This is a genomic window from Caballeronia sp. SBC1, from assembly GCF_011493005.1.
Lineage (GTDB): Bacteria > Pseudomonadota > Gammaproteobacteria > Burkholderiales > Burkholderiaceae > Caballeronia.
On the sequence record NZ_CP049159.1, the window covers coordinates 57,672 to 115,342 of the forward strand.

Here is a 57,671-nt window from a genome sequence, read left to right on the forward strand (position 1 = left end):
CTGTCGGCTGGGCCGGACGAGCGCTCCACCGCCTGCACGCCACCGTCATTTGGCGAGTGTCGATTTCGCACGCAGCATTTGTACGATGCGTTGCCATTCCCGCCGTTGGTCTTAAACGCGGTCAAGATTCCATTCGAGGCGCTAGCGCGCCCTCGCGACATGCGCCGCTCAGGCCGGCTTCCGCCCGGAATCTTTTATGGCTTTCTTGACGTCGCCGACCTTCTTGCGCGCTTCGCCGACTGCTTGCTGGATATCGCCTTTGACTTCCTGTTTCGTGTCGCCGGTGGCCCGACCAACGGTTTCATTAATCTTGCCTTTTACCTTCTCCGCAGTGCCCTTGACCTGATCCTTGTTCATGATGAATCCTCCAGTGCGTGATTGATCTCGTGGGTGATGTTGCTGTGCACCCCGAGCGCCCGATGATTACGGAGCCGCGTATTTGAATTCGGGCAACGTTTTCAGAGAGTCTTTCGTACCGCCCCGAAGCAGTATCTGCTTGTCGGCGATCTGGAGGCTGCTAAATGGCACCGCCACCAGGTGCGTACCCATTCCGAGGAACCCTCCGACCGATAGAACGACGTAGGTCGCGCTATCCTTTGGATTGACGATCAGATCGTCAATCGTCCCAATTTTGTCGTTGTTTTCGTTGTACACCGTGGCGCCAACGACCTTTGACGCCCGATATCCCGATGCCAACTGGACCACGTCGACCCGACTCGTCGTAATCGACTGTGCTGTCCCCTGCGCACGTCCTGTCCCAGTGGTCAGCGTGGTGACAATAATTACCGCGGAAACGACCATCGCGAATTTCATATAAACCTCGGCAAGCGCATTTGCTTGCGCAGACCACCGTTCCCAAATATGTGGAAGAGGAACCCCGCTTTACGACGTGCGCGGGACCGGATCGACGGATGGCTTCGACACGGGATGGGGACTTGTGGTGGCCTGACACACTACGATGCAGGAAGTATCGCCGAACCTTCGCTGTTACTGTTGATCCAGGTCAATGACGCTGAATGGGTGCCAGAAAGGGATGTCTGGTGCTCCTGGCACTCGCGAAGGTGGCACCGCCCTGACTCGCGGACCTCGTGGTGAAACAGCCGCTGATCGAGTGAGCCGGGGCCTGTATAAGGACGGGGCACGAACTCGCGATCGCTGCAGGTGTGAGCGCCATACTTACAATGACCGGGATAGCGACGCCATTCACCCTGCGACGCCCGCCACCTTGACCGCCCGAGCTACGTCTCGAATTGAATCGACTCGGTACCGGCTAACGGCAACGAGCGGCCATCGCACGCTGGCGCCAGTTCTAGCATGATTGGCGACGCGCTCGACTGAGGAATAAACCGGCACCGTTTATGTCGTAGCGCAACGTCCACGGGAACCGATCTGTTAGCAACAACCACTTGCGCGATCACACGCTTCGTGCGGTGCGCTCGCCCGGGCTTGCTATCTGCGATTGAGTTAGATCAAGTCCGCAGCCGCCAGACGCACTACAAATGAATTATGTGACTCGTCCCCCGTTTCTGCCGTTCAGGCAGCAGAAACCCAGGACCGCATGACCACACCACATGTGTAACAGACACGACCTACGCCAGTCGAGTCGACGTTCTTAGGAACTTATGGGCGGTCAAGATTAAGATTTCTTAACGCAAGTTGTTCAACCGACAAATCGGAGACGCCTCATGAGCATTGTCTTGTTTTGTAAGCCTTCATTCCGCACTGCGCTGATCGTTGCCGGTCTGGCTGCTGGCCTTGGCATCGGCACGGCTCATGCCGCCACCGGCGATGAATCCAATCCGCAGCCTCATAGCGATAGCGCCGGCGCAGTGGTCACCGACACCGTCATCACCGCCAAGGTGAAGGCCAAACTGATGGGTGAGGAGAGCCTCAAGAAATCCGACATCAGCGTGACCACCACCAATGGCGTAGTCACGCTCGATGGGTCGGCGAGCAGTGCGAACGCAAAGTCCGTGGCGGAGGCAGCGGCAGGGTCGGTCGAGGGGGTCACGAGTGTTGACAACAACCTGAAAACGCCTGCGAGCAGCAAGGCATCGGCCGGGGCGCACAAGGCCGTTGCGAAGACGGAGCGGGTTGTATCCGATAGCTGGATCACCACCAAGGTGAAATCCGAGATTCTCGCTGACAGCGTCAGCAAGGGCTTCGATGTGAGCGTGAAGACAATTCACGGCGTGGTGGTGCTAAAGGGTACCCTGGAAAACCACGACGCCATCGCTCACGTCAAGGACATCGCCGAAAAGGTAAAAGGCGTGAAGAGCGTGGACACGTCCGAACTCACCGTCTCCGATCAGTGAACCGGGCTCATTGAAACACGGAGTCGAAACCGGAGAAATGCCATGTTGGGAACAATACTGATCGTCGTGCTGGTCCTTGTATTGATCGGGGCGATACCGACCTGGCCGCACAGCCGTTCGTGAGGCTATATGCCCAGTGGGTTGCTGGGCGTGGTGTTGATCATTGTGATTGTGTTGCTGCTTCTGGGCAGGATATAGGCGCGAAATTTCCGCTTCGCAGGCCATTCCCGGGCCGTCGTTGTTGGGTGCTTTATCGGAAAAATCGCGACCGGCCCGCGATGCGCATGTGGCGGGTCAAACGAGGCAGCACATGGTAGGCGGGCTTCGCGGCTGTGTACGCTGTCGTACCGCATCTGCATCCGCCCTGGCGTAATTTTTTAACATGAATGGGAGCAGATCATGCTAAGAAGAAGATTCATATTGAATGCGTCCGGATCAATCCTTGCCATTGGCCTCGCGGTCGCGGGCTGCACGATGACCGGGGAGTCCAACACGAGTAGGCAGCAGGCCGACAAGCGTCACACCATTGATGCGGGCGTCGACTCAACCCTTGCACGCCTTTACACCACCGCCAACGGCTCGCGTGAACTCGTCGGCAAGGCCCGTGGTGTGCTGGTGTTCCCGTCGGTCGTCGACGCCGGCTTCGTCGTCGGCGGCCAGTATGGTGAAGGCTCGCTGCGCGTTGGCGGGCGCACGGTCGGGTACTACAGCACCACAACCGGTTCGATCGGGTGGCAGATCGGCGCGCAATCGAGGGCGATCATATTCCTGTTCATGACCGAGGACGCGCTCGACCGGTTCCGCAATAGCGAAGGCTGGTCGGTGGGCGCCGATGCGTCCGTGGCGGTACTGAAGGTCGGCGCGAACGGCGCTGTGGATACGAGCACCGCGACGGCGCCGGTCGACGCGTTCGTGCTCACGAACAGCGGGTTGATGGCCGGCGTGGCGCTCGACGGCACGAAGGTCACGAAGCTGAAGTCACTGTAACGAGCCACGCCGGCGCGGCTGGTTTGCGTCCATTTATCGTTTTCGATCTTACGGAGGCGGCATGCACATTCTCACGAGCGCAGGCCCTTTGGTTTCGCTGATCGCCGGCATTCTGATCCTCGTCGTGCCTCGCCTGTTGAATTACATTGTTGCGATCTACCTGATCGTCATTGGCCTGCTCGGGCTGTTCGGGGGCCACCTCCACTGACCCGGTACCGCCCATGCAAAAAGGACGACACCGCGAACCGTGGAGCACGGTTAAAGCTGTCAACACGGATTTCTGGTGGTGCTGGGGACCGGTTGGTTGTCGTGCGACAGTCTTATTTCGGTCCACGCCAGCAGAAAGAGATGAAGGAACAGTCATGAACAAGCGAGCACTGGTATGGATGCTGATCGCCCTGTCACTGATGGCCGCCCTGAGCGCGTGCATCCTCGTTCCTGTCGGGGGCGACCACCACCACGGCGGCGACGATTACCACCGCAGCGGCGATTACCACGAGCACGACTAGTAGATCGTTTCATCAAAAACATTACGTATTAAGCCACGCCGAGGTCGACCTTTTTCCAGCGGAAGACAGCCGGTGAAGCATTGAATTCCTCGATGCCCCTCAGAATGCGCTCCTTCAGTTCATCGATCGATTTGACTCGGATGTGGCGCAGGAAAGTGCGGGCCATCTTGGAGAGTGAACCATTCCGGGGGCTGGAGTCTCCATGCCGCCTCCTTTAGCGCCGCTGGTTCCTCCCCTCTCATTCCCGGAAACCAGCGAGCGAAGGTTTTCCGCAGATCGTCGTTCAGGACCTGCACGCGGGTTTGCAGCAGCAGATGCGCGCCGCGTTGGGTCCAACGCATCTGCTGTTTTTTCACAAAGCGCTTGCTGACCACGTAGTTCACGGTCGACTCGGCAAACGCTGTGGAGATCGTCTCGTCGTGCCGGTAGCGGTCGCCGTAGTTCGGAATGAACGCCTGGTTGGCTTCGATAGAGCTGTGGAATTCCCGTACCGCCTTCTCCAGCTTCTTCCTGTTCGCCGGGTTTTCTTCCAGCATCCCCGGGTCGTCATCCAGGTCACTGATCCGTTGCAGGGCGTGCAGGACATTGCCGTGCCAGAGATTCCATTTGAGGCTTTCCAGGTGTCTCTCCAGATCGGCCAGCCCGGTTGCAGTTTCCGGGTATTTGTCGTCGGGCTTCGGTTCCGCCGTCATCCCCTTGATCATCTGCCTCATGACGGTCAAGCGCATGGTGATGTGGAACCAGTCGAGCAGATGTTCGGATTCCGGGCTGAGATAGTGCTGCAGATCACGTACGGTGTCGCCGCCATCCGACAGAAACACGACTTGCTGATTCATTTGCAGACCCTGCGATTTCAGCACCTCGTAAAGCCGGCGCTTGGGCTTGGTGTCGTACTTGTTGACGAATGCAAACACCTTGGCGCCGCCCTCGGTCTGGACACTCTTGCCGGCAATGACCTCGAACCAACCTTCGGATTTCGACTTCTGGTCCGAAGCATGCACATAGCCGCCGTCCAGGCCGACCGTCAAGGGTGGTCCCGGTGCCGGTTGTTTCGCCCAATCGCCGGGACAACCTTCAATGAACTGGAACTGTTCCTCGCCCAGCTCACCCTCGATCCGTTCGGCAACGCGTCGCAAGTGGCGCCGCATGGACGTGGAGCTGATCTCTTCGGCGATCGGCAGGATTTCCGTTAGCAACTCAACGCTAAGCCCATAGGACATCAGCGAAGCGAACCTGGTCTCCAGATACAGCAGTTCCGGCGCGCAATGCGAGCTCAGCAGCTCTGCCAGGGGGCTTGAACTATGGCGGCCGTGGTTTTGGCAGGGGCAGTCGTAAAGACGGGGGCTGACGAGGTTGAATTTCCCGAACAGGGTCCGATAAACGAGGGGATGTCGCCCTTTCCGGGTCCGGTGCGCTCCGCAGTCTGGGCAAGTCTTGAATTTCTCGAGGTATTCCACGATCTGCTCGGTGACCACGGCCTGCTGCATGCCGTGTAGCAACACTTTCGCCTCCGCGAGTGTCAGGCCGAGTTCCTCCGGCCGCAGCGCACCGCGCTCCAGCCGGGCGATTTCCTCGACCTTCTCCGGTTCACCGTTTTCGGCTTCAATGACTACCTGGATTCGCACTTTCATCGCCAGCTCCTGTCGATTGCCGCACCCGGCCTCATCGTGGATCGCGTACTGCTTGAGCCGGCGGTTGATCCCGCGCCGGTCAAAATCATCCAACGTCAGCCAGTCGCGCAACTCTTCGATATCCACGCCCCGATCCCGAATGGCCTCGATGTCGTTGGCTTCCAGGTCGTCCTCGATGTCCCCGAGTAATTCCTCAACGCGCGACGGGACCGCATCCCGTCGTGCCATGAAGGCCAGGGGGCCACCACAGTCTTCCGGCGGCGTCCGCCGCTTGCCGCCAATGCAGCACGGATAGGTACGCCCGTCGTCCAATGCCAGGCGCGCGTCAACGCACACTTCGTGTTGCCAGCCGTCGCCGAAGTTGTACTCGTAGCGGAAGCGTTCGTTGATACGGAATTGGAAATCGCCCAGTCGAACCTGGTCGGGATGTGTCGAGAAGCAGGTGCCGCCGTCTTGGTACACACCAAAATCCTGGCCATGGATGTGAAACAGATTCAAATGCGCGTCGCTCCAGCCGAAGGCGATCTGCAGCGTGTAATGCAGGTCGGCGATCGTGCTGTCGCTGCGCACCAGTAACCGGCGCCAGATCATCGGACTGATCTGGCGAATCCATAAGTGGAGCCGGTAAGCCACGGCGCTGGTTGCGTTTGGCATAGTCACCTAAGCTTAGTAGAGGACCGTCAGAGTCACTTAATTCTGACGGTCGAAACGATGCCTTGAAAGGCCCGCCAGGATTGGAGATCCAGGTACCGGTGCGGATTTCGGCGATGGTGATCAGCCGTTTCGGTGAACGTGATCAGTATGGAAGTTGGTGTTGCGCGGTCAGAGAATTATAACGAAGGTGATCACGATGGGGATGAGTCGGATTGCTTTGCGTTGGTCTTTCGCATCGAATCGCCTTTTATTGGAAGCCTATGCGCTTGATGCACGAGCCGGTCGAGGATTGCGTCGGCGAGCGTGGGGTCTTGCAACCACGCATGCCAATGTTCAAGGGGCAACTGCGAGGTGATGATCGTCGAGCGCGAGCCCACGCGGTCGTCGATCACTTCGAGTAGGTCGTTTCGCGCTCCCTGATCGAGTTCCTGCAGTCCCCAGTCGTCCAGCAATAGCACGTCAATCTTGGCGAGTTGAGCGAGACGGCGTGTGAAGCTGCCGTCGCCATGGGCGATGCGCAACTCTTCGAACAGGCGCGCAGCGCGCACGTATAACGCGGAGAACCCTTGGCGGCATGCCTGCTGCGCAAAGGCGCACGCGATCCAGGTTTTACCGGCGCCGGTCGGTCCACTCAGGATGATGTTCTGGGCGTTGCGGATCCAGTTGTGAATGGCGGTCAGAAAGCGCGTTTAAACGGCGGCGGCCCGCTTTAACACTGACTGAGACGTATTTCGAACTTTTGTGAGGATGTCGGGTATTTCGGTTGAGCGAGATGATATCGGCGCGTCGAAGGGAGCCCGGAGGGCGAGTAAAGACGCGCCCGGCGATGTTGCGTACGGCTGATGTTTGGGTGACGCGAGAATACGAAGGGGGTAAAACAAGAGCTTACCGCCGGAGAAACGGCCTGACACCGGTTCAAACCGCCAAGTTCCCACCGATGTCAGACCCCACGCGTGCACGGAGCAAGGGTGTGCAATGAGTATTGCACGCTCGGCCGGCTCTGTCGATATCGCCTCGGCATTGACGGAATTTTGCGATGCCGGCGACGGGCCGCTTTTACGTTTGTGCGCGCTGCCGTGCGCAGGTGGTCATCTGCCGCTACTGCGATCGCGGCCAGATTTACTGCGATGGCGACTGCTCGGGCGCGGCCCGTCAGAACGGGGTCCGGGAAGCCGGAAGTCGCTACCAGCGCAGCCGCAATGGACGCCTCGCGCATGCCGAGCGAATGCGCCGCTATCGCGCGCGTCTAAATAAAGTGACACATCAGGGTTCCCCATCGGCTGCCGCCGGTGCTCTACTGCAAGCGAACCCGGCAACGGCGGCCAAAGCAACCGCGCCCGACATTCGGAGGCGTTTGCCTGCGCAGTGCCACTTCTGTCAACGCGCTTGCTCGACATTGGTACGCCTTGGAGCATTGCATGGTCGGGTTCCTCGATATGTTCGTACTACTACAGACATAACTGGAGAAGACCCATGAGCATCACCGCGGAGCTCGAAGCACAAATCCTGCGCTATTACCACGTTGAGAAATGGCGTGCTGGCACCATCGGGCGCCAATTGCATGTACACCACGGTACGGTTCACCGGGTGCTCGCGCAGGCCGGACTGCCCAGAACGGGTGGCCTGCTGCGGCCTTCGCAGATCGACGCATACTTGCCGTTCATTCACGAAACGCTCAAGAAGTTTCCGTCGCTCACGGCGAGCCGCCTTTATGCGATGGTGTGTGAGCGCGGCTACCGCGGTAATCATCATCACTTCCGGCATTTGATCTCGGTGCACCGTCCCCGACCGATCACTGAGGCTTATTTGCGTCTTCGGACTCTGCCGGGTGAGCAAGGACAGGTCGATTGGGCACATTTCGATCACCTGCAAATTGGTCGCGCGCGTCGACCACTGATGGCCTTCGTAATGGTCCTGTCGTGGTCGCGCCAAATTTACTTGCACTTCTTTCTCGATGCCCGCATGGACAGCTTCCTTGCGGGCCATGCGGGCGCTTTCGAAGCATGGTCCGGTCTGCCACGAGTGCTGCTCTACGATAATTTAAAGAGCGCTGTTCTTGAGCGTCAAGGCGACGCGATCCGTTTCAATCCCCAGCTTCTTGCGTTCGCCGCCCATCATCGCTATGAACCCCGCCCGGTCGCGGTCGCACGGGGCAATGAGAAGGGACGGGTTGAACGCGCTATACGCTATGTTCGCGAGAACTTCTTTGCGGCCCGCAAGTTCACCGATATTGACGATCTGAATGCTCAGGCCACGCTCTGGTGCGCCGGTCCTGCTGCAAATCGTCCTTGCCGCGAGGACCCGACGATGACCGTGCGTGAAGCCTTCGAGCGTGAGCAGCCAAGTCTGCTCGGCCTGCCCGACAATCCTTATCCGTGTGAGCTGCAGCTGGAGGTGAGCGTTGGCAAGACCCCTTACGTGCGCTTCGATCTGAACGACTACACCATCCCGCATACGCACGTACGCCGCACACTGACGGTGCGCGCCGATCCTCGTCAGGTACGCATCCTTGATGGCATCACGCTACTCGCTACCCACGAGCGCAGTTACGATCGCGGCGCACAGGTTGAGATTGCCGCGCATATTGAACAGCTGGTTCAGATCAAACGCCAGGCCCGTCATCACCGCGGCCTCGATCATCTAAGTCAAGCAGCGCCTGCCAGCCACGTGCTCATGCAACGCGCCGCTGAACTCGGTGGAAATCTGGGCAACATTACATCGCATTTGCTGCAGCTGCTTGACCGCTATGGCGCCGCCGAACTTCAGGCGGCAATTGAAGAAACACTCGCCAGCGATGCGGCACCTCATCCAAACCCGGTGCGTCTCGCGTTGGAGCGCCGGCGAGAGACGCGCCAGGCACCGCCGCCTGTCGTCATTGATTTGCCCGAACACGTGCGCAAGAAAGACACGCTGGTGACACCTCACCGGCTCGACACCTACGATCAAATCTCCGGAGACGCTGATGAACACGCCTGATGAATTGCAAACTCGCGCGAACGCACTGCGCCTTTATGGCCTTCTGACGCATTGGTCCGACGTTGCCGCCCAGCCGTGGGTCGCGCCGCTCGTGCAGTGGGAGGAGGACGAGCGCTCCCGCCGTTCTCTGGAGCGGCGCATCCGCGATGCGCACCTGGGCAGCTTCAAACCGCTTTGCGACTTCAATTGGACGTGGCCTAAGCGGTGCGATCGCGCCGTCGTCGAAGAATTAATGACGATGGAGTTCGTCAAGGACCAAACAAACGTCGTATTGATCGGGCCGAACGGCGTTGGCAAATCAACACTTGCGCTCAATCTAGCCCATCAGGCAATCGTTCACGGTCACACGGCTTTATTCACTACAGCGGGCCAAATGCTCGGCGAACTAGCCGCACTTGACAGTGACTCGACTTTGCGTCGCAGGCTTAACCGTTACGCTTCGCCCGATATATTGGTCATCGACGAAGTCGGCTACCTCTCCTACTCAAACCGCCACGCCGATTTGCTATTTGAGCTCATTAGTCGCAGATATGGGACCGCCAGCACAGTGGTCACGACAAACAGGCCATTCAAGGAATGGGCGGAAGTATTCCCTAACGCTGCTTGCGTCGTCTCCCTGGTCGATCGACTCGTACATCGAGCCGAAGTCGTCGTCATCGAAGGCGAATCCTATCGTGTGAAGGAGGCACGCGAACGCGCGGAAGAACTCGCCAAAAAACGCACTGCAGCGAAAGCCGCGAAGAAAAAACCATGACGCGAGTTCATTTACCGTCCGGGATCATAAAAGGGCTCAACTTCTTGATCCCCGAGAACTGGTCCGCTGATCAGGCGCTCGCCGTCGTAGAACTGCTGGATGACCTGCGCGAGCGTATCTGTATGCACTACCAGCTTGAGCTTTTTGAACTGCAACATCAACAACGCGCTGACCTCAGAAACGCTCATCCCGCCGACGCAGACGACCCATTTTAAGGTGGCGGCGAAACGGTCGGCGGCGAACGTTTCTCATCGCCCGCCGCCATCTATATGCGCTTTTACACCGCCGCTAACACCAGTCGCAGCTAGCGAGCGTGGCAACCACGCGCTGGTCCAAGCCGCGGCTTTGCCGGACGTCGATGTCCTCGATGCAGGCTTGTGGGTTCTTCAGCCTGGCGGCCTTCATCAGGCGTTCAAGACGGCGCGTGTCGCGCCAAGCCAGTTCGCGTTCGACGACCATGCCGAACCGGTCCTCGAACGACAGGCTGGTGCTAGCGGTCAGTGCGGCTTGTTCCTCGAAGGCGCGGGCCATGCCGTCGAGTTTCAGGTTCCGGAGTTGCGAGAGGGTTTGCTGCATCAACATGGTGACCTCCTTCGGGTCAGTGATAATAGTCAGGCCCGCGCACGTTCTCGTGTTCGGGAGATTGCCACTCAGTGAGTTCGATCGGCAGCGATGCCTGGCGGTCCAATCCGGACTTGAGGATCGAGAGGACAGAGCGACGTGTAGGGGGCCGACCACGAGGGCGCGCTGACAGGCCGCTTCAAGGCGCTCGCGACCGTATTTGCGGGCCAGCGCCAGCAGTCCCAGACAAGCCCGGTAGCCCATTTCGGGATGCGGGCGGTTGGTCAGCAGGTGCCGGACGATCGCCTCGGCGCCGGGGCCAATGGATGCACCCCAGTTCAGCAGGCGCCCGGGCGTCCACTCCAGGTGAGCGCGGTGAGCTACGGGCATGTGCTCGGGTAACGTCGTGTGTTTGTTGCGCAGGTGGCTGCGGGCGTGAGCTGCGACGCGCTTGCCGCCGTGGAGGATCTCGACGCCGAAACGGGTCAGGCGGGCATAGACTGGCTGGCGCACGAGGCTGTGCGGGGCGCTGTAGTAGTGGTGATCGACCTCAACATGGTAGTCAATGTTGACGACGCATCGCACGAAGGTCGCGATCTCGTAGCGCTGGGCAGGTAACGGCCGCAACGCGGGCTGGTCGAGCCGCTCAAACCATTCGCGGCGATTACCCTGAAGCTTCTTGAAGGGGCGTTGGTTGAGATCAGCAATGAGACCAGCGATCGCGCGGTTCAACTCGGCCAAGCTGAAGAAGCGGTGGTTGCGCAGACGAGCAAGAACCCATCTCTGGACCACTTGAACTGCTACCTCGGCCTTCGCTTTCTCGTAAGTCAGCAACTGTCTGTCATGAGGAACAACGCGTAGTCAAAGGCGCGTTCTTCGAGATCACCCATCCATTTCACCCGCTTCACGGAAATAGCTTCGTTTTGGTCAGCCGGCGGCTGAACTGGGGCGAGGATCGGGTGATGTATTTCGACGCGAACAAGCGCCTGCGTTCGGTTTTGGCATCCTGGACAGACGTGCCGGAACCGGATTTGTTCGCGCAAGCTTCGGGAGTTCGATCCTCGTTTAGAACGGACGACTTGCTTCGATTGCGTGCGCTAATCGACGATTTGCTAGGTGCTCGCGATGTCAAATAAATTTCGCCGCTCGTGTAAGGATAAATACGCCGTCATCATGATGCTGAAGCATCTGATTGACCAGGACGTCTTAAGTCTATCCAGCTCCAATTTGCCGTTATTTCAGAGTAAATCGATCATCGAAATCCTTGACAGATTGATTTTACTGTCATATTTTAGTTGTCATTTTAACAACAACGGATCCTCTAATGACCAAGCCGCCGTCAAAGCGAGATCGACTACGCGAACTCGGCGGCCTCAATCCTCATCCCGATCGAATACAAGCGCCCTGGTTCCGATCGGGCGATTTCTTCGATCCCGACGACATGGTTCAGGTCAAGTACGAGATGTTGCGTCATGTTCAGGTCGACGGCGCCTCCAAGGCCGAGGCGGCCGCATTGTTCGGAATGTCCAGGCCAACGTTCTATCAAGCAGAGAGTGCCTTTGCCAGCGAGGGGCTTCCAGGGCTGCTCCCGAAACAGCGTGGGCCCAAAGGCGCACACAAACTCAACTCGACGGTTATGGCGTTCATCGAAGAGCGCTTACAGCACGACAACACCATCCACGCTCGCGCGCTCGCGCAGGAGATAGAAACCGCGCTGGATCTATCGGTCCACCCACGCAGTATCGAACGCGCGCTGGCGCGCAAAAAAAAACCGTAGACGATTCGGCTCAATTTATTTCGCCATCGTCGGCGCTTGGACGCTACGAAGCGCTGCGGGCCGAGCTCTTCGGCACAGGTCCTCACTCCGAAGGCCACGCCGCAATACGCTTTCATGGTGTATTGAACGGCCTCGCGATCAAACTCTCGCACGCTCTGTGCACCGAAGTTGCCGTCCCAGCCGTGTTTGATTCCAACTCAGTGCGGGATAACGGTGCGCTCGTACGCGTGCTGGCCAACCTCGTGCTGCGCGCCCACGAGGAGCTTGCCCATGTCTACTAACTCCGCTCAGAAGGTCACCTCGGAACATCTCCGGCGAGATGCCTTTCTTTATGTTCGCCAATCGTCGCTTCGACAGGTGTTCGAGAATACCGAGAGTACGAAGCGGCAATATGCACTGCGCGATCGTGCCGTTTCGCTCGGCTGGCCAATTGAGCGTATTCACGTCGTCGATAACGATCTCGGTATGTCCGGATCCAGCGCTAAGGAACGAGACGGTTTTCAGCACTTGGTTGCCGAGGTGGCCAACGGTCACGCCGGCATCGTGCTGGGATTGGAAGTGTCCCGTCTTGCGCGCAATAATGCGGACTGGCATCGCCTGATCGAGCTTGCATCGCTCACGCAAACTTTGATTTTGGACGAAGATGGAATTTACGATCCGGGTCAATTTAACGACCGTCTTCTACTGGGATTGAAGGGCGCCATGAGTGAGGCTGAACTTCATATTCTCAAGGGTCGTCTGCAAGGCGGGATCAAGAACAAGGCACGCCGGGGCGAACTGGAAGTGCCTTTGCCGATCGGCCTTGTTTATCACCCGAATGGCTCAGTGGCGCTCGATCCTGATCAACAAGTACGGGGAGCGCTGCAGTTGCTCTTCGACACGTTTCGGCAAGCTGCATCCGCTACCGCGACGGTCAGGCGATTTCGCCAGGAAGGCTGGCTGTTTCCGCGTCGCATCCGCCGCGGAATCGGGAAGGGAGACCTGCTTTGGGGGCCCCTGGAGCACTGCCGGGTCATTCAGATTCTGCATAACCCTCGTTACGCCGGTGCGTTCGTGTACGGGCGCACCCGCGGAGCATACCGTCCCGGTCGCAAATCCACATCGCTGAAGGTTGCTCGCGAGAACTGGCAAGTGCTGATTCAGAATTCTCATCCAGGTTTTATCGATTGGGACGAGTTCGAACGTAACCAGGCTACCCTTAAGCAGAATCTAACCGGATTCGGCCTCGATCGACGTGGCAGCATGCCACGTGAGGGTGTCGGCCTCCTGCAGGGGCGTGTCGTGTGCGGTGCCTGTGGAGCACGCATGCGCGTACGATATCAAGAGGTCGATAATAAACTTCAGCCCTACTATATGTGCACGGAGAATCCGGTACGTCGTGCAGGCAAACCCTGCCAATCGGTTCGCGGAAGCGCCATCGATGACGCTATCGGCTCGCTGCTTTTGGAGAGCGTTGCGCCAGCTGTGCTCGAGGTCGCGTTAGCGGTCGAAGATGAGATATCGGGGCGCGTCAAACAGGCCGCGGCGCAGCGTCAGAAGCAACTAGTTCGAGCGCGCTACGACGCCGAGCTTGCGCGCCGTCGATATATGAGTGTCGATCCAACGAACCGGCTCGTCGCCGACTCACTCGAAGCAGACTGGAATGAGCGTCTGCGCGTACTGGATGCATTGCAGCAAGAGAACGAGCGACTTCAGCATGCCGATCACAAGCTTCTGAGCAGCGACGCGCGGACCCAGATTCGCGCGCTTGCCGAAGACTTCCCTCGTGTCTGGAATGACCAACGCGTGGTGCCGGTGGAACGCAAACGAATGATCGCCTTACTCATTGAAGACGTAACCTTGGTAAAGGCAGAACGCATCGCTATCCATGTACGTTTTCGCGGCGGTCGAACGACATCGTTGGAGATCGACAAGCCCAAGCCTATCGCGCTAATTCGCAAGACGTTGCCCGAAGTCGTTGCAAAGGTCGACGAACTCCTCGAAACCTGCTCGGATAGGCAAGTCGCCGAACAACTCAATGCGCTGGGTTATACAAACTGGAAAGGCGAATCGTTCACGCATAAGAAGGTATCTATTGTTCGCACCGCCTACCGACTCAAGAGCCGGTTCGAACGCCTGCGCGCACGCGGCATGGTGACAGCTAACGAGCTCGCCAAACAACTCGGAGTCTGCCCGACTACCATTTACCTGTGGGGCCAGCGCGGGGTGGTGCACCAGCATCGATACGGAAACCTGCATCGCTGCCTCTACGAGCCCCTCGGTGACGTTGTCTTGGTCAAAGGGCAAGGAGGCCGCTACAGTTCGACAGAACCGACTTTTATCCCTGTTCCATCAACCACACAAGGTGCAGTATGAAGCGTACGCCTTATCACGGGGCTTTCTTGGCCGTGCTGGGAGCATCGCTGTCGCGTAGTGGTTCACGAATTCCTGCGCCGTGCGGCCAAGACCCGGTTCGTATCGGTCAGGTCGTGCAATCAATGCGCGCGGATTATCTGGGACCAGCAGGCTCGGGGCGCCTCCGTAGAATTCCATGGCGCCGATAAGCCCGCCGATCCAATCGTGCGTGCCCTCCGAACGCGTCGCACAGGCATACGTGTAATTCGATGCGCCGAGCGCAGCGACAAACACGTGCGCACGAAACGCAACGCCACCGCGCCCGTCCAGGATCGGCATGGTGTGCCCGGCAAAGTCGGCAAACAGCTTCTCGCCGGCGCGGTGTTGCTGACGCATCGAACGTTTGAGCGTCTGCGCCCAGTCGCGGTAGCGCTGGCAGAACTGGGTGTAGCGATAGGTACGCTCGCCGAGGTGCGCCTCAACGTACTCCTCCCACAATAGTTGCAGCGTCACGTTTGCGCGCCGCAACTCGCGATGAACGAGCGCGTAGTCCAGCTCGACACGCCGGGCCTGCGTATTCTGATCGGCCGGCAGCCTCAGCTTGGCCTCGAGTTCGTCGTCAGCCAGCGGTTCGACGCTCGCCCAGTCCAGATTGGCCGCGCTTGCACGCGCTGCATACGCCGATACCGCACCCACGCTGATACCCGCGGCCCGGCTGATCTGGCGGTGCGACAAGCCGCACACCCACTTCAGCCGCAGGACTTCTTTCAATTTGCGCATGCTCATCCGATGTGCCGGCATTACCTGTCCCCTATAAAAGAGACAAGGCTAACGCCCGTCGTTGATGTCATACGCAACACCACCGCCAGACCGAAATAGCGTTCCTGTTTCGGTCCAGTGATCACTCATTCCGGGAACGTGATCACCTGTTTCGGCAAGATGATCAGTCGTTTCGGAAACGGGTGATCAGCGATCACCATCAACCGAAATGACTGATCACCTTCCTCCGGATTCACTGATCACGTTAAACCGGAATCGGTGATCACGTTCGCCGAAATACGCAGTACCGGAGCCGAAGAGGTTTTTTACCATGCGTGTGGCAGTCTATACCCGAGTGTCCACCCCAGATCAGTCCACTGACCGGCAACGGCGGGAATTGCGCAGGTACGCGAAAGCCCGTGGCTGGGAGATCGTGCGGGAGATGCAGGAAACCGTCAGCGGCGCGTCACAAAAGCGGCCGCTGCGTGAAGCGGTCATGCAACTGGCGCGCACCCGCGCCGTCGACGTGATCTTGGTCCAGGCGCTGGATCGCTGGGGGCGCAGCGTGCAGGACCTGATCCTGACAATGGTGGAACTGGAAGCGCTCGGAGTGGCCTTCGTGGTACCTGGCCAGATCGACATAAGTACGCCAATGGGTCGGATGCAGGCGCATGTGCTGTCGGCGGTCGCGGAATTCGAAAGGGAGCTTATCCGGGAACGTGTCCGCTCCGGCCTGGCCAATGCGCGCGCCAGAGGGAAGCGGCTTGGCAGGCCCAACGCGATACCGCGCCTGGTGAACAAAGGCTTATCCCTGATCAGGCAGGGAATGACCTACTAGTCTTACTGTGTCACAAAGTTAACTTGACATTCCCACAGCAGGGACAGCGCGGAAGCCTGCCGGTGATCGCGCGGGCGATGAGTACTCGCAGCGTCGAAATCGAGTCAGGCACGTGGCGCTGGACCCGTCCGGCTGCCGCGAGGGAGGTAACCTTCGGGTAGGGAAGCCGCTTCTGGTCGAGCGCGGTTTTTTTTTGCGCCCTCCTGACCGAGCCGCTCGGTGACGAGAAAGGCGTAAGCCGCAATACACAGCGTGGCATGGTGATGGAAGCCGCGCCAGCCGCGGCCCTCGTAATGCGCGAGGCCGAACTCCTGCTTGAGCTCCTGGTAGTCTCGCTCAATACGCCAGCGCATCTTGGTGACGAAGACCAGTTGTTCCAGCGTGGCATCGGACGGCGCCGTGCTGAGGAAGTATTTCACCGGCTCGGCTTCTCCCTCGGGCCACTCGATCAGTAGCCACTCCTCGGCGCGCATCTCGGTGCCCAGGTAATCGCGGTGAGCAGGACGAACCCGCACAGCGGCGAAACGCGAGGATAGATCCGTGTTGGTACCTTCGCGCCAGGTGACCGCACTATAGGCCTCCCGCGGCAATGCCATGGCCAGTGCCTTGACCGACACCGGCTCGTGACCCGGCTCGCGGCGCAGCTTCGTCGGCCGTATGCCGCGACCGCTCCATGGCCTGGGTGGCAGGGGTGCGGCGCCCGGTGCCCATACCGTGGTTCCCGGCCTGATACCGACGGCATACAGCATGCCCAGTTCAGTAATGCCATCGCGAAAGGCGGTTTCATCGCCATACCCAGCATCGGCCAGCACCACGCCCATGGGCACGCCCGAGGCGAGCGCCTCATGCATTTGCGCCAACGCGATTTCCGGCTTGGTCGCGAAGCTCACCTCGTCGGGCACCCCGGCTTTCTTGCGGCGCACAGGGTCAGCCGCCCAGTCCTTGGGCAGATACAGTTGATAGCCAACAGGAACGCTGCCCCGAACGCTGGCCAGCGACAAACTGACCGCCACCTGGCAGTTGTCCTGTTTGCCCAGTTGACCGCAGTATTGGCGCGCGACGCCAACTGAATGCGTGCCCTTCTTCGGGAATCCCGTGTCATCAACGATCCAGTAGCAGCCACTGTCCAGACCAAGGTCTGGCACAACCCAGTCGCGGATGCGCGTCATCACCGCGTGGTCGGACCATCCGGCCTTCGCCACGAAGTGATGCAGTGACTGATGCTTTGCTGCGACGTGCAGCGGATCGGTATGCGCTGCCAGAGGCTCAACGCTCTTGCGATGGATCGGCAGCATCAGCCCGCGACAATAGTCCTGCAATCCGGCGTTCCGATCCTCATGCCCTAACGCTGCGCACAGGTGCTCGATGTAGCGATCGAACTTCTCCAGATTTTCCATTGCAGTCCGCTGGTAAATAAGGATTCCTTATTATAGAATGAAACGTAAAAGAAACTGTCGTTTTTTTATGACACAGTGAGACTAGGAGGCCGCCGAACAATCGGGGGTGAGCATTTCCACGCTACTGCGCGCCCGCAGGAAAGGCAACGCCGCCGCCTGATAGTCGAAAAACCGGTCGGTGACGCCAGCCCCCGGAATGGCGCGCTCTCCTACCTGCACGCTGACGACGACGATTGGCATCGGGCCACAGAGGCCGGACTGAGACTCAATTGGTAGCAAGATGACAAAGTGCGCTCCTAGAACCCATCATTCAACCACGGGCGATGACCAAGAGAATGTGATAACGGCTGACAGAATGCGGGAACGGTTGGGTGCCGACTCATCGTCAGGCAACCCAACTGATAAGTACAAGAAAACGCGGGATATCTACCATGAGCGAAGCCGAGTAAAGTAATAACTTCCGCTGCCGCACGGCAATTTAAGGTCCAGGACGCAAACTTTCCCTGTTGCGAGCGATTTATGCACCGAGTGGCGGTAATAGTCCTTTCGCCCATCGATTTGGTCTAGAGTTGCGCCTCCAGTGATCCGCCGACCATCGGATAGCAGAGGATTGGCAATAACTTACGACACCGCAGGTGAGTTTTGTCGGTAGGCGCTCAGTCCGCGGCAATGCACTGTCGGCTCTAAATGTTTTTGGGATGTAACGGTGACAAATCTCGAGCCAGCGGCAAATGAATCAAGTCTGCCGTCCTTTCCTATGGTGGGGATCGGCGCTTCTGCTGGGGGGCTTGAAGCGATCTCGGCACTGATTGAAGAAATTCCGGCCGCAAGCGGCATGGCGTTTCTCGTGGTTCAACACTTGGCACCGTCGCGACCTAGCCTGCTGCCTGAAATTCTGGCCAAGCGCACTGCAATGCCGGTCTTGGAAGCCGTTGAAGGCATGGCCGTAGAAGTGGGCCACCTCTATATCATCCCGCCTAACGCTAGCATGTCGATCGCGCAGGGTTGCATCAGATTGCGGCCGCGCGACGATACCCTCGGGCCGCCAATGCCCATTGACGACCTTTTAGACTCCTTGGCCAAAGATCAGGGCGTGAACGCGATCGGCGTGATTCTCTCAGGCAGTGGTTCGGACGGAGCGCTGGGCCTGCAAGCAGTTCAACATGAGGGCGGCATCACCTTTGCCCAGGACGACGCGACTGCTCGATTCAACAGCATGCCGCGTGCCGCCATTGGCCTGGGTTGCGTCGATTTCGTGCTATCGCCAAAAGACATTGCGAACGAGATCATGCGCTTGGGGAAACATCTGCGATCCGAGTGGGCACAACGAGAATCGCCGGCCCCCCTAATTGACCATGTCGAAGCAAGTCTGCGGCCCATGTTTCGCCTGCTGCGAAATGCCTGCGACATTGACTTCACCAACTATAAGCGCGGCACCATCCAACGCAGATTGTCCCGGCGAATGGCGCTACAACAGCTTACTTCGGTCGCCGACTACGTTGCTGTCCTTGAATCCGACGCGGCAGAAACGCTCGCACTGGGACGCGACCTGCTGATTCAGGTGACTGAGTTTTTTAGGGACCCCGAGACGTTTGACGTGCTGACTCAGACTGTGTTTCCTCGCCTTATTGGCGAGCGAAAGTCCAACGAGCCGATCAGAATCTGGGTGCCCGGCTGTGCCAGTGGAGAAGAGGTGTATTCAATCGCGATTTGCCTGATGGAGTATCTGGGCGAACGCGCCACGAGTACCCGAGTTCAGATTTTTGGCACCGATGTGAGCGCCGATGCACTGGAAACCGCTCGTACCAGCCGGTATATCGAGAACATCGCGCGCAACGTGTCGCCTGAGCGACTGCAGCGATTTTTTGTGCGTGACGGGCAGTACTACCGCATCGATAAATCAATCAGAGACGTTTGTACGTTCGCTCGTCACAATGTCGCGACCGATCCACCGTTTTCACGGATGGACCTGGTCAGTTGCCGCAACCTGCTTATCTATCTGAATCCGGTGTTGCAACGAAGCGTTATGCCGCTGTTTCACTATGCGCTGAAGGCAAACGGTGTGCTGATGTTGGGACCTTCGGAAACGGTTGGCGCATTCTCTGACCTGTTCGGCATCATCGAAAGTAAGCGCAGCAAACTCTACAGCAAGAAACCACACCCCGGCCGACCGAGCGCAGGTCACTTGACGCCGACGGCGGTGCCGCAAGCGCCACTTCATTCTCAGACTTCATTCGAAAGCGGCCCGGCGTCTACGAGTGCCGAGGCGATTCGGCGCGAGGTTGATCGCGCGGCCTTGGCCCGGTACGTACCCCCCTGTGTGCTTTGCGATGACGACTTGAACATCATCGAGTTTCGAGGCGACACGTCGTTGTTCCTGGTCAATCCGAACGGTCCTCCAAGCAGCAATTTGCAACGACTCGCCCGGCCTGAAGTTTTTTTAGCCGTAAGCGAAGCGATAAAACAGGTCCGCGAAGAAGGCGCTGTGGTCCGTAAGTCGAAACTACGGATAGACACAATCGGGGGCGCGAGCATGGCCAGCCTCGAGGTGCACCTGCTACAAGTCGCTGAGGTCGAAGGTCGTTGGTTCCTCATCTTTTTTGAGTCACCGGCACGTCAGTCTGATGACTTCTCTGCGGGAAAACGTGAATCGCTGAAAGCATTGGTGCTCCAGACCCTACGCAAGGGAGGGCGCAAGAAAGGAGGAATGTACAGCGATAATGAGGAGGAAATCGCACGCCTAAACACCGAATTGGACGCCACGCGTGCACAACTTCGGGCAATGCTGGAAGAACATGACAGCGCGAGGGAAGAGCTTAAATCAAGTGAAGAAGAACTACTCTCGAGCAATGAGGAGTTTCAAAGCACCAACGAGGAACTCGAGACTGCGAAGGAAGAACTCCAATCGCTAAATGAGGAGCTCTCTACTACCAACGATGAGTTGCGCTACCGCAACCAGGAACTTAGATCGGTCCACGATGAGGTGACGCGCGCCCGCGACTACGCCGATTCAATCGTCGAGACGATGTCCGAACCCATGCTTGTGCTGGAGCCAGACCTTCGCATCACGCGGGCGAATCGCGCGTTTTATCAAGTCTTCGAGACTACCCCCGAGAAAACACTCGGCACCCGGCTCTACGCGCTGGGCAACGAACAGTGGAACATTCCGGCCTTGCGGGAGTTGCTGGAGGAGCTTCTTCCACAGCACACCGTCGTTCGGGATTTCCTGATCACGCACGAATTCCCGCGCATCGGTTTGCGTACGATGCGACTAAACGCGGTGCGTGTGGTGTGGTCCGAACACGCGCTAATCTTACTCACGATCGACGACATCACCCGGCAGCATCAGGCCTTCGGTCGGCTGCAAACCGCGGACCGGCAAAAGGACGAGTTCCTCGCGATGCTCGCGCATGAACTACGCAACCCCCTCGCCACGATTCGCAACGGGCTGAAGATCTGGGAACGCGGCAGCGCCGACAAAGCTTCTGAGGAAATCGCGCGAGTTGCGGCTCAGCGGCAGCTCGATCACGAAATCCGGCTCGTCGAGGATCTACTGGACGTGTCGCGCATCACGCGTGGGATCATAACCCTCAAAATTGAGCAGATCGATCTTATTGAGACGGTAAGGCGGACGGTCGAAGCTATGCGCTCCGAGATCGACTTACATCAGCATGAATTGTCGCTCGCGCTGCCGACTGACGCATTGACGGTCAATGCGGATGCAATGCGTATCGAGCAGGTCGTGACCAATTTGCTTGGCAACGCACTTAAATACACGCCCGCCGGCGGTCAGATCCGAATTTCGTTGGAACGCGATGGAAATGAGGCCGTGCTGTCCGTCGTCGACAATGGCATCGGGATGGCGGCCGATCTTATACCGACTATCTTCGAAATCTTCGTTCAAGCCGAACGTTCCCTTGATGGAAAGTCGGCGGGCCTGGGGCTCGGTCTGGCACTTGTGAGTCGTCTTGTCGAGCTTCACAGGGGGGCGGTGCGTGCGTTTAGTGAAGGCCTTAAGCACGGCAGTAAATTTGTGGTTCGGCTTCCCGCACTGGCGCGAGGCACACTCCCCGACGTTCCGGTGAAGAAGGCAGGCGCTTCGCTGCAGAACGTCGAACAACGGATTCTGGTGGTCGACGACAACGCGGATTCAGCGGAAAGCAGTGCCTCCCTCTTACGGCTCGATGGACACGAAGTACAGGTTGCTCGCGACGGCCAAACAGCGCTACGGAGCGTGCAAGATTTCCATCCCGACGTGGTCCTCCTTGACATCGGGTTGCCCGGCATGGACGGCTACGAGGTCGCGCGTCAAATTCGTGCAATGTCGAGCTCAGGAAATATCTTGTTGATCGCCCATAGCGGGTACGGAGAAGCCGAGCATCGAGAAAATTCTCGGCAAGCTGGCTTTGATCATCACCTCGTTAAACCCGCCGATCTGAGCCAGTTGACTGAACTGATCGCGTCATTGCTGGGCAAACGCGCTAGTTGAGGGGCGACTCTATAGGTCGAACAGCACCGTCGCTCGTTTGGCCTGTCTCACTTCCCCGTACCTATCAAATCCTGTACGAATACTGATAGGTGTCACGCGCAGCGGGTCTGAATCAATCGCTTGCGGTCACACTATTTCCGTATCTGATTGGGTCAACGAGCGCAGTTTGAACACGCCCGCTACGGACAAACTAGTGTCTCGTCACGCCTCAAACGTCGGATATAGCCTGGACAGTTTGATGCGGGCATCGCCAGTGGTGAATTGCCAGTTAATCCGTGCCTTAAGCTGATCTCGCCGAACTTGCCACGCGCTTACCTCGCGGCGCACCGTGTCGATATTGTCGATGCGCCGGTCCAGGCACTGCTTGATCATCACATTGAGTTCGATCTCGGCCATGTTCAGCCAGCTGCCGTGTTTGGGCGTGTAGATAAACTCGAACCGGTCCCACAGCGCTTTGGCCTGCGGCGCCGGGAAGGTTTCGTAAAGGGCGGCGGCCGCGTGGGTGTTCAGGTTGTCCATCACGAGCGTGATTCGTTGTGCATCCGGATAGGCCTGGGCAATGTCCTGCACGAAGTGGGCCCATTGCACTTTGGTCCGAGATTCGGTGACTTTGGTAAGACGCCGCCCGGCCAGGGGTTCCGATGCCATGAAGACATTGCACACGCCACAACGCTCGTACTCGTAGTCCTCTCGCGCGAGACGTCCCGGTGCTGCTTTGATCGGTTCGCGAGTCTGGCGAATTAATTGCCGGGGCGTTTCGTCCATACATACCACGGGGCGCGCTGCATCGTAGGAGCGGTGGTAGATATCGAGCACGTTTTCCATGGCGGCTACGAACTCCGCGTTCGCTTGCGGCGGGATGATCCAGCCTATCTTGCGCCAAGGCTTCAGTTCGTTTTTTTAAGCGCGCGCCGCACCGTTTCGTGCGAGAGGCTATCCACGTACTCCAGTTCTACTGCACGCTGGGCCAGCAACCTCAACGACCAGTTCGCCTGGCCTTCGGGAGGCTCGCTACAACTTAGCGCAATCAACCGGGCCTCAAGCTCGCCATCGATCTTGCTGTCGTAGATCCTTTGGCTCGGTGGCCGCACAAGCGCAGCGTCGTAGCCTTCCTCAACGAAACGCTTCTTCACCCGGTCGATCTTGCGCTCGCTCACGTGCAACACCCCAGAAACCTCTTGTGTCGAGCGACGCGCGCGCCCCGAAGATACGTCGCAATTCAACAGAATGAGCCCGTTGATTATCTTGCGCGATTGGTGCGAACCTTTGCTCACAATCGCTTCGAGTTGCTCTCTTTCTTCAACGCTCAGCGTAACGATGTATTTTTCCATCCCCCGATTTTCGACTAAGTCGCCCAAGTTTACAATGACTTGAGCCCCCTGCAATCGCCGACAGTTCACGCATGTCGCGACACTAGACTGACCTATACAGGGTCGACTAGCGTCGAATCTTGCGCTCCGCTCCCGCGCAGTCGTCCTCGCCCGCATGCCCTGATCCCGTTCGGCCTTGTGCGCCCAGCTATGCAAAGTCTCTGCCATGAAGTCGATCTTCGCAGCGATCGATCTGATCGCCGCCCACGGCGAGTCATACTCGCCCTAATTTTTTCACACCAACCGTACCGCGCGATCGCGCGTACTTCATACGAGCTTGGGCCTCCGGGAAAACCTCGGAAGCCGGTGCGGCTCACCCTGCCGCCTAACCAGGCATTCAGCACGCCATACTCATGACAAGCGCAACTAAATTGGCCGGGGTTTGGCCTTTTTGGCAATACCCGTCAAACTCACTATCTATTATATGGCTGCGCACCTCTGATTCGTCCAACGCAGTGAATGCGACTATGGCTATTCCGCAGGTACGTCCATCCTGGCGCAGCGTAAGCGCAGCCTCAAAACCACTGCATCCGGGCATCGAAATGTCCATAATAATTGCGTGAGGCGCCCACGCAATTCCAACCGCAATCGCCTCGACACCGCCGAAAGCCATGCGGCATTGCAGATTCTCAAATGATAAATAAGTCGCCAACGCTTCAGCGGCGTTGTGATTGTCGTCTACTACCAAAACACGCATTTGTTCGCCGTTGACCTGCACTCGCCGGTTAGTCCAAAGGTGGTGAAGTTTGCCAGCACTTGAAAGCATCAGTAACTCCCCGAATTGCAGTAGTCCAGCACCAGCCGTGCCTGCAAAGCTCTTAACCCAAAATCGTCGCTAGATTCTTCGCTTATTCGAGTTTCAAAACTTTTGCACGCAAGCGGTATACCCGCCTTAATCGACAACGAGCGTCGGCTTTTTGGGACCGTAGACAGGATCGGGCACGGCGAGTGCGTGCTACAAAGTCTCGCAAAAGAAATCGGCCCAAATGAAAAGCGTATGGAAATCGAACATGGCAAACGGTCGTGCTCCTATGTTGTCGGCTCGAAGCGCCGACGACATGCTGGATCATTTGGCACTCATGGTCCGTCAAACAGCACGCTGTGGCGGCCGAATTGCCCGTATTCAAGGGATGGACCTCGATTACTAGGAAGATCGGATCAACACCGTGATCAACAAAACTGACCTCTTTTCCTCGCAGCAGGACCGCGCAAAGCGCTTGTTGATCGAACTGCGATCTTCCGACCGAGCATAAGGCGAGGTGTGGGCTTCGAAACGGGGTCGGCCATGGACCGATCTGCGCGAATTGCCCGTGCGCGGTTTCTCGGGTGTGTGGCTGTACGATAGTCGTGGCTTGTCCGCCGCCACTGGGTCATGAGCGGTCGTAAAGCGGCCCGGGCGGAGCCGCACTGGCGGCCGTTCGCAGGACCGCTCTCGCCCGCCAGCCAGCGGCAGGCGTTTGTCATTCTGAATACCCTGTTCGCGGGGCTGGTCAACGCGGGCTACCTAGTCGGCAATCCGCTGTCCCTGTCGCGTCAGCGGGCGCACAAGGCCAAGCCGCGCGTGACGCGATTCCTCGAGGACGACCTCTGGCAGGCCGTCAAAACCTCGATCGACGCGATGCCCCGTGCCACCGCGCGCGAGCAGGAACACTACGCGCGGGTGCGCTGGCTGATCTCGCTGTTGTATCTGATGGGGCTACGCATTTCGGAAGTCGTGAGCAATCCGATGGGCGGTTTTTTTAGACGGCGCGATCACGATCGCCAGGACCGATGGTGGCTGGCGCTCATCGGCAAGGGCGACAAAGAGCGCTTGCTGCCGTCGACCACCGAACTGATTCCGGAGCTGGCGCGCTATCGCCGACAGTACGGTTTCGGGGCCCTGCCCTATAGCGGCGAAGCAACACCGCTGCTGTTGCCGATCGGTGGCACCCACCGGACGTTGACCCGCGGTGGTGTGCATCTGATCATTAAAAAGGTGTTCGACAACGCGATCGAACATCTGCAGTCGACCGGCGAAGCACGCGAGCGCGCAACAGAACGGTTGCGCCAGGCGTCCGCTCACTGGCTGCGGCACACAGCGGGCTCACACATGATGGAGGGGCAAGTTGACCTGCGATACGTGCGGGACAACCTCGGGCATGAATCGATCTCGACGACCAGTCAATACCTGCATGCCGACGATGATGATCGGCATCGTGCGACAGAAGCCGGCCTGAGACTCAACTGGTAGCAAGGTGACGATCGATCCAAGGTCTTCCTAAGCAGAACTGGAACTTTGCCGTTGAGGTTGCAACCTCGTTGATCCGCGAGCCCGTTCATGGGCCGGCACGGTATTTCCGACATACAGACCCCAAAAAAATTGACCATTATATTTATGTAAATTCACTGAAATTAAAAGCGACAACATTCCGAGAGCGGACTTCCCAATCGACGCGCACGAGATTTTCGCGGGTCTTGCGTTGGATTACCACCGCCGACGAAATCGCGGCTCTGCAACGAATGCCTCAGCGCGAATCGACCAGTCCCGCCGTTTAATTTTCATTGTCTCGGGCTCTCTCCAAAGATTCATCCATCGCATCGAGCTGTTTCATTTTTGTATGTTGTCCGCGATGAACGGCGAGTAACCGACTTGTCAAACTCGCGATGCTCGCCGAATAAACGCATCCACGACCGCTGGCCGGTCCCGAAGTCAGAAATGCCCGCCGCAGGAGCGGGCACCACCTCATTTATTAGCGACTGAGCGCGCTCAGCATCGCCGTCTATGGCGCGTTCTTCTTGACGGTTTCTTTTGCGTCGCCGTAGCTCTTTTGAGCTTCGCCGGCGCCTTGTTGAATGTCACCTTTTACCTCTTGGGCCGTATCGCCTGTGACTTTGCCAACGACTTCATTGACCTTTCCCTTGACCTTCTCGCTCGTTCCGTCAACTTGATCTTTGTTCATGGTGAATCTCCATAAGCAGCCGTTAATTCGACCGCCTAAGGATCACGCAAGAAGCGGGCCTAACTAGTCATCACGGCGCGGTTGAGCCGGCGCAGTAGTCCACCTCATTGCCCAGATATGAGATCCACGAGAAAAGTTGTTGCGAAACCGAGTGCGCGTCCTTCATTGGGCGCGCTGTCATCGGATAGCGTATGCACGCCGCCAGCCCCAAGCGCGTCGTCCTCGCCAACTGTCTCGCGCCAAAGCTCTCTCTTGATCGGTCGGAATGTCCAGCACAGATAGCCCTCGGCGGCGACAAGCCGCGTCAGTTTTTCACGGTCCAGCGCTTCGTCCACCAGATGCGCTAGCGCGGTGCGATCGTCAACGCAATCGCTACAAGCCTAACGGCAGGGCAACGCCGTGTGCGCCGACGCGCCAATCGCGTCGCATGCCCGTCTCGCTACACCTTCCACGCATGCACCGGTCAGGCGACATCGAGCAACGCCTGATCGATGGTTTCGAAAGCCGCTCGTTGCTCTGGATTACCGTCCCCCGGGCACTGCATGCGCCGGAATTTCCACACTGAGAATTCGCAGGGGCGTTGCGAGACGGAAACCATGCCAGTACAGCATCAATAACACCTGTGTACTGACGCGCGCAGCGGCAGTCACCGTCACGGCGTACAGCGGCTGTTCCACCGCGTTCATGTGTTCCGAAACCGTCTGAAAAAAGTCATGAGAAGTCTCTCATCAACGAGAACGATCGCTAGGACATTGCACGCTTGGCGAAGTCACCTTCGCAAGGCTGCATTTTATTACGCGATCAGAGCGTCGAAATGCCGGCGTTTCGTCAACGGGTTTCCACCTTCGGTGCTGCGACGCCTTCACGATACCGGTATGCGCCGAGCGCGACGCCTGTTTCAGGTCGTTAGCTTATCTAATAGGGCAGCAGAGTTTTGACCTCCGTACCCCGTTATAAGCGAATCACTGAGCCTCGAACTCCTAGAGCCGGTTCCGGCATTTGCCTGCACGGCCTTCCGGGCTTCCCTCTTGCTGCCACATCACGTCGGCCCACTCACGCAGATGTTGGTCCAGCGCGCGTCACCAGTATTCCTCAGCGCTCCCCGATGGGCGTGTCCGTGCAAACGGTGAGCCTGTGGCGCAAGCGCATTGCGCGGCAAGGTGCGCAAGGGATACGGGAGGGGGATCGCAGTGGTCGTCCACCGCGGATCACGCAGGAGACGCGACTGCAGTTGATCGCGCTAGCGTGTGAAGCGCAGGAAGCTGAGGGACAGGTCCCGCCGACGCTCGACGATATTGTGGTGCGCCCCGTGGAGCGCGGCATTGTCGGGCAGATCAGCCGCAGCCATGTGCAGCGTATTTCGCAGGCCGGCGACATTCGCCCGCACCGGATCCGACAATGGCTACATAGTCCCGATGCAGCCTTTCGCGAGAAGGTCAACGTGATTTGCGAACTGTACCGCCGCGCCCCAGAAACGCGGTATTGCTCAGTATCGACGAGAAAACCAGCATTCAGGCCATCGAGCGCAAGGATCCGGGACCCGCGCCCGGGCCGGGACGGCTGCGTCGTCGTGAGTTTGAATATATCCGTCATGGCACCCTGGTGCTGATTGCCGCGCTCGATGTTCATACCGGATAGGTGCTTGGGAGCTGCCGCGAGCGGCGCACGCAGGACCATCTGGTGGCCTTCATGAAGAGCGTGCGCGCGCGGACCTTGGCAAACAGGTGCACGTAATCTGGGATAATCTGAATACGCACCGCGCCCAGGCCGTGTGACAGGCATTCAACGCGAGGCACGGTAAGCGGTTTCACTTCTGTTTCACCCCTTGGCACGCGAGTTGGGTCAAATCAGATCGAACTTTGGTTCGCTCTCTACGCCCGCCGTGTGCCGCGCCATGCCAGCCACACCAGCACCGCGCATCTGCGCGAGCGCACCGAGCAATTTATCCGCGATATCCGCGCGCGGAATCAGGCGGCGCGCCCCTTCAAATGGAGTTTCCGGGGTTATCCGTTGCAAACCGGCGCATCGTAATCGGGAGCCCATGCCCGCCTTACCCACCAAACATTACGCTATTCAACGCCTCAAGATCACTTAAGGCCACGCCACGCCGGCGAAAGGAACGACCATGAAAATCAGTTCGAAAGACTTCTGCGTGCGGGAAGGCGATGATGTAGACCTCCGGAAATGGCCGACGATGGTCAATCCCGTCTACAAATCGAAAGAGCAATATGAGGAGCTACTGGCGGACCATGTCGCGCGCCTCAGCTCTCAGCAGCAGCTTCTCTACGCGTCCAACCGCTATTCCATCTTGTTGGTGTTTCAGGCCATGGATGCGGCAGGCAAGGACGGCGCGATCAGACACGTGATGTCCGGCGTCAATCCGCAAGGCTGCCAGGTGTTCAGCTTCAAGCACCCGAGCCCTACGGAGTTGCAGCACGACTTCCTATGGCGCACGACCCGGGATCTTCCTGAGCGGGGACGGATCGGCATCTTCAACCGATCCTATTACGAGGAGGTGCTGATCGTCCGCGTGCATCGGGACATTCTCCTCAGTGAAGGGCTTCCCGATGCGCCGCCCAACGACAAGGCGCTTTGGCACGATCGCTATCGGTCGATCTCGGATCTGGAAAGGCATCTCCACGCCAATGGAACCCGCATCGTCAAATTCTTCCTGCATCTCTCGAAGGAGGAGCAGCGAAAGCGCTTCCTTGCCCGGATCGACCAGCCGGAAAAGAACTGGAAATTCAGTGCCGCCGATGTCGAAGAACGCAGATTCTGGAAGCACTATATGAAGGCCTACGAAGAATGCCTGAGCGCGACGAGCACTAGCGATGCTCCATGGTATGTTGTGCCCGCCGACGACAAAGAGAATGCGCGATTGATCGTGTCCCAAATTGTCCTTGATGCCCTCGACGAGCTCAAGATGTCGTATCCGGAAACCAGCGAAGCACGCAGGCAGGAATTACTGACGATCCGCAAGGGGCTGGAGAAGTAAAGCGCCTGGGTGGCTCGCTCGTCGATGCGCGGGTTAGGTGTCGCTTTGCGTACGCAAGGTATCTTGGTGCGCAATTCGGACGATTTCCTGTGCGATATCTTCGGGTGAAAGAACAAAATCGATGCACCCGGTCGCTATTGCGCTTTCGGGCATATCTGGCGCCGCAGCTGTCTCAAGCTTCTGCGCGATAGTAATGCCGCCCGCTTCCTTTATGCCGCGCAGCGCCGCTGCCCCGTCGCCGTCATAACCAGAGACGATCACGGCTATAAGCTTACCGTGCCAATGCTGCGTCAACGAATGCAGAAAAACGGTGATGACGTCCGGCCATCCCCTCGGCTTCGAAATCGGTTTGAGACGAAACTCGCCATTGAGGACGTGCAGATCGCGCTGCGCCGGGATGATGAATACGTGATTTGGCTGGAGGACCAATCCTTCCGTGATCAGCTCCACCGGCATTTCGGTGTAGCGCGGGAGAATCTCATGGAGCAGGGTAGCTACGCGCCTCAGGTGATTAACAATGACGATCGCAACGCCCATATCGGCCGGCAGGCACTGCAATAGCCGGATATAGGCGTCGAGCCCGCCCGCCGACCCCCCTACGCAAACAACAGGAAATCCCTTATTGGCAATGCCAGGGTTTTTTGCTTTGAAGCGGGGCATGGTCGGTTTGTTCATAGTAGCTTGTCCGCCATGACCTCAGTGAGGATCCACCTTTGGGGAACGGCAACGCCATCCGCAGGCTTCTGTATCGCTTAATTGAGGCGGACGGTAAGCCAGCGAAAGTCCATTAGGACCGGCTATTTCCCGCCCTCCAGGACGCTGGGTAGAACACGCTCGGCACTTCCCACCTGTCATGGGAGGGAATTTGTGCCCTGTTGGGCCTACTGATCAGTCTAAATCCTGCCCGCGCCGCCGAAGCCACCGAAAATCCAGAGCAACACGAGAACGAGCACCACCAAACCAAGGACGCCACCCAGCCCAGCCCCACCGTAGCGACCGTGGGCATAATACCCGCCGCCGCCGCCGAGCAGAAGTACGATAATTACTATGATCAGAATTGTACCCATCACTCACCTTCTCAAGAGATCTTCATCGCACCAGCGGAACCGGAGGCGTACATCATCGAGTCCGACATAGGCAGAATATCGGGCGGGACGCGGTTACGGTAGGGTCGGAAAATACCTACGCCTGACAAGAGTCCAGCGATTGGCGTGTTGAACTTCCACGCCAATCCAACTGACCGACCCCTCCGAGGCCTGTGAAGCATCGCTCATTCGCTAAGACGACCATGAGATTCGTTGCTGGGCCTTCTGAACAACCACCATGTTTCCGAGGCTCCGATAGAGGCCCGATTAATGCCGACGACACACACTTGAGTAGATTCCAAACCTGCCACGATCGCCAAGCCACCGATAGACCTGAGTGCGCTGGTCAGCACGCGGAGCGTGCCTGTTTTGTATTCCTAGTAATCAAATGAGAGGAACGACCATGACGCGTTCGTTTTCACTTCTGGCAGTTGCGGCGGTGAGCGGCCCGTCCTTTTCTCAGGCCTCCCCAAACCGTCACCCTGATGAAGGTCGACCCGGCATCGCTGGCAACGGGATACCAACACATCCAAGATGGTGGCAGCGGGTGGTGCCCGGATAGGTCTGCTGCGTTGGAGTATGTCGATGATGATCATTGGCGAACCGCAGTGCCGGCAAACGAAGGTTGGCGGCACTGCGACGGTGGATACGACGTTGGCACCGAGTTCGACACCGGCAGGCACTACGTCCAGCAACTTGCGTTTCTTCGCGAAATTCTCGCGCCGCGATGGGTTCGCGAGCAGACCGTAATGGCGGATACGGTGGAAGCCGCCAGGTAGCACTTGCAGCAGGAACCGACGCACGAACTCTTCTGCTTCGAGCGTCATCGTCTTGTTGCGTGTGCGTCCATCCACGCGGTAGTCCTTCCAACGGAAGGTCACGCCGTGTTCGTCGAGCGCGACCAAGCGTTGGCAAGCCGGTGCAACGGCAAACCCTCTTGAGAAACAATTAGGATAACCCCATGTTTCAAGGGGTTTGCGCGGCTGGGGTAATCTGGAAGCCGAGAGCAGTCGCGCGGCGCCTGAGGGCATCGATGCTGCGTTGACGCTGCTGTTCTTCGTAATGCTGCTGGCCCTGGTCGACGAAGGCTTCGCCCCGCGTGAGCATGAAGTACACCATGCGGGCGAGCTTATGGGCGACGGCGGTATTCGCACGCGGCTTGTCCATACGTGAGCACAACCGCCGATAAAACGCGCCCAGCGCCGAGTCGTTGCGCGACAGGCTCATCGCGGCCAGCTTGAGCGCCTGGCGCACCCGGTTGGTGGAACGCCGGGTGCGCGCACTAAGCACCTTGCCGCCGCTGACCTTGGTGCCAGGACACAGTCCCAGCCACGAACAGAAGTGCTTGACGTTGGCAAAGCGACTCAGGTCCGGGCCGATCTCCGAGAGTATCGTCATTACCGTGGTGACCGCCAGGCCGTTGATGCGCGTCAGGTCCACGCCCGCCCAGCGCGCCAGGGCCGTGCGTGCATCAAACTGCGGGGTGTTCTTGCCGCGCCGCTTGCCCGGCCCGCTGAGTTCGACCTCGTGGCAGCCCAGTGGCGCCAGTAACGCCTCGATCTTCGCGTCGCACTCGAGCACCCGCTGGGCCAGGCTGTCGACCATCGCCAGGGCCTGCCCGAGCACGAACAGGTGCTCCTCGCGCCAGTTGCCTGTCAGCGCCCGCTCGATGTCGCGCTCGCTGGCCTTGACGCGGCCGTTGCGATGCCGGGCCAGCACTTTGGGGTCACGCTCGCCGGCCACAATCGCCCGCACGATCGCCTGCCCGGTCATGCCCATCACGTCGGTGAGCACCTCGGTCAGTTGCAGGTTCATCTGCACCAGCGCCTTCTGCATGCGCTGCACCCAGTCGGCCTGTTCGGTGAGCAGCACCTCGCGCTGACGGACCACCGCGCGCACCACGCAGACCTCATCGCCCGGGCGCCAGGCCGCGCGCAGCAACCCCAGGCTCATGAGCTTCTGCAGCCATTGGCAGTCCTGCACGTCACTCTTGCGTCCCGGTACGTACTTCATCTGCCGCGCGTCGACCAGCCACACCACCAGTCCGCGCCGCTCTAGCACCTCGTAGACCGGGATCCAGTAGACCCCGGTCGACTCTAGTGCCACGGTGTCGACCCCGCACGAGAGCAGCCAGTCGGCCATCGCGTTCAGGTCATCGGTCATCGCCCCGAATTCACGCACCGGCTCGTCATCTGCCTGTCGGGGCACCGCTACCCAGTGGCTCGAGCCGCCCACATCGATCCCCGCTGCGTTCGGGAACACCTCGTCTTCTTCTCGCTTGCGCATCGCCATCGCCTGCTCCAGAATCGTGAGTGAACGGCAGCGCCATGGGAATCGTCGAAATTGACTCGATCTCTTGAACGGGATGCGGCTTGCGCCGCTCACCACTGTCGCCGACGAATCCCGGACCATGCTCTTAAGCGGGCTCACTCCACGGCGTGCATGCCGCGAGCGCGCACCATTGGTCTGCCGGTCATCGCAGCGCTGCCGTTCACCGGTATACCTCATCTCCGTTTCTCCGCCAACGCCGAGCCCGGCACGGGCTTGAAATGCTCTTGAGAAACAAAACTATTCGGCGGTAGCTCTTACGGTGTGGCCGGAACAGATTCAATGCGGAACCCCAGCTTGGCGGCGCGACGTTTGAGGGCAGCGATACTTCGTTGGTGTTGCTGCTCCTCGTAACGCTGCTGTCCCTGGTCGACGAAGGCCTCGCCGCGTGTCAGCATGAAATACACCATGCGCGCGAGCTTGTGCGCCACTGCGGTGTTGGCGCGTGGCTTGTCCATCCGGGCACACAGCCGGCGGTAAAAAGCGCCCAGCGCAGAGTCGCTATGGGAAAGGGTCATGGCCGCCATCTTGAGCGCCTGCCGCGCCCGGTTGGCCGAGCGTTTCGTGCCTGAGGACAATACCTTGCCGCCGCTGATCTTCGTGCCGGGCGTCAGCCCCAGCCAGGAACAGAAATGCTTCACGCTGGCAAAGCGGCTCAGGTCCGGGCCGATCTCGGACAGCAGTGTCAGGACGGTGGACACACCCAGGCCGTTGATGCGCGTGAGATCGACACCCGCCCAGTTGGCGAGTCTCTGCCGCTGGTCGAAGTTGCCTCGCAGCCTGGTGCCGGCCTTCGGCCCGGTACCCAGGTCAACGTGGCGGCGGCCACTCTCGTCCACGAGCGTCTGCAGGCGGGCATCGCATTCGCCAAGATGACGGGCGAGGTCGTCGTACATCGATAGCGCCTGCTTCAGCACAAACAGGTGCTCCTCGCGCCAGTTGCCTGTCAATGCGCGGGCGATATCGTCGGCACTGCGCCTGATCCGGCCGTGACGGTAGCGGGCCAGAACCTTCGGATCGCGTTCGCCCGCGACGATCGCGCGGATGATCGCCTGTCCCGTCGCTCCCATGATGTCGCTCAGCACCTCGGTGAGCTGGATATTCATCTGCACCAGCGTCTTCTGCATGCGCTGTACCCAGCTGCCCTGCTCGGTAAGCAGCACCTCGCGCTGGCGCGCCACCGCACGCACCACGCAGACCTTGTCGCCGGGACGCCAGGCCGCCCGCAACAGCCCCAGGCTCATCAGCTTCTGCAGCCACTGGCAGTCGAGCACATCGCTTTTGCGGCCAGGCACGTACTTCATCTGCCGCGCGTCGACCAGCCACACCGCCAGCCCGCGCCGCTCCAGCACCTCGTATACCGGTATCCAGTAGGCTCCGGTCGATTCAAGTGCCACCGTATCGACACCGCACGCCAGCAGCCAGTCGGCCATCGCGTTCAGATCGTCGGTCATCGTGCCGAATTCCCGCACCGGCTTATCGTCCGCGGTCCTGGGTACCGCTACCCAGTGGCTCGAACCACCTATATCGATGCCCGCTGCGTTCGGAAACACTTCGGGACTGTCTTCCCGCTTACGCATCGCCATGGTTTGTCTCGCTATGGTTGATGGATGGCAGCGTCATGGGAAGCGTCAGATTGGACTCGATCTCTCAAACGGGATGCGGCTCGCGCCGCTCGCCACTGTCACCGACGACTCCCGGACCATGCTGAGTCCCGGGCTCGCTTCACGACGCTTGCCAACGTCGTAAGCTCGCACCAGTGGGTTGTCGGTCATCGCGGCGCTGCTACCCACGTTATAGCTCATCGCCATCGTGAAATCGTTTCTTCAGGAACACCGTACCCGGCACGGGTTTGGGAAGCTGAGTATTCGTTTGAACGCAGGCGCACCCGTTGACTCGAAGCTGACCCTAGAAATGTCAGTACATTAAGAGAACTTATTCGTAGTCCGCGGGTGCATGTCCCGCCTTCGCCGGCAGCTACCTGCCAGCTGTGACCAGTATCACGGAACGCAGGACAGGCTACCTATATCGAGAACTGGATGCGACACGTGTCGCCGTCAGCCGCGCAATATGCGGCATGTAGTGGATGGCAAAGCTCATCCTTGCCTTGTCACATTCAGCCATCGAATATTTAGATTGCGCTACCGTCGTATTTGCGTAGAAATCACGGGACACCAAGATTGGGGTTGTCAGGCGCGACTCTCATCGTGGCGCGAGGAAATATCCTCACAACGACGCCGAATAGATTCGAGCAAGCCAACTGCAAAGTCGAAATCAGTGTTGCAAAAATGGGGGCGACCATAGATTCATGCAGACAAATTTACTGACGAAGTTGTGACGACTTTATTGCGGTCTACGAGGACGCTGACCCGCGGTGGTGTGCGTCAGATCATCAAGCAGGTCTTCGACAACGCGATCGACCATCTGCAGTCGACGGGTGAAGCGCACGAGCGCGCAACAGAACGGTTGCGCCAGGCGTCCGCTCACTGGCTACGCCATACGGCGGGCTCGCACATGATGGACGGGCAAGTCGACTTGCGACATGTGCGGGACAACCTGGGGCATGAATCGATCTCGACGACCAGCCAGTACCTGCATGCGGACGACGATGATCGGCATCGTGCGACAGAAGCCGGACTGAGACTCAATTGGTAAGATGATGGCTGTCGACTCACGGTCGGCATAATCAGGTCCGCGACTGGTAGGCAACAAGCGGGCCGCTGTTGAGCGCACGGAACGCCTCAAGTCGACCACAGCTGCCAGTCGCTATTCTCGGAAACGGACCTTCGAATGCCCGACCCATTGAAAAACGTCGCTACGCGACTCCGTGCAACAATCTCGACTTTTCGAGTGGTTAGCGTCGAGCAGGACGTTTGGTCGCGGGAGTCGTTCAACGCCGACCTGGCCGAGCCGACAGAATTTGCGCGCGGCGGTTCTATCCGGCCACGCAGGTCCGAGCCCATCGGACTCGATAAAGTGGCCAACGCACACAGGCGTGTCGAGCGGGGGTGTACGCAGGCAAGATCGTGCCGCAGCCCAACTCGTTGCCAACCTGCCACTGCGTTTAAACAGTTCGGCTGAGGCTTTCGGTCGCCGCCACACCGCTGTGCCAGCGCCTGGCTACGCAGGAATCACCGCTCAAATCTACCTGAACGCCGCCTGACCACGCGGTCCCACTACATCAGTTCGACGCAAGTTCGTTCAGGCAGCCATAGGCGCGTAGCGCCTATGGCCCTTGACGTCGTAGCGATCGAGCATCATCACCTTGTCCCACGCCTTGATGAAGTCTCTGATGAAGCGCTGATGGCCGTCGCTGCCGGCATGGACATCCGCGATGGAACGCAATTGCGAATTCGACCCGAAGACCAAGTCGTTGCGTGTCGCCGTGAACTTCGTTTTGCCGGTTCCGCGATCCTTGAGGGCGAAGCTCATTCCCTCTTCGTCACACTTTTCCCAAATCAGGTCGGTGTCGGTCAGATTGACGAAAAAGTCGTTGGTCAGAACGCCGACTTTGTCGGTCAAGACGCCGATGTCCGATCCATCATGGTTGACGTTCAGCACGCGCAAGCCGCCGGTTAAAACAGTCCACTCCGGAGCGGTCAGCTTCATCAGGTTTGCCTTGTCGAGGAAGAATTCCTCAGGCGCGACGCCTTGCGAAACCTGCTTGAAGTTGCCATCCACGTAATTACGGAAACCATCAACAATCGGCTTCAACCATTCGAACATTTCAACATCAGTGAGTTTCTGCGTCGTATCCACACGACCTGGCGTAAACGGAACGCTGGCTTCGACGCCGGCATCTCTTGCCGCCCTCTCGACGGCAGCGCAGCCACCCAGCACGATGAGATCGGCCATCGAGATTTTCTTGCCGGCGGCCTGTTTGGCGTTGAAGTCGGCCATGACATCGCGCAACTTTTCGATCACGGGCGCGGCGCGGCGATTGACCGCCCAATCCTTCTGAGGTGCAAGCGCAAGGCGGCCACCATTCGCCCCGCCACGCTTGTCGCTGTCGCGATAAGTCGCAGCCGCGGAAAAGGCGGTGAAGGCCAGATCGGAAACCGAAAGGCCAGTCGCCATGATTGCTTCTTTCAGCGCGGCGACTTCTGCCTCGCCGACCAGCCCATAGTCACGCTCGGGAAGCGGGTCCTGCCATAGCAGGCCGTCCTCAATCGTCACTTCCGGGCCCAGGTATCGATGCTTGGGTCCCATGTCGCGGTGGGTGAGTTTGTACCAAGCCTTGGAAAAGGCCTGGGTGAATGCATCGAAGTCCGCTAGAAATTTCTCGCAGCACTTCCGATACTCTGGGTCGACCTTGAGCGCGATGTCGCTGGTCATCATCATGAGACTGTTCATCTGACCCTCGACGTGTGCGTCGGGCGTCTTGGGCGAATTCGGGTCGGTCGGCGTCCATTGCAGCGCGCCAGCCGGGCTCTTAGTCTGCTCCCACTCGAACTTGAACAGGTTTTCGAGATAGCTGTTGTCCCACTGTATCGGATTCGGCGTCCAGCTGCCCTCGATCCCGTTGGTCATCGTGTACTGCGCGAAACCTGGGCCCTTGGGGTTGTGCCAACCGAGGCACATGGCTTCCATGGGCGCGATTTCCGGCGGCGGGCCTATCTCTTTCGCCGGCACCATCCCATGGCTCTTGCCGAAAGCGTGGCCGCCGGCGATCAGGGCCACGGTTTCTTCGTCATTCATCGCCATACGAGTGAAGGTGATCCTGATATCGCGTGCCGATGCCAACGGATCGCCACTAGCCTGAGATTCCACGGCGAGATAGACAAGTTTGTATTGTGATTCAAGCGCTTGGCTTGAAATCGGGGTTCGGTTTTCTGTCTACGGGTGGATCGCCTGGACGAGCGCGAGAGCCCGCTCGTGTGTGGGCTCGGGAGTGGTGGTGAGCTCAAAAGTGGGCGCGTCGGGGCCGGCGTTTGGTGTGCGGCAGGTGTTGCGCACGAGGGTGGCGAGCTCGGCCATCAAGGTGGCGAAGCTGTGTGCTGGCGTGCCATCTCTGAGGCAATGGGTAGCGGCCTTGGCCTGTGCCGACGCGGATCGCTGGGCTGGCGCCACGGGGTCGCGCGTGGCCTTGGCCTGCTGCTCGGTATCGGCGAACATCAACTCGCGCCAGGCCTCACGCAGGTGCCACTCGACGTAGTAGGCGAGCATGCACAGGAAGATGTGCGCGCGCACCCGGTCGGCCTTGCGGTGGTGGATCGGGCGCACCTTCAGGTCGATGGTCTTGAGCGAGCGGAAGGCCCGCTCGACATTGGCCAGTGACTTGTAGTTGCGCACGCACTCGGGCGCATCCATCTGCGTGGCGGCCACTGAGGTGCGAACGATGTACAGGCCATCGAGCGCGGCCTCGCGGGCGACGCTGTCCTGCTTGCGCGCCCAGGACAGGGCTGCGTCGGCGATGCTCAGATCGAAGTGCTTGGCCACCTTGTACTGGTTGATGATCTTGCCCACCCGCACACCGATCGCGTCCTGCCCACTGAGCTTACCCGCGTCCACGCGGGCCTTGATCTTCTCGAGGTGACGCTCGGTGGCCGCCAACAGCTCCTCGCGCTTGTGCGCGCGCAGCCGGGCCAGCGCTTCATTGCGGCAGGCCACCAGGCGCTCACCGGGGTAGTCCGGCGAGCTCAGCTCGAGCAGATTGCGCTCATCGAACAAGTCCATCTGAAGATGCCCCTGCTCGAGCAGCGCACGGATCGATACGCTCTTGAGCGCCGTGATCCAGCCGATGCCGTCGGCCTCGCGCATCTCGTCGATGGCCTTCTGCGAGACCATACCCCGATCGCCAACCATGACCATGCGCTCAATGCCGAAGTCCTCGCGCAACTTGTGCACCGCGGGCATGAAGGTGCGGCTGTCGGCCGTGTTGCCCTCGTGCACCGACACCGCCACCGGGCAGCCACGTGCATCGGTGAGCAAGCCGTAGTTGACCTGCAGCAGGCCCTTCTTGCCGTCGCGGTTGTAGCCGAGCTTGGCCAGCTCGCAAGTGGTGCCCTCAAAGTAGCTCGACGACAAGTCGTAGAGCACCAAGCCACCATCGGACAGATGGCGCGAGGCTAGCTTCTTCTGGATCGTGTCCTGGCGCTCGAGCAGCCAGTCCATGGCGGCGTACAGGTCGTCCTCATTGGCATCGGCCACGCCGAAGTCATCGGCCAGCGTCGTGGTGTGCCACCAGCGGGTGGTGGCGAGTTTCGTGTGGGGCGCGACGATGCGCGCGGCAATCATCGCCAACACCTGTTCGCGCTCGCGACAGGGCTTGGCGGCGATCAACGAGGCGAGCCCCAGGCGCTGCATCGCCGTGGCGACGGCCTGCACATGGCCGTGAGGGCGCGAGCGCGTGATCTCAAAGGCCTGTGCCAGAGGCACGAAGGTCTCGCCCTGCAGCGAGCGACGGATGATCTCGATCAGCGGCTCGGGCAGGTGCGAGAGGTTGCCCAGCGTCTCGTTCTTGACGGTGCCGCCCTCGCGGTAGCTACGTCGTAGCAGGTGCGTGCGGTAGACCCGATCCTTGTACTTGCGGATCGTGGTGACGACGTGAGCGGTTCCTGAGCGTGCTGCCATACAGCCAAATATAGACAAAAATCACCGAAAGTCAAATATTTTAGTGACTACAAATTCTATTAAAAATAGACCTCTCATTGGGCAAATTTATGAGCCCCGACAGGCACTTGCCGCCATTAACGGGGCTACAAAATGGGCGGAACTCGGGACTAGCGTACGGGCCTTCCGGATTGACGTAGATGAGCGCCTGGTGCGAGGCCGCAAGCGGATTTTCGAGGTCGTAATCGGCATCGCCGTTCTTACCGCGCCAACGCTTGTCTCGGGTGACCATGCTGTCGAAGCCGTCGACATGGTTCGGGTCCCAGATTTCCGGGCCCCAATAACTTGCGTTGTCCGCCTCCCAGGCGTCGAGCCGCCCCCCACCGAAGCCGTAGGTCGGAAAACCCATGATTTCGAGCGCGCAATTGCCCGTCAGGATCATGAGGTCGCCCCAGGAAAGACCATTTCCATACTTGTGCTTGATCGGCTGCAGAAGGCGCCGCGACTTATCGGTATTGCCGTTATCCCACCAGCTACTAATAGGGGCGAAGCGCTGCATGGCCGTCCCGGCGCCCCCTCGCCCATCGGCGATGCGATAGGTGCCCGCTGCGTGCCACGCCATACGGATCATCTGCGGGCCATAGTTATGGTAGTCAGAGGGCCACCAGGCGACCGATGTCGTCAAAAACTGCTTGATATCGCGTTTGAGCGCTTCGAAGTCGAGTTTCATGAATTCGGCGGCATAGTCGAATTCTGGGCCAAGCGGATCTGCCGACAGGCCGTTCTGATGGAGGAGTTCGACCCGCAGGCGACCGGGATACCAGTTCTCGAGCGTTGGAGGAGTGCCGAACGCACCACCAACTCTGTCACCGCCGAACGGACACTGGCCAGTCATCTCGTGCGTTTCGGTAAAAGTCTTATCTAAAGTCTTCTGGTTCATCGAAATCTCCTTGGGCGAATTCAATCTCCGGCCGGCAGATCAGACGGCCAAACCGCCTCAACCTCGGCGAAACATAATACCCAGTTCGCCTGTGGGCGTTTCGGCGGCCTGCCGGAGCTGCAAATCGATGCAAACAAAGGAAGACAAGGGCCATGTCGAGCTGCGCTACGAACTCGGAAATCTTCCGCTGCAAATCCTCTAGCGACTTGGCGACAGCGGCGTAAGCGTCCCGGCAAGTCGCTATTACGGCTGGGCATCGCCCGGGCCGGCAGCGTTCGCCTGAGGTTCTCGACAATTCCGCCAAGTCGAACGTACAGCGGAACAAGACTACTGCGTAACTTTTCTTTATACCTTCATCGGTGTCAACGATGACCGCCGAGTGGTCGGCAACGTGGCCAAATATCAGCGGTATGTAAATCGCGGGGCCGTTCTGGGTCGCTTTTGTATGATCAACCTCGCAATCTCTGATGCCTATTCCGTGCTTGCTTTCCCGCAGCCGTTTCGGCTGAGACGCCGAAGGCATGTTGATTGCGTTCGGGTTAGATCTACCAGTGGAGAAGTACGTGGCTCAAACAGGGACGGCAGGTCGCTGCGCCAGGCGCGTCGCGAGTAGCACCATCTCGGTGGCAAGGGACGCAATCGGGCGATTCGGGTCCGATCGCTGCACGATGATGTCAGCGAGCATCGGATTCTATTCAGCACTCTCCGTTGCGCCGACGCTGCTTATTGTGCTCGCAGTAGCCGGCTGGGTCTTTGGAAAAGACGTGGCGCGCGGCCGACTATTCGCCCAGATACACGACATTATGGGCAATGAGGCAGCGGGGGCAATGCAGGCAATAGTTGAGCACGCGCACCTTGCAAGCGGGGGCGGGTTAGCTGGCGTCATGTCAGCAGTGCTGTTGGTGGTGGGCGCGTCGGCCACGTTCTCGTCACTGAGCGCTGCGCTGGATGTCGTATTCGCCGCAGAGCCAAAAAAGGGCGCGGCAGGGCTTGCTCTGCTTGTCCGCGCGCGTTTGGTGTCGTTTGAACTGGTGTGGGGAATTTGCTTCCTCCTGGTGGTCTTGCTGGTGCTCAATGCAGCAGTCAATTCCGTCGGCCAAATGATGTTTGGCCACTCCAAGCTGCTCGTCGTCGCAGCGGTCGTGCAAACCGTGTTCAGGCTGATGGTGCTATGCGCAGTGTTCACTGCGTTGCTTCGATGGCTGCCTAATGTGCCCGTACAATTCTGGCACGCTGGGGCGGGCGCAGCGGTGTCAGCAGTGCTGTTCACGCTTGGGCACAGCCTGTTCGGACTGTATTTAGTGCACGCCGGCACGGTGAATCTGTTCAGGGCAGCCGGGTCACTAGCGGTCTTGATGATCTGGCTCTACTTCTCCGCAGCCGTATTTCTTCTCGGTGCTGAAGTCGCAGCGGCGTTGAAGCGTTCGCAAGAGTCGACCGCGGCAGCGCAGCCTGATGAGAGTCAGGTCGTGAAGCAGCTGCCTCCCCCTCAGAAATTTCAGGAGTTGGATTGAGGGGCCATTTTTTCATGTCCACGGCGCCGGCCGCCGGTCGCATGGTGCTTGCGCAGCTCTCCCACTCGCCGACGATAACATCGAGGTTGGTCCGGATGAACTTCGACAATCGCATCCCATTCCTCCCTCGCTCATGGTGGTGATCGCCGTCGGCGACCCATTGACGTCGCGCTGACCGACACGCTGGCACGTGCCTTCGGGCTTTGCACCCATTGCCGCCGGCTGGGCTACCGCGTAGACTTTTTAGATGGTCCGTATTGGCGGCCCCGAGGGCTGTCTCGCGGGATGTTGTTGCACTAGCCCAAGGAGCGCAGCATGAGCCTCCGGTCGTTCGAACACGCCCTCGCCCGGCTTCAAAAGGTCTTTGAACTTCTTGACGGAGCTGCTACCGCCCCGTTCGCCGGGAAGGTAGCGGAATATTCTCAATGGCTTTACTCGTACAACAAAAACGGCATCTGCTTCAATCCGGACCCCGCTGCGTTTAACGTTTTTGTCGCGCACGTTAAGGAAGCCGAGGCGTCCCAGCGACGCGGCGCGCTCAACGACGCACTTTGTGAAGCCTACGACGCGATGCGCGACCTGGCGAGCCCCGCGTTAAGGGCGGCCCGGTGTGACTCGCCTATGGACCTCCCCAGCGCGCCCAACGACTTGCTAGGTGGTACTCCAGGCGTTCCGGGTAATTCGCGAACAGCTTCAGTTCAGCAGCAATAGTATGCTGCACTGCATAAAATCGTTGAGCTTGACGGCAAGCAACCGACCAAAGCGACGCATTGCAGCACGCGCACGATGTCGCGCGAGAGCGGTCTGTTCGTTGCCGGAACGCGTGACATTGTTGGTTTGTATCTCGATCCGCCGACTAAGGCCATGGTGTTGTGTGTGGACGAGAAGAGCCAGATTCAGGCACTGGACCGAACTCAACCGATTCTGCCGTTGCCCCCCGGCATAGCCGTGCGCCATACGCAAGATTACGAACGCAATGGCACGACGACGCTGTTCGCGGCCACGGATATCGCCACCGGAGAAGTCATCGGCCAATCGCACCGGCGCCATCGCAGCACTGAGTTCCTCATGTTCCTGCGTACGATCGAAGCGAACCCTCCCTTCAATTGGACGTGCATCTGGTGATGGACAACTACGACCGAAGGAAGTCCCTGTGGGACGGGACTCACAACACACCGACCGTGCGCGCCTGGTTAGCTCGTCATCCGCGTTCTTGATATCCATTTCACTCCAACATCCGCTTCTTGGCTTAATCAGGTAGAGCGCTGGTTTGCCACGCTGACTGAAAAACAAATTCGGCGCGGGACCCATCGTTCAACACGCCAGTTGGAAGACCCGATTCGTCGCTATCTCGACATCTACAACACTGAGCCGCAGCCCTTCATCTGGACAAAATCTGCTGACGACAGCATGGCCAGTATCGAACGATTTTGTTTGCGAATCTCCAACTCAGGACACTAACGAAGTGATGCGTAGAAAACGTTGCGAGGCGACAACTCTTACGAAGCACCTGATGTCTTGCGACAGTTGCGAAACGCGAATGCTCCCAGGCTACGAAAGCGCCAAAGCGCCAAAGCGCGAACGCTGCAACAGAAAATCGTCGAGCAAAAGAGTGATCGAACTCAGTGGAACGAGTTCCTCAAGCCCTGTATCCAGACACCAACGCTATTGCAATCCACGAATGCCAAGGAAACCATTCCTCAAGGACAGCGCGGTCTCGAAGTATCCGAGGTCGTCCTCTGTCGTCCCGGTGAAACTAAGTTTGAGCACTTCCGCTCACAGCGGCGTTTGGCGTCGTCATCATCGATACATCGTTCGTCCTGGGACGCCCACATAGCAGACTGGCTTCTGCGACAAAACCATTTCGAGACGACACCCTCGCGTCGGGACGCAGTTGGTGTCGCAGCGGCCGCTCCATGCCTGTGTCGGCCACATCGGCGATGTCCACCACGACAGCTTAAGGCTGCGGCCTAAGTAATGGGGCAAAAAAAGCAACAGTTGAATATCGGGCAATACGGCCTACGCATCCGATTCGCCTGTCAATTTCGTGACCGCGACCTATAACCAAATTAGAAGCGCGCATCGAGCGTACCTCGCGCACGCCCACGATTCTCGGCATGCGTTCGACCGCGATTTGTCCGGTGTAAACACCTAGATTCATGGGCATCGTTACGCGGAATTCTCTGTGGCACGCGCATCCTGGGAGCGCTGCCCGGTCGGAACGTACGCCGTAGGTGGCGAGCAATCCTTTAAACCCATCATGTGCTGAGAAGAGGACTTAGGCCACCAAATATCAAGCAGGGAGTATCGACATGAAATCTGCTTATTTTGTAACCGTGATCGGTGCCATCTTACTTGTGTCGGCGAGCATCACGAACGCACAGGACATGCACCTGCGTGCGCAGCCGTCTGCACGGGCGAGCTTGCAGGATGACGCGAATGCTTCCGCTCAATCCAGCACGGACATGTCATACGGCGGGGTTGTGGCCACACGAAGCGAGGCCGGGGCGCCTCCACGTCCAACCCCGTGCGCTGATGCTAGTCAATGCAACTTCTTTTCCAAACACTGATGCAGCGGCGGCGTCCGAGCTAGAGCGGTGAAGCAGGTCGCGCTGCAGAACTGCATCGGTGCACACCAAGCGGCATCGACCTGCTCATCCAAACACTCGGACAACTTCTGCCGTGCCAAGGGGTGTCGGGCTGGCTCCAATCTCACGCCCGTCAGCGGCATCAAGCACTTGACGACGAACGGAGGGCGAGAATGCCTCAAGTCATCGTTGGACTCTTTTCGTCGTATCGCGATGCCCATGAAGCGCTTCGCGCTCTGCAGCTATTAGGATTGTGCCGCGATGACGGCCATCTCTATCGGACGGGACAGCACAACGCGGACGCACGATTCGTAGAGGGCGAGGATCCCCTAGAGGTAGAACCGCGGGCGCTGGACAGCGCAGAGTACGTGGCACACGGCGAACACCAAGGGACGGTGGGCACGGCCAACCGTTTTCGCGGTTTGGGCACCGGCTCGCCCGTGTTCGTTGACAGGGACGTCGACCCTTCAGTCAACGACGCTTCCGCGCGCACACTGCTTGTTGTCAACGAAACCAACGCCCTAAAACTGACCATCATATGCGAAGTCTTGTACGAGCACGGCGCGGTGGCACTGAAGGACCCTAGCGGTCATTGGCGCTTCTCGCCCTACAGGAGAATCTGCCGTAGCCAAGAGTAGGAAAGACCGGCAGGACTTGAGGGTCGTGAACCCATACCAGTTCTCGGGTCGAAAAGCCCGTTTGAGTTGTCCGCGAGGCTCCCGCGCGGACGTTGAGAAAGTCACACCGTGTCCGAACGTTAAGTCCCTGAGGTTTGCCTATGCCGGCACCCAACACGCAAAGCGACTTCAAAATATACGCGTCGTCCCATATAGACGCTGGGGGTATGCATATCGGCACCCTCAAGGTCGTTCGCAAGACCGACGGCCGCCTCCTATTCCCTTTCACGGGCGCGCCCGTTATTGGTCCTTTTTCTACGGCACTTGAGGCCAGGAGCGCTGCCACCATTTATGGTGCGCAAATCGTCGCCGATGATATAGAGAACCCGGAGACCTAACCCTCATACCGGAGGTCGACTATCCATTGCGACGACTGAGCAAAAAACGGCATCGCCGAACGCGGGGCTGAATGAGCATTGCCTTTCGAGTCAACTCTGCGGATTCATGAGCTCACGACCGCCATGCGTTTGCGTTGCAGTGCGAATCGCCAACAGCAAGCGCATGCGGTCAACCGAGCAATTTTGTAGATTTCCTCTCGCCAGGAGCCGGTGATCGAACGCACCTTGGATCGATTGAAACGGATGGCCGGCCATGTTGCGGTGTACCGCCGCATTCGCCGTTCCCACCGTAACCTGCATATCGCACTTGCGCCCTTACCTCCTGTTCCAACACGGTCACGCCTGTTGCGCCACGGCTTCTCCATATACGTGGAATGCTTCATGCGTGAGCCGGATTTAACGGGCATCGGAGCTGGACCGAGCCACCCAATAAAAAGACGGAGAACCCGTGATTGGCGTCATCATTCCGGCCCACAACGAAGTCCGTTGCATTGGCCCGTGCGTACTTTCGGTGATACAAGCGGCTAGGCACCCCGCGCTTCGCGGCGAGGAGGTGCGGATCATCGTCGTTCTCGATAGTTGCACGGACGAGACGGGCGTCGTTGCACAGTCGCTGGGTGCGGACATACTGCTTGTTCAGACACGCAATGTAGGAGTCGCGCGCGCGACGGGCGCCAAGGCCGCGCTAACGCAACAGGTCCGCTGGCTCGCCTTTACCGATGCCGACACGGTGGTGGCGGCCGATTGGCTCGTTCAGCAACTCGAATGCGGTGCCGACGCCGTGTGTGGGGTGATCAGCATTCAAGACTGGACCGGGCATTGCGATGCCGTGCGCGAGCAGTTTCTTACCACCTACTGTGACGCTGACGGGCACCGTCACATCCACGGCGCCAATCTCGGCGTTTCGGCCGAAGCCTACCTCCTGGTCGGTGGCTTTCTACCGCTTGAATCTAATGAAGATGTCGCGCTGGTACAAGCGCTGATCGCCGCCGAGGTAACGATTGCGTGGAGTGCAGCGCCCCGCGTCGTGACCAGTGCTCGGCTAGACTCAAGAGCCCCCAAGGGATTTGGCGCAACCTTGCGTGAAGTCAGCCGCCGGCTAACCCCGCGCGCGGGACCGATCCCCTTAGGACAACGCGAACCCGTATGAGCAAAAAGATAGAACTGAATGCGGTACCCTCGCGGCCGATCAACACGCGGTGGATTTAATGCCCTCGCGCAACGCACCATCGTGACTTTGAAATGGCATCGTCGAGTTCACTAGCGGACAAGAAGCGGCTGCCCACAGCATTGTCTCGGTACTCGTTGCAGCGAAAACAACCGCCATCGTTCAGGGCATACATTCATCATAGGTTGACCTTTGGTGACACGCCCACGGGTAGTCGCGTACATTGCGCAGGGCTTGCCGCCGACCACTTTGCGCGAGCGCAATCTACAAGCGTCGCGTCCGTTCGACGCCGATAGTCGTGGTCCGTTTAGACCGCGTCGCCTGTAGTTGTGAGTGTGCTGGCTTCAGCGGCTTGGCCGGCTGTGGCGACAGCCGGTTCTATGAATCCAGGCGCTGCGCCGGGACCGCGTGACGACGCGGTCTCGCGCGATCGGCGTCGAGCCGCCTCGATACTGAGGTCGACCAGTTCGCGAAACGATTTTGCCGCCGAAATTGCGCGCACCGGGAAGTCGCTAGGCCACGAACTTCCCGAGGCGATAAGGCCCACGATCAGATCCACTGCATTGGCACGTTGACGCAGCCGACGCAATAGATTGCGCAGGTACGGCTGATGGTCAGCAGCGTCAAGCGACACCACACAAACTATCGACACGCCAGTGAGATCAACTTCGCCAAAACGGCTGCGCGAAAAGTGCTCGTAACTCGCCAGATGTGTATCTAACCCGTGTTTCTTAAGAGCATTTCAAGCCCGTGCCGGGCTCGGCGTTGGCGGAGAAACGGAGATGAGGTATACCGGTGAACGGCAGCGCTGCGATGACCGGCAGACCAATGGTGCGCGCTCGCGGCATGCACGCCGTGGAGTGAGCCCGCTTAAGAGCATGGTCCGGGATTCGTCGGCGACAGTGGTGAGCGGCGCAAGCCGCATCCCGTTCAAGAGATCGAGTCAATTTCGACGATTCCCATGGCGCTGCCGTTCACTCACGATTCTGGAGCAGGCGATGGCGATGCGCAAGCGAGAAGAAGACGAGGTGTTCCCGAACGCAGCGGGGATCGATGTGGGCGGCTCGAGCCACTGGGTAGCGGTGCCCCGACAGGCAGATGACGAGCCGGTGCGTGAATTCGGGGCGATGACCGATGACCTGAACGCGATGGCCGACTGGCTGCTCTCGTGCGGGGTCGACACCGTGGCACTAGAGTCGACCGGGGTCTACTGGATCCCGGTCTACGAGGTGCTAGAGCGGCGCGGACTGGTGGTGTGGCTGGTCGACGCGCGGCAGATGAAGTACGTACCGGGACGCAAGAGTGACGTGCAGGACTGCCAATGGCTGCAGAAGCTCATGAGCCTGGGGTTGCTGCGCGCGGCCTGGCGCCCGGGCGATGAGGTCTGCGTGGTGCGCGCGGTGGTCCGTCAGCGCGAGGTGCTGCTCACCGAACAGGCCGACTGGGTGCAGCGCATGCAGAAGGCGCTGGTGCAGATGAACCTGCAACTGACCGAGGTGCTCACCGACGTGATGGGCATGACCGGGCAGGCGATCGTGCGGGCGATTGTGGCCGGCGAGCGTGACCCCAAAGTGCTGGCCCGGCATCGCAACGGCCGCGTCAAGGCCAGCGAGCGCGACATCGAGCGGGCGCTGACAGGCAACTGGCGCGAGGAGCACCTGTTCGTGCTCGGGCAGGCCCTGGCGATGGTCGACAGCCTGGCCCAGCGGGTGCTCGAGTGCGACGCGAAGATCGAGGCGTTACTGGCGCCACTGGGCTGCCACGAGGTCGAACTCAGCGGGCCGGGCAAGCGGCGCGGCAAGAACACCCCGCAGTTTGATGCACGCACGGCCCTGGCGCGCTGGGCGGGCGTGGACCTGACGCGCATCAACGGCCTGGCGGTCACCACGGTAATGACGATACTCTCGGAGATCGGCCCGGACCTGAGTCGCTTTGCCAACGTCAAGCACTTCTGTTCGTGGCTGGGACTGTGTCCTGGCACCAAGGTCAGCGGCGGCAAGGTGCTTAGTGCGCGCACCCGGCGTTCCACCAACCGGGTGCGCCAGGCGCTCAAGCTGGCCGCGATGAGCCTGTCGCGCAACGACTCGGCGCTGGGCGCGTTTTATCGGCGGTTGTGCTCACGTATGGACAAGCCGCGTGCGAATACCGCCGTCGCCCATAAGCTCGCCCGCATGGTGTACTTCATGCTCACGCGGGGCGAAGCCTTCGTCGACCAGGGCCAGCAGCATTACGAAGAACAGCAGCGTCAACGCAGCATCGATGCCCTCAGGCGCCGCGCGACTGCTCTCGGCTTCCAGATTACCCCAGCCGCGCAAACCCCTTGAAACATGGGGTTATCCTAATTGTTTCTCAAGAGCATTTCAAGCCCGTGCCGGGCTCGGCGTTGGCGGAGAAACGGAGATGAGGTATACCGGTGAACGGCAGCGCTGCGATGACCGGCAGACCAATGGTGCGCGCTCGCGGCATGCACGCCGTGGAGTGAGCCCGCTTAAGAGCATGGTCCGGGATTCGTCGGCGACAGTGGTGAGCGGCGCAAGCCGCATCCCGTTCAAGAGATCGAGTCAATTTCGACGATTCCCATGGCGCTGCCGTTCACTCACGATTCTGGAGCAGGCGATGGCGATGCGCAAGCGAGAAGAAGACGAGGTGTTCCCGAACGCAGCGGGGATCGATGTGGGCGGCTCGAGCCACTGGGTAGCGGTGCCCCGACAGGCAGATGACGAGCCGGTGCGTGAATTCGGGGCGATGACCGATGACCTGAACGCGATGGCCGACTGGCTGCTCTCGTGCGGGGTCGACACCGTGGCACTAGAGTCGACCGGGGTCTACTGGATCCCGGTCTACGAGGTGCTAGAGCGGCGCGGACTGGTGGTGTGGCTGGTCGACGCGCGGCAGATGAAGTACGTACCGGGACGCAAGAGTGACGTGCAGGACTGCCAATGGCTGCAGAAGCTCATGAGCCTGGGGTTGCTGCGCGCGGCCTGGCGCCCGGGCGATGAGGTCTGCGTGGTGCGCGCGGTGGTCCGTCAGCGCGAGGTGCTGCTCACCGAACAGGCCGACTGGGTGCAGCGCATGCAGAAGGCGCTGGTGCAGATGAACCTGCAACTGACCGAGGTGCTCACCGACGTGATGGGCATGACCGGGCAGGCGATCGTGCGGGCGATTGTGGCCGGCGAGCGTGACCCCAAAGTGCTGGCCCGGCATCGCAACGGCCGCGTCAAGGCCAGCGAGCGCGACATCGAGCGGGCGCTGACAGGCAACTGGCGCGAGGAGCACCTGTTCGTGCTCGGGCAGGCCCTGGCGATGGTCGACAGCCTGGCCCAGCGGGTGCTCGAGTGCGACGCGAAGATCGAGGCGTTACTGGCGCCACTGGGCTGCCACGAGGTCGAACTCAGCGGGCCGGGCAAGCGGCGCGGCAAGAACACCCCGCAGTTTGATGCACGCACGGCCCTGGCGCGCTGGGCGGGCGTGGACCTGACGCGCATCAACGGCCTGGCGGTCACCACGGTAATGACGATACTCTCGGAGATCGGCCCGGACCTGAGTCGCTTTGCCAACGTCAAGCACTTCTGTTCGTGGCTGGGACTGTGTCCTGGCACCAAGGTCAGCGGCGGCAAGGTGCTTAGTGCGCGCACCCGGCGTTCCACCAACCGGGTGCGCCAGGCGCTCAAGCTGGCCGCGATGAGCCTGTCGCGCAACGACTCGGCGCTGGGCGCGTTTTATCGGCGGTTGTGCTCACGTATGGACAAGCCGCGTGCGAATACCGCCGTCGCCCATAAGCTCGCCCGCATGGTGTACTTCATGCTCACGCGGGGCGAAGCCTTCGTCGACCAGGGCCAGCAGCATTACGAAGAACAGCAGCGTCAACGCAGCATCGATGCCCTCAGGCGCCGCGCGACTGCTCTCGGCTTCCAGATTACCCCAGCCGCGCAAACCCCTTGAAACATGGGGTTATCCTAATTGTTTCTCAAGAGCTGGATCGCAATAATCGCTGCAAGTTCGTCCAACTCTCCGCGCCCTGCGATACACAACACGGACGATGTGTGGCCTTCCAGCGTCGCGTCAAACACGGTCGGCGGCGCTTCATGCGCTTGCGGGTCTTCCGATCCAGTATGGGCCGCCTGCAAGTCCTTCTCTACATTCACCGGCGGACGCAGGCCGACGGCTTCTTCAAGGTCTTCAACAATATCAAGTGCCGATTCTTTGATGCGCTGAAGCTGAGCAACCGTCACGACGCCGCGAACCAGATCGCCGTGCGCAAATCGCAGGCCTTCGAGCGCGACTTCGTCGTAGTACGCCGTGAGCGAGCGCTCTTGCAGTATGGTTTCCGCCTGCACCAGCGCTTGCGTTGGATCGTTTGCCAGCAGGCGCTGGTAAAAGTTATGCGCAGGCGTGAGCGCGGGCTGATCACCGAAGAGCACGTCGAGAAATCCGAGTCTGTCCACATGACGCCCGAGAACCAGAAGGCAGAGCGTGAGCGGTGTGGACAACACGAACCCGATGGGCCCCCAGATCCAGCTCCAGAAGATGGCCGCGACGATCACGGCGAGCGGCGAAAGGCCCGTGCTGTGCTTCCACAGCATCGGCTCGACGACGTGGCGTGCGATCACATCGGTCATACCGAACAGCGCCACCGTCCAGACCAGCATCGTCCAGCCCGGTCCGACGGTAGCAGCGAGAGTCATCGCAAGCAGCGCTGCGACCCACGTGCCCACGTAGGGAACGAAACGCAGCAACACGGTCAGCAGCCCGAACAGCAATGCCCCCGGCACACCGATCACGGTGAGCCCGATCGACACGATAATTCCAACACCGAAATTGATCCCGAGCTGTGCCAAAAAATAGCGGCTCAGGCGTCGCGCGGCTTCGTCCAGCGCGGTCGCGGTGCGATGCAGATCGCGTGATCCGAACAGCCGAATCAGTCGGTCACGCAGGTCGACGCGCTGCAACGGAGTAACGATAGCAACGACAAGCACGATGCCAGTGGTTTCAAGTGGATTGATGACGGGCGACAAGAAGCGCTGCGCAAGCTGGAGCGCCGACGGCGACGGCTCATACACCTCGACCTGCATGGGCGAGTCGTTGGTTTCAGCCGCGGCATTGCCACCCGTCGTTGGGGGCGGCGTATGAGTCGGGGTCACGCGCTTCAGCGCGCTCGCAGCGTTGCCCAGAAGCGCGTCGGGGCGCCCAGTCGTCAGTTCCTGCAGGCGCACGACCTTACGCTCGATCGCCACTTGGTACTGAGGCAACGAGCCGGCGAGTTGGGCGACCTGCGCACCAATCAAAGCGCCAACCGCAAGCACGAAACCCAATGCAACAAGAACCGCAACGACCACCGAAGGAATCTGCCCGAGCTTGCACCGCCGCAAGAGCTCGACGAATGGCTCGACCAGGAAGCTCAGCAGCACGGCCAACGTGATGGGTATCAGTGCCTCGCGTCCGAAGTACAACGCACCAATCACCGTGACGCCGGCGACCACCGACGTAAGCGCCCGCCAGCCGGGCGCTTCGGGTGCCAGCACGTTCGCGGGCGGTACGTTGGGGGGGCACGGGTCGTTCATTTGGTGTCTCAGCAGATTGCTCTATCACGGGTATCGTTTTCCGACGGCGGTCATCAGTTGCGACGTGCACTGGTATTTCCGCTTTCAGTTGAGCCTGCACGACATTGAAGATGTGGTTGTTCGAGCGCGGGGTCGTCGTCAGCTATCAAACGTTCGGCGCTGGTGCGAACGGAATGAACGGCCCGCCAAGCGGCGAGGATATGCAGCAGAATGTAGACCCTCACTGAATGTAGACCCTCACTCACAGGCTGACGGAATCGAGGTGCCAAAGCTGGAGGATCATGAAGGTCTTAACTGGCAAATCGGAGTGGCCATCATGACGTATACGATCGTGGGCGTGGATATCGCGAAGAACGTGATGCAGATTCATTGGGTTAATCCGGACGGCGGCGAAATCGTGAACAAACCCACGACGCGTTGCGCCGACTTGTGGCTAACCTTTGGTGCGACGGCGCGACCGCTATTCGGAACAGCGCGGTGAAAACCGTACCGCGGACCCCGCCCTCTTCTGTCTCGGCGCGCTTGTTACGAAATAGAAGTGGTCCTACACCGTTCTCAGACGCTGAAAGCCGCGTCTACGCCGCCGCAACGCGGCAGTGCAGAGCGACGGCTGGCCATCCGACGCGGACGGCTTACTCGTGATTTCAATGTTCGAGCGGCTTGATGTCAGGATCACCTTCCACCACGTCTTTAGTCGCTGACCAGTACGACTGCCGGTTGTAGTAGCTGTGCGTCGACGTTCCCCACGTCGCGTCTGCCATCGATGGCCAGTGGTCCTTGTCGAAGCCCGGGTCGTCCTTGAGACGCTGCGCTGAAAGGTCAACATAGAAGCACTTCTCTGCGGTGTCGAGAGCCAGCGCACTCCACGGGATCGCATGTAGTTTAGACCCCATCCCGAGGAAGCCGCCCTCGGACAGGACCGCGTAGGCGATGCGTCCGCCACGAACGTCTAGTGGTCTGCGTCAAACAGATTGCATCTTATTCAGTTTGGCCCTGGCACGCGTGACTTTCGCGAGGATGTCGGAGGCTTTTGCTGTCCAGATGAATGGTTTCGGATGACGATTGTGCTTCTGCACGTACTGTTCGATTGTGCTGACCAATTCGGGTACCGAGCGGAACGCCGCACGTCGCAACTGGTTCACTGATAAGTCACGAAAGAAGCGTTCGACCATGTTGAGCCAAGAGGCACTGGTGGGCGTGAAATGCATGTGGAATCGCGGGTGCTTGGTAATCCATGCCTGTACTTCGGGATGCTTATGGGTTGCATAGTTGTCAGCGATCAAATGCAGCTCCTTGTCCTTGGGCGTGTTGCGATCGATCTTGCGCAAGAAGCTCAGCCACTCCTGGTGACGATGTTTAGTCTGGCACTGGCCAATGACACTGCCATCGAGCGTGTTCATCGCGGCAAACAGCGTCGTCACACCATGGCGCTTGTAATCGTGCGTCATCGTTTGAGCGCGACCTCGCTTGAGCGGCAAGCCCGGCTGGGTCCGATCAAGCGCCTGGATCTGGGACTTCTCATCGCAGCACAGGACCAAGGCGTGCTCCGGGGGATCGAGATACAGCCCGACGATGTCCTCGAGCTTCTCGGCAAAGTGCTTGTCGTTCGATACCTTGAAGCTCTCTAACCGATGCGGCTTGAGGCCATGCGCCTGCCAGATGCGCCGCACGCTCGCCTCACTTATGCCGGCCACCGCTGCCATGCTGCGTGTGCTCCAATGCGTCGCGTTATCCGGACGTTGCTGCGTCGTCAGTGCCACAACGGTCTTGACCTTACGCGCGGAGATCTTCGGCTTGCGCCCGGGTCGCGTCTCATCCCGCTCGATCCCCGTCACACCGTCAGCTATAAAGCGAGCGCGCCAGCGTGCTACTGTGCCTCGCCAGATAGCCAGGTCCGCACCGATCTCTTTGTCTGTCTTGCCCTGCGCTGCAAGCAAAATCATCTTGGCGCGCTCAGCCAGTCGAACCGGAATCGTTCGGCCAGTAGCCCACGTCTTTAACTGTTTGCGCTGTGCTTCACTTAGCTCAACTTTCGCCGCGATTCGCATGAGTTCTCCCTCCGTATCAAGGAGACTCGTAAATCGCGATTAAGTTGCATTATTTGTGACGCACTACACTAGCATGATGTCTGAAATTTTTCCCACATGCTCGCCGTCTGCCGACATCACCTTGTTCCCGTCAAGCGTCGCTGCGGCCATGATGTCCGGCCCCGGCCCTTCGCCAATACCGCCGCCAACGATGTCAGCTCCGCCTCGGGCGGCACCTTGCGGGTTAATTGAGCCCATGATTCACCTCCTCAAAAAGATGTTATTCAATTTCTAATTCAATAGTGTAATAATAAGCACACCTTCCATGTAGAGGTGCGCGCGATGGTTCGTCAAGCGACAGGCGGTGAGGTTCTTGAACGTGCAAAGAAACTCATTGTCGAGGCCAGAACGGTGGATGAGTTGCGGCAGGCTCAAGCGGTACTGTTACCGCTCGAATTCGGTCTGACGCTCGCGCAGGCTGCGCAAGCGATCGGCGTATCGGTTGGCTGGGCCTGTCAGTTGCGCCGGCGCTTCATTCTGGCTGGCGGGATGCCCGAAGTCGACCGCCCCAGGCCGGGCGGTCGACGCCGCGAGAATATGACGTGGGAGGAAGAAGTGACCTTTCTTGCGCCCTTCTTCGAGAAGGCCAAGGTGGGCGGCATCCTCGTGGTCGGCGAGATCAAGCGGGCGCTGGATGAACGGCTGGGACGCAAGGTTGCCCTGGCCTCCGCCTACAACCTGCTACACCGTCATGGCTGGCGCAAGCTCGCGCCTGACAAGCGACACCCCAAAGCCGATGTGGCCGCCCAGGAGGCCTGGGAAAAAAACTTCCCGACTTCCTCCTCGAAATCGACCGCGCGTGGCCGGGCCAAGGGCCGATCCGGCTGATGTTTCAAGACGAAGCGCGCTTCGGTCGCATCTCCGATACGCGGCGTTGCTGGTGCCCCAAACCGGTTCGTCCGTTGTGTCAGGCCATGGTGACGCAGGAGTACACCTACGCTTATGCGGCCGTCTCGGTGACCGATGGCGTGCTCGACTCGCTGATCCTGCCGCACGTCAACGCCGCCTGCATGCAGCTGTTTCTCGATGAGGTCTGCGCGCGCCATCCCGACGAGCGCATCGTGATGGTTCTCGACGGCGCCGGGTGGCATCAGAGTGCTGCACTCAGACTGGCGCACAACCTGCGCCTGCTCACACTTCCGCCATATTCGCCCGAGCTCAATCCCGTTGAACATCTCTGGGATGATCTGCGCGAAAAGTCCTTTCACAACCGCGTATTCGACAGTATCGATGCGCTCGAACACCATCTGTGCGACTCGCTTCGCCACCTTGAACTGGATCACCAACGGGTTCATTCCATCGTCGCGTGGCCGTGGATCATTGATTCACTATTGAATTAGAAATTGAATTAGCTCTTCCATTGCGCAAGCGGCGTACCCGAGCTATCGGCGGTACGGGATGGCGAGTTTAGCGTCAGCACATACCGGTTGAATCACTCGATGCGTCCCAGTTTGCAAGGAGGACTCTCACGTGCGTCTCTCTTTTCTAAACGTGTTTAAAAATCCCGCGGTGTTTCCTGCTCAGCCGTTCCATTTCGCGCTCCTCTTTAGCTGCATCATTAACATTCGACTTGGCCACAACCATGTGTGGATCAAGCGACACCGTTTTCCGTGTGGAATTAAGTCCATTGAATTTAGCTTGGAAGAAGCGACAAACGTCGACAAAAGTCGTCCCGACCCTAGCAGAGGCGCCCTCGCCCTATGGGCCGTGATGGCATGTCGATTGCGGCTGCCTCCTTATAGCGGGATGTGCCGTTGCGCAACTCTCCGCCTCGTGAGTGAAGGAGACTGCCATGCGATTTTCGACAAAGGGACTGTTGGTTTCGGCGTTGATTTTGAGTTTCGGCGGTGCTGCTCACGCGCAGGGTGCAGGCGGTGGTGGCGCTGGTACAGGCGGCGCCGGTGGGGCGGCGGGAGGCAACGGCGCTGGACAGGGTGGAACGGGGACGGCGACGCCAAATGGAAACGGCACTACCGGTTCAACGTCGGGGGCGTCGGGTTCGAGCACAATGGGAACGTCGTCAGGCAATTCGCAGACAAAAATGAAAAAGGGGACGATGGACGCGCCTGCCTCAGCCAGCGGTATGAAGAAGCCCTATTGACGGGGCGCTGTCGAATAAAGAGACATTTGAGCAAAGCGCCGCGGTGTTCGCTACTTTCTGGATTTTCACGGACACTGGCATACCGAGATGTGTCATCCGGGTCAGTGCAGACACACTGAAGCATCCCACAAAACGGGAGGCGGCCACAATGTTGACGAAAGCTGGCGAAACAACGATCGCGCAGCCGGAACTATGGGGACCGAGTTGACGGATAGAGAACCGAGGTAAGGAGGTCTGCACATCTGCGCGAATTGAGGCGGTTTTATAGAAAGCAAAACATTCCCACGACTGCAGCGGCCATCACAGCTGTCGCCAACCAGCCTACTACCCGCAACCTGCCCGAGATGGCGAACTTTCCCATAATGCTTGAATTTGATGCCATCTTCATCATGAGCACCATGATCGGGACTGAGGTGACGCCGTTAATGACAGCGCTCCAGAAAAGCGCCTTGATCGGGTCAATCGTCGTAAAGTCGAGCGCAAGGCCAACTACGGTCGCAAGAATGATGATTCCGTAGAACCGCTTGGCAAGCTTCGGAGCCAACTCCAAGCTGTTCTTCCACTCGAACGTTCCTGCCATCGCATAGGCCGCGGACCCGGCCAAGACCGGTAGCGCAAGCAGCCCAGTACCGATGATGCCAATACTGAACAACAAGAACGCAAATTCTCCGGCGATTGGCTTCAACGCCGAGGCGGCTTGCGACGTCGTTTCGATATCGGTAATGTGGTGCGCGTGGAGGGTCGCGGCAGTGGCGAGAACGATGAAGAAGGCGATCAAGTTCGAAAACCCCATTCCGATAAACGTATCGAATTTGATCCGTTTTAGATTGGACGCCCCTTGCGACGGCGCGTGCTTGAGCGCGCGCTGCCCATGCCGTGCTTGTAGCTCCTCGACCTCTTGCGAGGCTTGCCAGAAAAACAAATAAGGGCTGATTGTCGTACCGAATACCGCGACGACGGTTGTGACATAGGCTCCGTTCCAGGACAGCTGCGGAAGCACTGTCCGAATCGCCACGGTTGTCCACGGAATCTGAACGGCGAACGCAACGCCAACGTAGGCAAATAGGACAAGGGTCAGCCATTTGAGGACGCGAACATAGCGTTGATACGGTATAAAAACTTGCAGGACTAGCGAAAACAGCGCGAGGCATACTGTGTAAATACGCGTCGGCCCGCCAACGACCAGGTTCACGGCTGCACCCATGGCTGTGAGGTCGGCTGCAATGTTGATCGTGTTCGCCACGAGCAGGAGAATGACTGCGCTGTAGAGCAGCCAAGCCGGGTAGTGGCGTCGGATATTCGTCGCCAGTCCATGACCGCTGACCCGACCAATCTGGGCGCTGATGATCTGAATGGCAACCATCAGCGGATATGTCAGCAGGATCGTCCACAGAATGTTGTAGCCGAACGCAGCGCCCGCTTGAGAGTATGTTGCAATGCCGCTCGG

Annotated in this window: 44 protein-coding genes and 15 pseudogenes (1 of these 59 only partly in view); 28 read left to right on the top strand and 31 right to left on the bottom strand. The window is 59.3% G+C overall.

The genetic code is table 11. The annotated features are described in order from the left end of the window. Window positions 1–168 precede the first annotated feature (168 nt). The gene (locus SBC1_RS35240) at window positions 169–357 is read right to left on the bottom strand and encodes a CsbD family protein (protein WP_165105833.1); all 189 of its coding nucleotides are present in this window, start codon (window positions 355–357) and stop codon (window positions 169–171) included. 66 nt (window positions 358–423) lie between these two features. Next, window positions 424–813 (bottom strand): PRC-barrel domain-containing protein, encoded by a 390-nt coding sequence (locus SBC1_RS35245; RefSeq protein WP_165105832.1) that lies wholly within the window; start codon window positions 811–813, stop codon window positions 424–426. 872 nt (window positions 814–1,685) lie between these two features. On the opposite strand from SBC1_RS35245, the gene SBC1_RS35250 reads away from it, so the two are divergent. The 5 genes and pseudogenes from SBC1_RS35250 (at window position 1,686) to SBC1_RS35270 (ending at window position 3,811) form a co-directional block, all read left to right on the top strand. Further along, entirely contained in the window at window positions 1,686–2,315 is a 630-nt protein-coding gene (locus tag SBC1_RS35250; protein ID WP_165105831.1) for a BON domain-containing protein, read from the top strand. Between the two features lie 42 nt (window positions 2,316–2,357). Continuing rightward, window positions 2,358–2,513: pseudogene (locus SBC1_RS35255) on the top strand (DUF3309 family protein). Window positions 2,514–2,714: 201 nt separating this feature from the next. Continuing rightward, window positions 2,715–3,302, top strand: a complete 588-nt coding sequence (locus tag SBC1_RS35260) for a YSC84-related protein (protein ID WP_165105830.1) — start codon at window positions 2,715–2,717, stop codon at window positions 3,300–3,302. Window positions 3,303–3,363: 61 nt separating this feature from the next. Then, the gene (locus tag SBC1_RS35265; RefSeq protein ID WP_006413561.1) at window positions 3,364–3,510 is read left to right on the top strand and encodes a DUF3096 domain-containing protein; all 147 of its coding nucleotides are present in this window, start codon (window positions 3,364–3,366) and stop codon (window positions 3,508–3,510) included. A gap of 154 nt (window positions 3,511–3,664) precedes the next feature. Next, the gene (locus SBC1_RS35270) at window positions 3,665–3,811 is read left to right on the top strand and encodes a hypothetical protein (protein ID WP_165105829.1); all 147 of its coding nucleotides are present in this window, start codon (window positions 3,665–3,667) and stop codon (window positions 3,809–3,811) included. 28 nt (window positions 3,812–3,839) lie between these two features. Here the strand turns inward: SBC1_RS35270 and SBC1_RS40230 are convergent. The 4 pseudogenes from SBC1_RS40230 to SBC1_RS35285 all read right to left on the bottom strand — a co-directional run. Continuing rightward, a pseudogene (locus tag SBC1_RS40230) lies at window positions 3,840–3,989 on the bottom strand (IS630 family transposase); the annotation flags it as partial. Between the two features lie 25 nt (window positions 3,990–4,014). Beyond that, window positions 4,015–5,442, bottom strand: a pseudogene (locus SBC1_RS35275) (ISKra4 family transposase); the annotation flags it as partial. A gap of 270 nt (window positions 5,443–5,712) precedes the next feature. Beyond that, window positions 5,713–6,096: pseudogene (locus SBC1_RS35280) on the bottom strand (plasmid pRiA4b ORF-3 family protein); the annotation flags it as partial. A gap of 191 nt (window positions 6,097–6,287) precedes the next feature. Continuing rightward, window positions 6,288–6,761 (bottom strand): annotated as a pseudogene (locus SBC1_RS35285) (ATP-binding protein); the annotation flags it as partial. Between the two features lie 808 nt (window positions 6,762–7,569). Here SBC1_RS35285 and istA (SBC1_RS35290) point away from each other — a divergent pair. Further along, window positions 7,570–9,072: an IS21 family transposase gene (istA, locus tag SBC1_RS35290; RefSeq protein ID WP_165989005.1), complete on the top strand. Its 1,503-nt coding sequence runs from the start codon at window positions 7,570–7,572 to the stop codon at window positions 9,070–9,072. After that, window positions 9,059–9,826 carry an IS21-like element helper ATPase IstB gene (gene istB, locus SBC1_RS35295; RefSeq protein WP_165989003.1) on the top strand — a complete coding sequence of 256 codons (768 nt, stop codon included), beginning with the start codon at window positions 9,059–9,061 and terminating at the stop codon, window positions 9,824–9,826. The genes istA (SBC1_RS35290) and istB overlap by 14 nt, the downstream gene beginning before the upstream one ends. 11 nt (window positions 9,827–9,837) lie before the next feature. Here the strand turns inward: istB and SBC1_RS39675 are convergent, their stop codons facing one another. The 3 genes and pseudogenes from SBC1_RS39675 to SBC1_RS35310 all read right to left on the bottom strand — a co-directional run. After that, complete coding sequence (locus SBC1_RS39675; protein ID WP_207958446.1) at window positions 9,838–10,014, bottom strand: hypothetical protein; 177 nt, start codon at window positions 10,012–10,014, stop codon at window positions 9,838–9,840. Window positions 10,015–10,120: 106 nt separating this feature from the next. Then, window positions 10,121–10,408: pseudogene (locus SBC1_RS35305) on the bottom strand (ATP-binding protein); the annotation flags it as partial. Window positions 10,409–10,424: 16 nt separating this feature from the next. After that, a pseudogene (locus SBC1_RS35310) lies at window positions 10,425–11,209 on the bottom strand (IS21 family transposase); the annotation flags it as partial. Window positions 11,210–11,310: 101 nt separating this feature from the next. Between SBC1_RS35310 and SBC1_RS35315 the strand changes: the two are divergent. The 3 genes from SBC1_RS35315 (at window position 11,311) to SBC1_RS35330 (ending at window position 14,519) form a co-directional block, all read left to right on the top strand. Beyond that, complete coding sequence (locus SBC1_RS35315; RefSeq protein WP_075644113.1) at window positions 11,311–11,523, top strand: DUF5372 family protein; 213 nt, start codon at window positions 11,311–11,313, stop codon at window positions 11,521–11,523. 188 nt (window positions 11,524–11,711) lie between these two features. Beyond that, a complete protein-coding gene (locus tag SBC1_RS35320; RefSeq protein ID WP_165098391.1) occupies window positions 11,712–12,164 on the top strand; it encodes a helix-turn-helix domain-containing protein in 453 nt (150 codons plus the stop codon). 270 nt (window positions 12,165–12,434) lie between these two features. Continuing rightward, window positions 12,435–14,519, top strand: a complete 2,085-nt coding sequence (locus tag SBC1_RS35330; RefSeq protein ID WP_165098388.1) for a recombinase family protein — start codon at window positions 12,435–12,437, stop codon at window positions 14,517–14,519. Window positions 14,520–14,525: 6 nt separating this feature from the next. Here SBC1_RS35330 and istA (SBC1_RS35335) read toward each other — a convergent pair. Next, a pseudogene (gene istA / locus SBC1_RS35335) lies at window positions 14,526–15,299 on the bottom strand (IS21 family transposase); the annotation flags it as partial. A gap of 289 nt (window positions 15,300–15,588) precedes the next feature. Here istA (SBC1_RS35335) and SBC1_RS35340 point away from each other — a divergent pair. Next, entirely contained in the window at window positions 15,589–16,095 is a 507-nt protein-coding gene (locus tag SBC1_RS35340; protein WP_165105828.1) for a recombinase family protein, read from the top strand. A gap of 104 nt (window positions 16,096–16,199) precedes the next feature. On the opposite strand, the gene SBC1_RS35345 is transcribed toward SBC1_RS35340, so the two are convergent. Both SBC1_RS35345 and SBC1_RS35350 read right to left on the bottom strand, forming a co-directional pair. Beyond that, complete coding sequence (locus tag SBC1_RS35345; RefSeq protein WP_165989156.1) at window positions 16,200–17,492, bottom strand: IS701 family transposase; 1,293 nt, start codon at window positions 17,490–17,492, stop codon at window positions 16,200–16,202. An 81-nt stretch (window positions 17,493–17,573) separates the two neighbouring features. Then, window positions 17,574–17,732 carry a hypothetical protein gene (locus SBC1_RS35350; RefSeq protein ID WP_165105827.1) on the bottom strand — a complete coding sequence of 53 codons (159 nt, stop codon included), beginning with the start codon at window positions 17,730–17,732 and terminating at the stop codon, window positions 17,574–17,576. 466 nt (window positions 17,733–18,198) lie between these two features. Between SBC1_RS35350 and SBC1_RS35355 the strand changes: the two genes are divergently transcribed. Further along, complete coding sequence (locus tag SBC1_RS35355; RefSeq protein WP_165105826.1) at window positions 18,199–21,981, top strand: chemotaxis protein CheB; 3,783 nt, start codon at window positions 18,199–18,201, stop codon at window positions 21,979–21,981. A gap of 201 nt (window positions 21,982–22,182) precedes the next feature. Here SBC1_RS35355 and SBC1_RS35360 read toward each other — a convergent pair. Then, window positions 22,183–23,312 (bottom strand): IS630 family transposase gene (locus SBC1_RS35360; RefSeq protein ID WP_371826770.1). Its coding sequence is split into 2 segments (ribosomal slippage): window positions 22,183–22,874 and window positions 22,874–23,312, totalling 1,131 coding nucleotides; the frame shifts between segments, so codons are not numbered across the junction. Window positions 23,313–23,688: 376 nt separating this feature from the next. Continuing rightward, window positions 23,689–24,117 (bottom strand): response regulator, encoded by a 429-nt coding sequence (locus SBC1_RS35365; protein WP_165105816.1) that lies wholly within the window; start codon window positions 24,115–24,117, stop codon window positions 23,689–23,691. A gap of 606 nt (window positions 24,118–24,723) precedes the next feature. On the opposite strand from SBC1_RS35365, the gene SBC1_RS35370 reads away from it, so the two are divergent. After that, on the top strand, window positions 24,724–25,581 hold the full coding sequence (locus SBC1_RS35370; RefSeq protein ID WP_165105813.1) for a tyrosine-type recombinase/integrase: 858 nt from the start codon (window positions 24,724–24,726) through the stop codon (window positions 25,579–25,581). Between the two features lie 529 nt (window positions 25,582–26,110). Here the strand turns inward: SBC1_RS35370 and SBC1_RS35375 are convergent. Next, entirely contained in the window at window positions 26,111–26,290 is a 180-nt protein-coding gene (locus tag SBC1_RS35375) for a CsbD family protein (protein ID WP_165105803.1), read from the bottom strand. Between the two features lie 104 nt (window positions 26,291–26,394). Further along, complete coding sequence (locus tag SBC1_RS35380) at window positions 26,395–26,625, bottom strand: hypothetical protein (RefSeq protein ID WP_165105800.1); 231 nt, start codon at window positions 26,623–26,625, stop codon at window positions 26,395–26,397. 764 nt (window positions 26,626–27,389) lie between these two features. Between SBC1_RS35380 and SBC1_RS35385 the strand changes: the two are divergent. Both SBC1_RS35385 and SBC1_RS35390 read left to right on the top strand, forming a co-directional pair. Next, a pseudogene (locus SBC1_RS35385) lies at window positions 27,390–28,321 on the top strand (IS630 family transposase); the annotation flags it as partial. Window positions 28,322–28,415: 94 nt separating this feature from the next. Then, on the top strand, window positions 28,416–29,285 hold the full coding sequence (locus SBC1_RS35390; RefSeq protein WP_165105793.1) for an ADP-polyphosphate phosphotransferase: 870 nt from the start codon (window positions 28,416–28,418) through the stop codon (window positions 29,283–29,285). 33 nt (window positions 29,286–29,318) lie between these two features. Here the strand turns inward: SBC1_RS35390 and SBC1_RS35395 are convergent, their stop codons facing one another. The 6 genes and pseudogenes from SBC1_RS35395 to SBC1_RS35420 all read right to left on the bottom strand — a co-directional run bounded on the left by SBC1_RS35395 (window position 29,319) and on the right by SBC1_RS35420 (window position 34,509). Next, a complete protein-coding gene (locus tag SBC1_RS35395) occupies window positions 29,319–29,960 on the bottom strand; it encodes a chemotaxis protein CheB (RefSeq protein WP_241202504.1) in 642 nt (213 codons plus the stop codon). Window positions 29,961–30,178: 218 nt separating this feature from the next. Continuing rightward, window positions 30,179–30,352 carry a DUF3309 family protein gene (locus SBC1_RS35400; protein WP_165105790.1) on the bottom strand — a complete coding sequence of 58 codons (174 nt, stop codon included), beginning with the start codon at window positions 30,350–30,352 and terminating at the stop codon, window positions 30,179–30,181. A 707-nt stretch (window positions 30,353–31,059) separates the two neighbouring features. Then, a pseudogene (locus SBC1_RS40240) lies at window positions 31,060–31,296 on the bottom strand (transposase); the annotation flags it as partial. Between the two features lie 40 nt (window positions 31,297–31,336). Then, complete coding sequence (locus SBC1_RS35410; protein ID WP_165092324.1) at window positions 31,337–32,662, bottom strand: IS110 family transposase; 1,326 nt, start codon at window positions 32,660–32,662, stop codon at window positions 31,337–31,339. Between the two features lie 293 nt (window positions 32,663–32,955). Further along, a complete protein-coding gene (locus tag SBC1_RS35415; RefSeq protein WP_165105786.1) occupies window positions 32,956–34,284 on the bottom strand; it encodes an IS110 family transposase in 1,329 nt (442 codons plus the stop codon). Between the two features lie 45 nt (window positions 34,285–34,329). Next, on the bottom strand, window positions 34,330–34,509 hold the full coding sequence (locus SBC1_RS35420; protein ID WP_165105782.1) for a hypothetical protein: 180 nt from the start codon (window positions 34,507–34,509) through the stop codon (window positions 34,330–34,332). A 568-nt stretch (window positions 34,510–35,077) separates the two neighbouring features. Between SBC1_RS35420 and SBC1_RS35425 the strand changes: the two genes are divergently transcribed. After that, window positions 35,078–35,353, top strand: a complete 276-nt coding sequence (locus SBC1_RS35425) for a tyrosine-type recombinase/integrase (protein ID WP_370469738.1) — start codon at window positions 35,078–35,080, stop codon at window positions 35,351–35,353. 546 nt (window positions 35,354–35,899) lie between these two features. On the opposite strand, the pseudogene SBC1_RS35430 reads toward SBC1_RS35425, so the two are convergent. The 3 genes and pseudogenes from SBC1_RS35430 to SBC1_RS35440 all read right to left on the bottom strand — a co-directional run. Next, window positions 35,900–37,459, bottom strand: a pseudogene (locus SBC1_RS35430) (peroxidase family protein); the annotation flags it as partial. A 75-nt stretch (window positions 37,460–37,534) separates the two neighbouring features. After that, window positions 37,535–39,271 (bottom strand): IS1634 family transposase, encoded by a 1,737-nt coding sequence (locus SBC1_RS35435; protein WP_165105778.1) that lies wholly within the window; start codon window positions 39,269–39,271, stop codon window positions 37,535–37,537. Between the two features lie 148 nt (window positions 39,272–39,419). After that, a pseudogene (locus tag SBC1_RS35440) lies at window positions 39,420–40,190 on the bottom strand (peroxidase family protein); the annotation flags it as partial. A gap of 521 nt (window positions 40,191–40,711) precedes the next feature. Here SBC1_RS35440 and SBC1_RS35445 point away from each other — a divergent pair. From SBC1_RS35445 to SBC1_RS35465, 6 genes and pseudogenes are all read left to right on the top strand, one after another. Next, the gene (locus SBC1_RS35445) at window positions 40,712–41,704 is read left to right on the top strand and encodes a YihY/virulence factor BrkB family protein (RefSeq protein ID WP_165105774.1); all 993 of its coding nucleotides are present in this window, start codon (window positions 40,712–40,714) and stop codon (window positions 41,702–41,704) included. Between the two features lie 315 nt (window positions 41,705–42,019). Then, window positions 42,020–42,415, top strand: coding sequence for a hypothetical protein (locus tag SBC1_RS35450; protein WP_165105772.1), 396 nt, complete (start codon window positions 42,020–42,022; stop codon window positions 42,413–42,415). A 42-nt stretch (window positions 42,416–42,457) separates the two neighbouring features. Beyond that, window positions 42,458–43,165, top strand: a pseudogene (locus SBC1_RS35455) (IS630 family transposase); the annotation flags it as partial. 1,300 nt (window positions 43,166–44,465) lie between these two features. Next, window positions 44,466–44,930 carry a hypothetical protein gene (locus tag SBC1_RS35460; protein ID WP_165105769.1) on the top strand — a complete coding sequence of 155 codons (465 nt, stop codon included), beginning with the start codon at window positions 44,466–44,468 and terminating at the stop codon, window positions 44,928–44,930. A gap of 140 nt (window positions 44,931–45,070) precedes the next feature. Next, a complete protein-coding gene (locus tag SBC1_RS40730; protein WP_370469737.1) occupies window positions 45,071–45,307 on the top strand; it encodes a DUF6723 family protein in 237 nt (78 codons plus the stop codon). Between the two features lie 448 nt (window positions 45,308–45,755). Then, the gene (locus tag SBC1_RS35465) at window positions 45,756–46,457 is read left to right on the top strand and encodes a glycosyltransferase family 2 protein (protein ID WP_165105766.1); all 702 of its coding nucleotides are present in this window, start codon (window positions 45,756–45,758) and stop codon (window positions 46,455–46,457) included. Between the two features lie 325 nt (window positions 46,458–46,782). Here the strand turns inward: SBC1_RS35465 and SBC1_RS35470 are convergent, their stop codons facing one another. Beyond that, window positions 46,783–47,112 (bottom strand): hypothetical protein, encoded by a 330-nt coding sequence (locus SBC1_RS35470; protein WP_165105764.1) that lies wholly within the window; start codon window positions 47,110–47,112, stop codon window positions 46,783–46,785. A 361-nt stretch (window positions 47,113–47,473) separates the two neighbouring features. Between SBC1_RS35470 and SBC1_RS35475 the strand changes: the two genes are divergently transcribed. Both SBC1_RS35475 and SBC1_RS35480 read left to right on the top strand, forming a co-directional pair. After that, entirely contained in the window at window positions 47,474–48,799 is a 1,326-nt protein-coding gene (locus SBC1_RS35475) for an IS110 family transposase (protein WP_165092324.1), read from the top strand. A 292-nt stretch (window positions 48,800–49,091) separates the two neighbouring features. Next, window positions 49,092–50,417, top strand: coding sequence for an IS110 family transposase (locus SBC1_RS35480; protein ID WP_165092324.1), 1,326 nt, complete (start codon window positions 49,092–49,094; stop codon window positions 50,415–50,417). A gap of 14 nt (window positions 50,418–50,431) precedes the next feature. Here the strand turns inward: SBC1_RS35480 and SBC1_RS35485 are convergent, their stop codons facing one another. Then, window positions 50,432–52,036: an AI-2E family transporter gene (locus SBC1_RS35485; RefSeq protein WP_165105761.1), complete on the bottom strand. Its 1,605-nt coding sequence runs from the start codon at window positions 52,034–52,036 to the stop codon at window positions 50,432–50,434. Between the two features lie 316 nt (window positions 52,037–52,352). Here SBC1_RS35485 and SBC1_RS35490 point away from each other — a divergent pair, with 316 nt between their 5' ends. Continuing rightward, window positions 52,353–52,517 carry a hypothetical protein gene (locus SBC1_RS35490; protein ID WP_165105002.1) on the top strand — a complete coding sequence of 55 codons (165 nt, stop codon included), beginning with the start codon at window positions 52,353–52,355 and terminating at the stop codon, window positions 52,515–52,517. Between the two features lie 163 nt (window positions 52,518–52,680). Here SBC1_RS35490 and SBC1_RS35495 read toward each other — a convergent pair. The 3 genes and pseudogenes from SBC1_RS35495 to SBC1_RS35505 form a co-directional block, all read right to left on the bottom strand. Further along, window positions 52,681–52,989, bottom strand: a pseudogene (locus SBC1_RS35495) (PRC-barrel domain-containing protein); the annotation flags it as partial. Between the two features lie 9 nt (window positions 52,990–52,998). Then, window positions 52,999–54,084, bottom strand: a complete 1,086-nt coding sequence (locus SBC1_RS35500; protein WP_165105758.1) for an IS630-like element ISBmu8 family transposase — start codon at window positions 54,082–54,084, stop codon at window positions 52,999–53,001. 69 nt (window positions 54,085–54,153) lie between these two features. Then, window positions 54,154–54,321: pseudogene (locus tag SBC1_RS35505) on the bottom strand (PRC-barrel domain-containing protein); the annotation flags it as partial. Window positions 54,322–54,405: 84 nt separating this feature from the next. Between SBC1_RS35505 and SBC1_RS35510 the strand changes: the two are divergent. The 3 genes from SBC1_RS35510 (at window position 54,406) to SBC1_RS35520 (ending at window position 56,224) form a co-directional block, all read left to right on the top strand. Continuing rightward, window positions 54,406–54,951: a winged helix-turn-helix domain-containing protein gene (locus SBC1_RS35510; RefSeq protein WP_165105756.1), complete on the top strand. Its 546-nt coding sequence runs from the start codon at window positions 54,406–54,408 to the stop codon at window positions 54,949–54,951. Further along, window positions 54,951–55,463, top strand: a complete 513-nt coding sequence (locus SBC1_RS40250; RefSeq protein WP_241202502.1) for an IS630 family transposase — start codon at window positions 54,951–54,953, stop codon at window positions 55,461–55,463. Before SBC1_RS35510 ends, SBC1_RS40250 begins: the two co-directional genes overlap by 1 nt. Before the next feature lie 452 nt (window positions 55,464–55,915). Continuing rightward, window positions 55,916–56,224 carry a hypothetical protein gene (locus tag SBC1_RS35520; RefSeq protein WP_165105754.1) on the top strand — a complete coding sequence of 103 codons (309 nt, stop codon included), beginning with the start codon at window positions 55,916–55,918 and terminating at the stop codon, window positions 56,222–56,224. A gap of 262 nt (window positions 56,225–56,486) precedes the next feature. On the opposite strand, the gene SBC1_RS35525 is transcribed toward SBC1_RS35520, so the two are convergent. Next, window positions 56,487–57,671 carry the 3' portion of an NRAMP family divalent metal transporter gene (locus SBC1_RS35525; protein ID WP_165105752.1) on the bottom strand. The gene runs 102 nt beyond the window's last position, so 1,185 of the gene's 1,287 nt are visible here — the last part of the coding sequence; its start codon lies off the right edge, out of view; it ends in the stop codon at window positions 56,487–56,489.

Bases quoted from the DNA above. Each gene is read 5' to 3' on its own strand.
- SBC1_RS35240 (WP_165105833.1), bottom strand. From the start codon at position 357: ATGAACAAGGATCAGGTCAAGGGCACTGCGGAGAAGGTAAAAGGCAAG.
- SBC1_RS35245 (WP_165105832.1), bottom strand. From the start codon at position 813: ATGAAATTCGCGATGGTCGTTTCCGCGGTAATTATTGTCACCACGCTG.
- SBC1_RS35250 (WP_165105831.1), top strand. From the start codon at position 1,686: ATGAGCATTGTCTTGTTTTGTAAGCCTTCATTCCGCACTGCGCTGATC.
- SBC1_RS35260 (WP_165105830.1), top strand. From the start codon at position 2,715: ATGCTAAGAAGAAGATTCATATTGAATGCGTCCGGATCAATCCTTGCC.
- SBC1_RS35265 (WP_006413561.1), top strand. From the start codon at position 3,364: ATGCACATTCTCACGAGCGCAGGCCCTTTGGTTTCGCTGATCGCCGGC.
- SBC1_RS35270 (WP_165105829.1), top strand. From the start codon at position 3,665: ATGAACAAGCGAGCACTGGTATGGATGCTGATCGCCCTGTCACTGATG.
- istA (WP_165989005.1), top strand. From the start codon at position 7,570: ATGAGCATCACCGCGGAGCTCGAAGCACAAATCCTGCGCTATTACCAC.
- istB (WP_165989003.1), top strand. From the start codon at position 9,059: ATGAACACGCCTGATGAATTGCAAACTCGCGCGAACGCACTGCGCCTT.
- SBC1_RS39675 (WP_207958446.1), bottom strand. From the start codon at position 10,014: ATGAGCGTTTCTGAGGTCAGCGCGTTGTTGATGTTGCAGTTCAAAAAG.
- SBC1_RS35320 (WP_165098391.1), top strand. From the start codon at position 11,712: ATGACCAAGCCGCCGTCAAAGCGAGATCGACTACGCGAACTCGGCGGC.
- SBC1_RS35330 (WP_165098388.1), top strand. From the start codon at position 12,435: ATGTCTACTAACTCCGCTCAGAAGGTCACCTCGGAACATCTCCGGCGA.
- SBC1_RS35340 (WP_165105828.1), top strand. From the start codon at position 15,589: ATGCGTGTGGCAGTCTATACCCGAGTGTCCACCCCAGATCAGTCCACT.
- SBC1_RS35345 (WP_165989156.1), bottom strand. From the start codon at position 17,492: ATGGAAAATCTGGAGAAGTTCGATCGCTACATCGAGCACCTGTGCGCA.
- SBC1_RS35350 (WP_165105827.1), bottom strand. From the start codon at position 17,732: ATGCCAATCGTCGTCGTCAGCGTGCAGGTAGGAGAGCGCGCCATTCCG.
- SBC1_RS35365 (WP_165105816.1), bottom strand. From the start codon at position 24,117: ATGCTTTCAAGTGCTGGCAAACTTCACCACCTTTGGACTAACCGGCGA.
- SBC1_RS35370 (WP_165105813.1), top strand. From the start codon at position 24,724: ATGAGCGGTCGTAAAGCGGCCCGGGCGGAGCCGCACTGGCGGCCGTTC.
- SBC1_RS35375 (WP_165105803.1), bottom strand. From the start codon at position 26,290: ATGAACAAAGATCAAGTTGACGGAACGAGCGAGAAGGTCAAGGGAAAG.
- SBC1_RS35390 (WP_165105793.1), top strand. From the start codon at position 28,416: ATGAAAATCAGTTCGAAAGACTTCTGCGTGCGGGAAGGCGATGATGTA.
- SBC1_RS35395 (WP_241202504.1), bottom strand. From the start codon at position 29,960: ATGAACAAACCGACCATGCCCCGCTTCAAAGCAAAAAACCCTGGCATT.
- SBC1_RS35400 (WP_165105790.1), bottom strand. From the start codon at position 30,352: ATGGGTACAATTCTGATCATAGTAATTATCGTACTTCTGCTCGGCGGC.
- SBC1_RS35410 (WP_165092324.1), bottom strand. From the start codon at position 32,662: ATGGCGATGCGCAAGCGAGAAGAAGACGAGGTGTTCCCGAACGCAGCG.
- SBC1_RS35415 (WP_165105786.1), bottom strand. From the start codon at position 34,284: ATGGCGATGCGTAAGCGGGAAGACAGTCCCGAAGTGTTTCCGAACGCA.
- SBC1_RS35420 (WP_165105782.1), bottom strand. From the start codon at position 34,509: ATGGCGATGAGCTATAACGTGGGTAGCAGCGCCGCGATGACCGACAAC.
- SBC1_RS35435 (WP_165105778.1), bottom strand. From the start codon at position 39,271: ATGGCAGCACGCTCAGGAACCGCTCACGTCGTCACCACGATCCGCAAG.
- SBC1_RS35445 (WP_165105774.1), top strand. From the start codon at position 40,712: ATGTTGATTGCGTTCGGGTTAGATCTACCAGTGGAGAAGTACGTGGCT.
- SBC1_RS35450 (WP_165105772.1), top strand. From the start codon at position 42,020: ATGAGCCTCCGGTCGTTCGAACACGCCCTCGCCCGGCTTCAAAAGGTC.
- SBC1_RS35460 (WP_165105769.1), top strand. From the start codon at position 44,466: ATGCCTCAAGTCATCGTTGGACTCTTTTCGTCGTATCGCGATGCCCAT.
- SBC1_RS40730 (WP_370469737.1), top strand. From the start codon at position 45,071: ATGCCGGCACCCAACACGCAAAGCGACTTCAAAATATACGCGTCGTCC.
- SBC1_RS35475 (WP_165092324.1), top strand. From the start codon at position 47,474: ATGGCGATGCGCAAGCGAGAAGAAGACGAGGTGTTCCCGAACGCAGCG.
- SBC1_RS35480 (WP_165092324.1), top strand. From the start codon at position 49,092: ATGGCGATGCGCAAGCGAGAAGAAGACGAGGTGTTCCCGAACGCAGCG.
- SBC1_RS35485 (WP_165105761.1), bottom strand. From the start codon at position 52,036: ATGAACGACCCGTGCCCCCCCAACGTACCGCCCGCGAACGTGCTGGCA.
- SBC1_RS35490 (WP_165105002.1), top strand. From the start codon at position 52,353: ATGACGTATACGATCGTGGGCGTGGATATCGCGAAGAACGTGATGCAG.
- SBC1_RS35500 (WP_165105758.1), bottom strand. From the start codon at position 54,084: ATGCGAATCGCGGCGAAAGTTGAGCTAAGTGAAGCACAGCGCAAACAG.
- SBC1_RS35510 (WP_165105756.1), top strand. From the start codon at position 54,406: ATGGTTCGTCAAGCGACAGGCGGTGAGGTTCTTGAACGTGCAAAGAAA.
- SBC1_RS40250 (WP_241202502.1), top strand. From the start codon at position 54,951: ATGTTTCAAGACGAAGCGCGCTTCGGTCGCATCTCCGATACGCGGCGT.
- SBC1_RS35520 (WP_165105754.1), top strand. From the start codon at position 55,916: ATGCGATTTTCGACAAAGGGACTGTTGGTTTCGGCGTTGATTTTGAGT.